General features: G+C 73.2%; 56 protein-coding genes (2 of these 56 cut by a window edge). 39 read left to right on the top strand and 17 right to left on the bottom strand.

Annotation, left to right across the window (positions count from 1 at the left end; all coding sequences use genetic code 11):
• The 3 genes in view from prfA to ABD823_RS02115 are tightly spaced (at most 11 nt apart) and all read left to right on the top strand, a layout consistent with a single transcriptional unit that may run on beyond the window.
• Positions 1–279 carry the 3' end of a peptide chain release factor 1 gene (gene prfA / locus ABD823_RS02125; protein WP_344855259.1) on the top strand. 774 nt of this gene lie to the left of the window's left edge, so 279 of the gene's 1053 nt are visible here — the last part of the coding sequence; its start codon lies off the left edge, out of view; it ends in the stop codon at positions 277–279.
• Positions 280–287: 8 nt separating this feature from the next.
• Positions 288–1142: a peptide chain release factor N(5)-glutamine methyltransferase gene (gene prmC / locus ABD823_RS02120; protein ID WP_344855256.1), complete on the top strand. Its 855-nt coding sequence runs from the start codon at positions 288–290 to the stop codon at positions 1140–1142.
• Between the two features lie 11 nt (positions 1143–1153).
• Positions 1154–1825 carry an L-threonylcarbamoyladenylate synthase gene (locus ABD823_RS02115; RefSeq protein ID WP_344855254.1) on the top strand — a complete coding sequence of 224 codons (672 nt, stop codon included), beginning with the start codon at positions 1154–1156 and terminating at the stop codon, positions 1823–1825.
• Positions 1826–1904: 79 nt separating this feature from the next.
• Here ABD823_RS02115 and ABD823_RS02110 read toward each other — a convergent pair whose 3' ends face one another.
• Positions 1905–2930: an LCP family protein gene (locus ABD823_RS02110; protein ID WP_344855252.1), complete on the bottom strand. Its 1026-nt coding sequence runs from the start codon at positions 2928–2930 to the stop codon at positions 1905–1907.
• Positions 2931–3120: 190 nt separating this feature from the next.
• On the opposite strand from ABD823_RS02110, the gene ABD823_RS02105 reads away from it, so the two are divergent.
• The 15 genes from ABD823_RS02105 (at position 3121) to ABD823_RS02035 (ending at position 16749) form a co-directional block, all read left to right on the top strand.
• Entirely contained in the window at positions 3121–4884 is a 1764-nt protein-coding gene (locus ABD823_RS02105; RefSeq protein WP_344855250.1) for a hypothetical protein, read from the top strand.
• Between the two features lie 46 nt (positions 4885–4930).
• Positions 4931–5311 carry a hypothetical protein gene (locus ABD823_RS02100; protein WP_344855248.1) on the top strand — a complete coding sequence of 127 codons (381 nt, stop codon included), beginning with the start codon at positions 4931–4933 and terminating at the stop codon, positions 5309–5311.
• A gap of 218 nt (positions 5312–5529) precedes the next feature.
• Positions 5530–6789, top strand: coding sequence for a serine hydroxymethyltransferase (locus tag ABD823_RS02095; protein ID WP_344855246.1), 1260 nt, complete (start codon positions 5530–5532; stop codon positions 6787–6789).
• Positions 6790–6852: 63 nt separating this feature from the next.
• Positions 6853–8406 carry a glycosyltransferase family 4 protein gene (locus ABD823_RS02090; protein ID WP_344855244.1) on the top strand — a complete coding sequence of 518 codons (1554 nt, stop codon included), beginning with the start codon at positions 6853–6855 and terminating at the stop codon, positions 8404–8406.
• A 131-nt stretch (positions 8407–8537) separates the two neighbouring features.
• Positions 8538–8963 (top strand): Cg1360 family ATP-synthase-associated protein, encoded by a 426-nt coding sequence (locus ABD823_RS02085; protein WP_344855242.1) that lies wholly within the window; start codon positions 8538–8540, stop codon positions 8961–8963.
• Positions 8964–9032: 69 nt separating this feature from the next.
• A complete protein-coding gene (locus ABD823_RS02080; RefSeq protein ID WP_344855240.1) occupies positions 9033–9248 on the top strand; it encodes an AtpZ/AtpI family protein in 216 nt (71 codons plus the stop codon).
• Between the two features lie 67 nt (positions 9249–9315).
• The gene (atpB, locus tag ABD823_RS02075; RefSeq protein ID WP_344855238.1) at positions 9316–10107 is read left to right on the top strand and encodes a F0F1 ATP synthase subunit A; all 792 of its coding nucleotides are present in this window, start codon (positions 9316–9318) and stop codon (positions 10105–10107) included.
• A gap of 77 nt (positions 10108–10184) precedes the next feature.
• On the top strand, positions 10185–10421 hold the full coding sequence (gene atpE, locus ABD823_RS02070) for an ATP synthase F0 subunit C (RefSeq protein WP_068894835.1): 237 nt from the start codon (positions 10185–10187) through the stop codon (positions 10419–10421).
• A gap of 32 nt (positions 10422–10453) precedes the next feature.
• On the top strand, positions 10454–10999 hold the full coding sequence (locus tag ABD823_RS02065) for a F0F1 ATP synthase subunit B (RefSeq protein ID WP_344855234.1): 546 nt from the start codon (positions 10454–10456) through the stop codon (positions 10997–10999).
• Entirely contained in the window at positions 10999–11808 is an 810-nt protein-coding gene (locus ABD823_RS02060; RefSeq protein ID WP_344855232.1) for a F0F1 ATP synthase subunit delta, read from the top strand. Before ABD823_RS02065 ends, ABD823_RS02060 begins: the two co-directional genes overlap by 1 nt.
• A 23-nt stretch (positions 11809–11831) precedes the next feature.
• Positions 11832–13481, top strand: a complete 1650-nt coding sequence (atpA, locus tag ABD823_RS02055) for a F0F1 ATP synthase subunit alpha (RefSeq protein WP_344855230.1) — start codon at positions 11832–11834, stop codon at positions 13479–13481.
• Positions 13482–13484: 3 nt separating this feature from the next.
• Entirely contained in the window at positions 13485–14384 is a 900-nt protein-coding gene (locus tag ABD823_RS02050; protein WP_344855228.1) for a F0F1 ATP synthase subunit gamma, read from the top strand.
• 1 nt (position 14385) lies between these two features.
• Positions 14386–15822 carry a F0F1 ATP synthase subunit beta gene (atpD, locus tag ABD823_RS02045; protein ID WP_344855226.1) on the top strand — a complete coding sequence of 479 codons (1437 nt, stop codon included), beginning with the start codon at positions 14386–14388 and terminating at the stop codon, positions 15820–15822.
• 66 nt (positions 15823–15888) lie between these two features.
• Positions 15889–16296: a F0F1 ATP synthase subunit epsilon gene (locus ABD823_RS02040; RefSeq protein WP_344855224.1), complete on the top strand. Its 408-nt coding sequence runs from the start codon at positions 15889–15891 to the stop codon at positions 16294–16296.
• A gap of 39 nt (positions 16297–16335) precedes the next feature.
• Complete coding sequence (locus ABD823_RS02035) at positions 16336–16749, top strand: DUF2550 domain-containing protein (RefSeq protein WP_344855222.1); 414 nt, start codon at positions 16336–16338, stop codon at positions 16747–16749.
• 133 nt (positions 16750–16882) lie between these two features.
• On the opposite strand, the gene ABD823_RS02030 is transcribed toward ABD823_RS02035, so the two are convergent.
• Positions 16883–17485 carry a cob(I)yrinic acid a,c-diamide adenosyltransferase gene (locus ABD823_RS02030; RefSeq protein WP_344855220.1) on the bottom strand — a complete coding sequence of 201 codons (603 nt, stop codon included), beginning with the start codon at positions 17483–17485 and terminating at the stop codon, positions 16883–16885.
• Between the two features lie 65 nt (positions 17486–17550).
• Here ABD823_RS02030 and ABD823_RS02025 point away from each other — a divergent pair, with 65 nt between their 5' ends.
• The 5 genes from ABD823_RS02025 (at position 17551) to ABD823_RS02005 (ending at position 24748) form a co-directional block, all read left to right on the top strand.
• A complete protein-coding gene (locus ABD823_RS02025; RefSeq protein WP_344855218.1) occupies positions 17551–20706 on the top strand; it encodes a S41 family peptidase in 3156 nt (1051 codons plus the stop codon).
• Positions 20707–20976: 270 nt separating this feature from the next.
• The gene (locus ABD823_RS02020) at positions 20977–22038 is read left to right on the top strand and encodes an ATP-binding cassette domain-containing protein (RefSeq protein ID WP_344855216.1); all 1062 of its coding nucleotides are present in this window, start codon (positions 20977–20979) and stop codon (positions 22036–22038) included.
• A gap of 38 nt (positions 22039–22076) precedes the next feature.
• Positions 22077–22874, top strand: a complete 798-nt coding sequence (locus ABD823_RS02015) for an ABC transporter permease (protein WP_344855214.1) — start codon at positions 22077–22079, stop codon at positions 22872–22874.
• A 12-nt stretch (positions 22875–22886) separates the two neighbouring features.
• Entirely contained in the window at positions 22887–24158 is a 1272-nt protein-coding gene (locus tag ABD823_RS02010; protein WP_344855212.1) for a sensor histidine kinase, read from the top strand.
• Positions 24155–24748: a response regulator gene (locus ABD823_RS02005; RefSeq protein ID WP_344855210.1), complete on the top strand. Its 594-nt coding sequence runs from the start codon at positions 24155–24157 to the stop codon at positions 24746–24748. The genes ABD823_RS02010 and ABD823_RS02005 overlap by 4 nt, the downstream gene beginning before the upstream one ends.
• Positions 24749–24804: 56 nt before the next feature.
• On the opposite strand, the gene ABD823_RS02000 is transcribed toward ABD823_RS02005, so the two are convergent.
• The 11 genes from ABD823_RS02000 to ABD823_RS01950 form a co-directional block, all read right to left on the bottom strand.
• The gene (locus tag ABD823_RS02000) at positions 24805–25392 is read right to left on the bottom strand and encodes a TetR/AcrR family transcriptional regulator (protein ID WP_344855208.1); all 588 of its coding nucleotides are present in this window, start codon (positions 25390–25392) and stop codon (positions 24805–24807) included.
• 146 nt (positions 25393–25538) lie between these two features.
• Positions 25539–27023 (bottom strand): aldehyde dehydrogenase family protein, encoded by a 1485-nt coding sequence (locus tag ABD823_RS01995; protein ID WP_344855206.1) that lies wholly within the window; start codon positions 27021–27023, stop codon positions 25539–25541.
• Between the two features lie 171 nt (positions 27024–27194).
• Positions 27195–27818: a response regulator gene (locus ABD823_RS01990; protein ID WP_344855204.1), complete on the bottom strand. Its 624-nt coding sequence runs from the start codon at positions 27816–27818 to the stop codon at positions 27195–27197.
• A 4-nt stretch (positions 27819–27822) separates the two neighbouring features.
• Positions 27823–29178: a sensor histidine kinase gene (locus ABD823_RS01985; protein ID WP_344855202.1), complete on the bottom strand. Its 1356-nt coding sequence runs from the start codon at positions 29176–29178 to the stop codon at positions 27823–27825.
• The gene (locus tag ABD823_RS01980) at positions 29175–30026 is read right to left on the bottom strand and encodes an ABC transporter permease (protein WP_344855200.1); all 852 of its coding nucleotides are present in this window, start codon (positions 30024–30026) and stop codon (positions 29175–29177) included. The genes ABD823_RS01985 and ABD823_RS01980 overlap by 4 nt, the downstream gene beginning before the upstream one ends.
• 170 nt (positions 30027–30196) lie before the next feature.
• Positions 30197–31024 carry an ABC transporter ATP-binding protein gene (locus ABD823_RS01975; RefSeq protein WP_344855198.1) on the bottom strand — a complete coding sequence of 276 codons (828 nt, stop codon included), beginning with the start codon at positions 31022–31024 and terminating at the stop codon, positions 30197–30199.
• A gap of 167 nt (positions 31025–31191) precedes the next feature.
• Positions 31192–31854 carry an endonuclease NucS gene (gene nucS / locus ABD823_RS01970; RefSeq protein WP_344855196.1) on the bottom strand — a complete coding sequence of 221 codons (663 nt, stop codon included), beginning with the start codon at positions 31852–31854 and terminating at the stop codon, positions 31192–31194.
• A 183-nt stretch (positions 31855–32037) separates the two neighbouring features.
• The gene (locus ABD823_RS01965) at positions 32038–33255 is read right to left on the bottom strand and encodes an ABC transporter permease (protein WP_344855194.1); all 1218 of its coding nucleotides are present in this window, start codon (positions 33253–33255) and stop codon (positions 32038–32040) included.
• Positions 33252–34130: an ABC transporter ATP-binding protein gene (locus tag ABD823_RS01960; protein WP_344855192.1), complete on the bottom strand. Its 879-nt coding sequence runs from the start codon at positions 34128–34130 to the stop codon at positions 33252–33254. The genes ABD823_RS01965 and ABD823_RS01960 overlap by 4 nt, the downstream gene beginning before the upstream one ends.
• A complete protein-coding gene (locus tag ABD823_RS01955) occupies positions 34117–34434 on the bottom strand; it encodes a winged helix-turn-helix domain-containing protein (RefSeq protein ID WP_344855190.1) in 318 nt (105 codons plus the stop codon). The genes ABD823_RS01960 and ABD823_RS01955 overlap by 14 nt, the downstream gene beginning before the upstream one ends.
• Entirely contained in the window at positions 34431–34871 is a 441-nt protein-coding gene (locus tag ABD823_RS01950; RefSeq protein ID WP_344855188.1) for a hypothetical protein, read from the bottom strand. The genes ABD823_RS01955 and ABD823_RS01950 overlap by 4 nt, the downstream gene beginning before the upstream one ends.
• A 166-nt stretch (positions 34872–35037) precedes the next feature.
• On the opposite strand from ABD823_RS01950, the gene ABD823_RS01945 reads away from it, so the two are divergent.
• From ABD823_RS01945 to ABD823_RS01930, 4 genes are all read left to right on the top strand, one after another.
• A complete protein-coding gene (locus tag ABD823_RS01945; protein WP_344855185.1) occupies positions 35038–36516 on the top strand; it encodes a 3-hydroxyacyl-CoA dehydrogenase family protein in 1479 nt (492 codons plus the stop codon).
• Between the two features lie 20 nt (positions 36517–36536).
• Entirely contained in the window at positions 36537–36833 is a 297-nt protein-coding gene (locus ABD823_RS01940; protein ID WP_344855183.1) for an ATP/GTP-binding protein, read from the top strand.
• Between the two features lie 66 nt (positions 36834–36899).
• Entirely contained in the window at positions 36900–37613 is a 714-nt protein-coding gene (locus ABD823_RS01935; RefSeq protein WP_344855181.1) for an alpha/beta hydrolase, read from the top strand.
• Positions 37614–37756: 143 nt separating this feature from the next.
• Entirely contained in the window at positions 37757–38566 is an 810-nt protein-coding gene (locus ABD823_RS01930; protein WP_344855179.1) for an alpha/beta fold hydrolase, read from the top strand.
• Between the two features lie 215 nt (positions 38567–38781).
• Here ABD823_RS01930 and ABD823_RS01925 read toward each other — a convergent pair whose 3' ends face one another.
• Both ABD823_RS01925 and mce read right to left on the bottom strand, forming a co-directional pair.
• Positions 38782–40071 (bottom strand): DivIVA domain-containing protein, encoded by a 1290-nt coding sequence (locus tag ABD823_RS01925; RefSeq protein WP_344855177.1) that lies wholly within the window; start codon positions 40069–40071, stop codon positions 38782–38784.
• A gap of 189 nt (positions 40072–40260) precedes the next feature.
• Positions 40261–40689 (bottom strand): methylmalonyl-CoA epimerase, encoded by a 429-nt coding sequence (gene mce, locus ABD823_RS01920; RefSeq protein ID WP_344855175.1) that lies wholly within the window; start codon positions 40687–40689, stop codon positions 40261–40263.
• A gap of 183 nt (positions 40690–40872) precedes the next feature.
• Between mce and ABD823_RS01915 the strand changes: the two genes are divergently transcribed.
• Both ABD823_RS01915 and meaB read left to right on the top strand, forming a co-directional pair.
• Positions 40873–42060 carry an acetyl-CoA C-acetyltransferase gene (locus ABD823_RS01915; RefSeq protein ID WP_344855173.1) on the top strand — a complete coding sequence of 396 codons (1188 nt, stop codon included), beginning with the start codon at positions 40873–40875 and terminating at the stop codon, positions 42058–42060.
• An 80-nt stretch (positions 42061–42140) separates the two neighbouring features.
• Complete coding sequence (meaB, locus tag ABD823_RS01910) at positions 42141–43088, top strand: methylmalonyl Co-A mutase-associated GTPase MeaB (RefSeq protein ID WP_344855171.1); 948 nt, start codon at positions 42141–42143, stop codon at positions 43086–43088.
• 112 nt (positions 43089–43200) lie between these two features.
• On the opposite strand, the gene ABD823_RS01905 is transcribed toward meaB, so the two are convergent.
• Positions 43201–43878 (bottom strand): DUF4230 domain-containing protein, encoded by a 678-nt coding sequence (locus ABD823_RS01905; RefSeq protein WP_344855168.1) that lies wholly within the window; start codon positions 43876–43878, stop codon positions 43201–43203.
• A gap of 83 nt (positions 43879–43961) precedes the next feature.
• The gene (locus ABD823_RS01900; RefSeq protein ID WP_344855166.1) at positions 43962–45572 is read right to left on the bottom strand and encodes a hypothetical protein; all 1611 of its coding nucleotides are present in this window, start codon (positions 45570–45572) and stop codon (positions 43962–43964) included.
• 342 nt (positions 45573–45914) lie between these two features.
• Between ABD823_RS01900 and ABD823_RS01895 the strand changes: the two genes are divergently transcribed.
• The 10 genes from ABD823_RS01895 to ABD823_RS01850 all read left to right on the top strand — a co-directional run.
• Positions 45915–46424, top strand: coding sequence for a MarR family winged helix-turn-helix transcriptional regulator (locus ABD823_RS01895; RefSeq protein ID WP_344855164.1), 510 nt, complete (start codon positions 45915–45917; stop codon positions 46422–46424).
• Between the two features lie 148 nt (positions 46425–46572).
• On the top strand, positions 46573–48240 hold the full coding sequence (gene icmA / locus ABD823_RS01890; protein ID WP_344855162.1) for a coenzyme B12-dependent isobutyryl-CoA mutase large subunit: 1668 nt from the start codon (positions 46573–46575) through the stop codon (positions 48238–48240).
• A 114-nt stretch (positions 48241–48354) separates the two neighbouring features.
• On the top strand, positions 48355–49287 hold the full coding sequence (locus ABD823_RS01885; protein ID WP_344855160.1) for a tetratricopeptide repeat protein: 933 nt from the start codon (positions 48355–48357) through the stop codon (positions 49285–49287).
• Positions 49288–49453: 166 nt separating this feature from the next.
• A complete protein-coding gene (locus ABD823_RS01880) occupies positions 49454–50866 on the top strand; it encodes an NAD-dependent malic enzyme (RefSeq protein ID WP_344855158.1) in 1413 nt (470 codons plus the stop codon).
• 115 nt (positions 50867–50981) lie between these two features.
• Positions 50982–51560: a YqgE/AlgH family protein gene (locus ABD823_RS01875; protein WP_344855156.1), complete on the top strand. Its 579-nt coding sequence runs from the start codon at positions 50982–50984 to the stop codon at positions 51558–51560.
• An 83-nt stretch (positions 51561–51643) separates the two neighbouring features.
• Positions 51644–51895 (top strand): DUF3039 domain-containing protein, encoded by a 252-nt coding sequence (locus ABD823_RS01870; protein WP_344855154.1) that lies wholly within the window; start codon positions 51644–51646, stop codon positions 51893–51895.
• A 93-nt stretch (positions 51896–51988) separates the two neighbouring features.
• Entirely contained in the window at positions 51989–52918 is a 930-nt protein-coding gene (locus ABD823_RS01865) for a zinc metalloprotease (protein ID WP_344855152.1), read from the top strand.
• Complete coding sequence (locus ABD823_RS01860; RefSeq protein WP_344855150.1) at positions 52915–54306, top strand: MFS transporter; 1392 nt, start codon at positions 52915–52917, stop codon at positions 54304–54306. The genes ABD823_RS01865 and ABD823_RS01860 overlap by 4 nt, the downstream gene beginning before the upstream one ends.
• Before the next feature lie 95 nt (positions 54307–54401).
• Complete coding sequence (locus ABD823_RS01855; RefSeq protein ID WP_344855148.1) at positions 54402–55250, top strand: hypothetical protein; 849 nt, start codon at positions 54402–54404, stop codon at positions 55248–55250.
• A gap of 156 nt (positions 55251–55406) precedes the next feature.
• Positions 55407–55888: the beginning of a DEAD/DEAH box helicase gene (locus tag ABD823_RS01850; protein WP_344855146.1), read on the top strand. 1267 nt of this gene lie beyond the right edge of the window; only the first 482 of its 1749 coding nucleotides appear in the window; it begins with the start codon at positions 55407–55409; its stop codon lies beyond the right edge, outside the window.

Raw genomic sequence — 55888 nt, 5'->3', positions numbered from 1 at the left:
AACAAGGAGTCGGCCCTGCGCATCCTGCGGGCGCGCCTGCAGGCCCTGGCGGAGGAGGAGGCCAACGCCGCGGCGATGGCCGAGCGCAAGTCCCAGATCCGCACGGTCGACCGCTCCGAGCGCATCCGCACCTACAACTTCCCGGAGAACCGCATCTCCGACCACCGCACCGGGTTCAAGGCCTACAACCTCGACCAGGTGCTGGACGGGGACCTGTCGGCCGTCATCCAGTCCCTGCTCGACGCCGAGATGGCGGAGAAGCTCGCCGCCCACGCCTAGAACCTGCCATGACCTTCCTCCTGGACGAGATCGCCCTCGCCACCGCCCGGCTCGCCGAGGCAGGTGTGCCGTCGCCGCGCACCGACGCCGAGGAGATCGCCGCCCACGTCCACGGGGTACGGCGCAGCGAGCTGCACACCGTGGCCGACGCGGACTTCGACGCGCTGTTCTGGGAGGGCGTCGCCCGGCGCGAGGCCCGCGAGCCGCTGCAGCACATCACCGGGCGCGCCTACTTCCGCTACCTGTCCCTGGAGGTCGGTCCGGGCGTCTTCGTGCCCCGCCCGGAGACCGAGGTGATGACCGGCTGGGCGATCGAGCGGCTGCACGAGATGGACGTCGCCGCGCCGGTCGTCGTGGACCTCGGCACGGGGTCCGGCGCGATCGCGCTCTCCATCGCGCAGGAGGTCGCGCTGGCCACGGTGCACGCGGTCGAGGTCGACCCGGACGCCTACCGGTGGGCCAAGCGCAACATCCTGGAGCAGGGCCAGGGCCGCGTCCACCTGCACCCGGAGGACCTGGCCGACGCCCTTCCCGAGCTGGACGGGCAGGTGGACCTGGTGGTCTCCAACCCGCCCTACATCCCGCCGGGCGCGATCCCCCGCGACCCCGAGGTGCGCGACTACGACCCGTACCGCGCGCTGTACGGCTCCGGCGACGACGGCCTCGACGAGGTCAGGGCGGTGGAGCGGACCGCGCGCCGGCTGCTGCGGCCCGGCGGGTTCGTCGCGGTGGAGCACGCCGACGAGCAGGGCACCCCGGTCTTCCTGATCTTCTCCGAGGAGAACGGCTGGCGCGACGTGCGCAACCGCCAGGACCTCACCCGAAGGGACCGCTTCGTCACCGCTCGTTTCGGTCAGGAATAGGATGGACCGCCGTGAGCAGACGCTATGACTGCACCGACGCCGAGCAGCGGGCCGCGGGCCTGACCGACGCGGCGTCGGCCGTACGGCGGGGCGAGCTGGTGGTGATCCCCACGGACACCGTCTACGGCATCGGCGCCGACGCCTTCACCCCGTCCGCGGTGAGCCTGCTGCTGGAGGCCAAGGGGCGCGGCCGCGAGATGCCGGTGCCCGTCCTCGTCGGGACCGTGCGGGCGGCGAACGCGCTGGTGGAGAACCTCGGGCCGTACGGCCAGGACCTCGTGGACTCCTTCTGGCCGGGTCCGCTCACCCTGATCTGCCGGGTGAACCGGTCCCTGTCGTGGGATCTGGGCGAGACCAAGGGCACCGTCGCGCTGCGCATGCCGCTGCACGCGGTCACCCTCGACCTGCTCAAGGACACCGGCCCGATGGCGGTCTCCAGCGCCAACCGCTCCGGGTCGCCGGCCGCGACCACGGCGGAGGAGGCCGAGAAGCAGCTGGGCGAGGCGGTCTCGGTCTACCTCGACGGCGGGCCCTGCGCGGACGCGGTGCCGTCCACGATCCTCGACCTGACCACGGCCGTGCCCCGGCTGCTGCGCCGCGGGGCCGTGCCGGTGGAGAAGCTGCGCGAGGTGATCGGCTACGTGGCGACCGACGCCGACCCGGAAACCGGCACCGGGTCCTGAGCGCCGGATCCCTGCGAGGGCGGGGCGCCGGCCGGCGGGGGCGTCCGGCAGGTCCGGCCGCCGCGCCCGGGCGGCGTGATCACCGCACCGTGTCCACGGCGTTGCCGCTGTCGTGCTCCTTGACGTAGTCGTCGACGCGGTCGTCCTGGACCGCCGCGCTGAGGGCGCGGACCTCCGGCAGGTCCAGCAGCACGACGCTCTGGCCGCTCCTGGTGCCGGTGCGCTCCACCGGCATCGTGACGTAGTCGAGGGAGTCGACGCCGGCCAGGTCGATCATCCGTGACCTGAGCATCCCCGTGGTGACCTTCGCGTCCACGCTGAACGACCTGGTCAGGGCGCGGAGCAGGTTGTTGACCTTGACGGGGTTGGTCAGCGTCTCGGCGCTGAGGACCTTGTCGGCGACGGAGTTCAGCAGCGCCTGCTGGCGCTTGATCCGGTCGAGGTCCCCGCCGGGGAGGCCGGCCCGCTGCCGGACGAAGAGCAGCGCCTGCTCGCCGTCGAGATGCCTGCGGCCGGCCTGCCAGGTGACCTTGCGGTAGGGGTCGTGGACCGTCTCGGCGATGTCGACGTCGACCCCGCCGATCGCGTCGACGGCGGAGGCGAAGCCCTGGAAGTCGATCGCGGCGTAGTGGTCGATCCGGACGCCGGTGAGCTTCTCGACCGTCCTGATCAGCAGGGCGGGACCGCCCCAGGAGAAGGCGGCGTTGATCTTCGCCTTGCCCTTTCCCGGGACGGTGACCCAGGAGTCCCGGGGGATGGAGATCACGCAGACGCGGTTGCGGCCCTCGGAGAGGTGGATCAGCATGATCGTGTCGGTGCGCTGCTGCCCCGGCCGCCAGAGCTCCCCCTGCGCGTCCTCGCCGGTCGTCGCCTCCTCGGAGCGGCTGTCGGTCCCGACGAGCAGCCAGTTCTCCCCGACGCCGGGCTCCGGCGGGGGCCGGTCGTCCTCGGTGGCGGGCAGCGCGTCGGGGAGGCGGACGATGTCGCCGTCCAGGCTGGTCTGGAACATGTAGAGCGCTCCGGCGCCGCAGGCGCCCACCAGGATCCCGACGGCGGCGGTTATCAGCAGCAGTCGGAGCGCGCGACGCATCGAGCTGACCCCCATCGAGTCCGGTATATGAGCAGATTGCCGGGCAATCTGCAGACACCTTACGGCGTACGGGTCCCGCCCGGCACCACCGGTGGACCGGGCGCGGAGGCGGTGGCCCGTGATCGATACCGGCTGGTTATCACCGTGACGCCGGAGCCTCTCCCCGGTACGGTGAATGCGGCCGCCAACTCCCCGGGAGACGCCCATGGGCAAGTTCGACGGAATGGACCCAGAGCTGGTCCGAGGCCTGCTGGCCGAGGTGAAGCAGGCCGCCGAGCAGATGCGGACGGCCGAGGGACGGGTCACCCGGCTGATGAGCGCGGCCGGCCTGTCCTCCCAGTCCGCCCACCGCCCCGTCCGGATCGCCGACGAGTGCGACACCATGGTCAAGGACGTCTCCGCCCGGGTGGCCCTGCTGGAGAAGAGGATCGAGCGCGACGCGACGCCCGCTCCGGGTGCGAAGCCCGCCGGGCCGCAGGAGGGGACGTCCGCGAAGGACGCGCCCGGAGCCGGGACGCCGAAGGGCGAGGAGGCGCCGAAGGGCGAGGAGAAGGCGGACGACCGCAGGAACGGGACGTCCGCGGGGGAGGACCGGAAGGCGGACGCCCCCGAAAAGGACGACCGGAAGGAGCCGGACGCCCCGGGGAAGGACGACCGGAAGGAGCCGGACGCCCCCGGAAGGGACGCTCCGAAGGAGGCGGACGACCGCAAGCCGGACGCCCCCGGGAAGGAGGCGTCGAAGGACCCCGAGGACCGGGAGGTCCGGACGCCTCGGCCCGAGACCCCGCAGGGCACGGGGGACCGTGCACCGGACGGTTCCGGGAAGGACGCAGGGGACCGTGAGGCGGGGACGCCCCGGGCCGAGGACCTGAAGCCCGCCGTACCCGAGAACGGCGGCCCGCGGGACGGCGAGCGCTCCGGGGCGGACCCGTCCCCGGCCCCCCGGGACGGCGCGGGGCGCGACGCCACCGGACGGGAGGACGGCGCCGGCGGGGTCCGGACCGAGGGCCCCACGCGCGACGCACCGGGAACGGCACAGGACACGGGCCGGGACACGGCACAGGACACGGGCCGGGACACGGCACAGGACACGGGCCGGGACACGGGGTCCGAGCGCAAGCCGGAGGCGGACTCCAAGGGCGACGACCGGTCCCCGCGGGGCGGCGACGCCGCGCCGGACGGGAACCGGGCCCCGGAGGCGGTGCCGGACACGCGGGGGAAGGACCACCCCGACGACATCGACCGGGACGGCGGGATCGAACCGCGGGTCGTCGAGGTGGACGGGGTGAAGGTGCTGCAGATCCCGCTCGACCCGCCGTCCGCCGAGCGGATCGAGGCGCTGCTGGAGGACATCGGGGAGATCCCGCCGGTGGACATGCCGGCCGTCGACGGGGTCTCCCACGGCGCCGACACGCGCCCCGGCCAGGTCGAGCCCAACGAGCCGCTGCCGTCGGCCCGGCCCGACGGGCCTCTCCTCGACACCGCCGAGCCCGCCGACGACCAGACCGTCCAGCCGCCGGGCACGGGCGGCGACCCGGAGGGGAGGTCCACCGGGGCGCCGGACGCCTCCAGCGGGTCGCGCGGCCAGGATCCGCCGGGCGGCCCCGACGAGCGGAGCCGGTCCGGCGGGACGGACGGCTCCGGCACGGCGGGCAACCCCGACAGGACGGAGGGATCCGGCGGGACGTCGGACGCTCCGGCCGGGGGATCCGCGCCGCGCTGGACGAGCGAGGGTGACGTGATCTCGGTCCGGGTCGAGCTGCCCGACCTGGAGGCGATCAGGACGCTCGCCGAGAACGCGCGTGCCGTCGAGCCGCTGGAGATGCCCGGCGTGCAGGTCCCCGAAGGGGAGACGTGGGGCGAGGGCGCCTGGGCGCCCATGGACGTCGGGCCCGACGGTCCCGCCGGAGAGCTGGACCCCGCGGACCCGCGCCGGCCCGTCCCCCCGCCGGGCGGGAAGCAGGCGTGACCAGGCGGACAGTCCCCGTGGAGACCCGGTCGTAAGGAGGCGCCGAATGTACGCAGACCCGCCCGCCCCCGTGCCGCTCCAGCCGGGGGAGACCCCGCCGACGGCGGGCGGCCCCGGCGTGCCCACCCCGGACACCGCCACGGCCTGGGAGTTCAACCCCGACTACCAGCGGCTCGTGGTGCTGTGGAACGAGGTGATGCCCCAGCTGGAGGCGCTGACCTCCGCGCTCGACAAGGCGTACCAGATGAGCAGGAGCCGCGACGTCTGGGACGCCCCCGTCGGGGAGCGCTACGTGAAGGACCTGGCGGAGTGGCGGGCCCGCCTCCGCCAGTACCGCCAGGCGATCCTCACCTCGATCAGCGACCAGGCCGCCGACACACCCCGCTGGGTGCCGGTCAGCGCCGGGGCCCCGCATGCCTTCTCCTGACACTCCACCCTCCTGACGTGGGGGAACGAGGACCGTCCGCTTACAGTGGAGTGAGCCGCCGCCTTTCCGGCCGGGCCCCGCCCCGCGGGCACGCTTCACGGCGGTCACGTCCGGGAAGGGGACGGGGAGCACGGCGACCGGGCGGCGGCGCGCAGCGCCGCGGCCGGCAGGGGGAGCCGCCGGTCGCCGGCACCCGAGCCGCTGAACGGAGTGAGGCGATGAGCTCTGAGCCCTACTACGGTCCCGACTACGGTCTCCTGCTCCGGCAGGATCCGGAGATGGCCGAGGTCCTCCTCGCCGAGCTGGAGCGGCTGCGCGGCGGCCTCCAGCTCATCGCGAGCGAGAACTTCGCCTCGCCCGCCGTGCTGGCCGCGCTCGGCTCCGTCCTCACGGACAAGTACGCCGAGGGCTATCCAGGCAGGCGCTACTACAGCGGCTGCGAGGTCGTCGACCGGGCCGAGCGGCTCGCCATCGACCGGGCCAGGCGGCTGTTCGGCGCCGAGCACGTCAACGTGCAGCCGCACTCGGGCACCTCGGCCAACCTCGCGGCCTACGCGGCGCTGCTCCGGCCGGGAGACGTCGTGCTGGCGATGGCGCTGCCGCACGGCGGGCACCTGACGCACGGCTCGCGGGTCAACTTCTCCGGCCGGTGGTTCGACGTCGTGGCGTACGGCGTGCGCCGGGACACCGAGACGATCGACTACGACGAGGTCAGGGATCTGGCGCTCCGGCACCGGCCGAAGATGATCATCTGCGGCGCCACCTCCTACCCGCGGACGATCGACTTCGCGGCCTTCCGCGGCATCGCGGACGAGGTGGGCGCCTGGCTGCTCGCCGACGTCGCGCACACCGTCGGGCTGATGGCGGGAGGGGCCGTGCCGTCGGCCGTGCCGTACGCCGACGTGGTCACCTTCACCACGCACAAGGCGCTGCGCGGCCCGCGCGGCGGAGGGATCATGTGCACCGAGGAGCTGGCCGCCCGGATCGACCGGGCGGTGTTCCCGTTCACGCAGGGCGGCCCGCTCATGAACGCGGTCGCGGCCAAGGCGGTGGCGTTCGGGGAGGCGCTCCGGCCGGAGTTCGCCGACTACACGCGGCGGGTCGTGGAGAACGCGCGGGTGCTGGCGGACGCGCTGGCGGCCGAGGGCATGCGGCCGGTCTCCGGCGGCACGGACAACCACCTGGCCCTGGTGGACCTGCGGGGCATCGCCCCCTCGGGCGCGGTGGCCGAGCAGCGGTGCGCGGACGCCGGCATCACGCTGAACCGCAACGCCATCCCCTACGACCCCGAGCCGCCCACCGTGACCTCCGGGGTCCGGGTCGGGACGCCCTGCGTGACCACGCAGGGCATGGGGACGGAGGAGATGAAGGAGATCGCCTCGCTGGTGGCCCGGACGGTCCGCGCCCCCGACGCGGTGGGAGAGGTCAGGGAGCGGGTGCGGGAGCTGGCGACCGCGTATCCGGCATATCCCAGCTAATTATGAGTCGTTCTGTGCCGTTTTCCGGTCACAATCAGCCGGGCGATCCGGGACACTAGGTCCGTGCGCGAATATCTCCTGATGGCGTTGGTGGCGGCCGCGGTCACCTACCTGCTGGTCCCGCTGGTGCGCGTGTTCGCCATCCGTATCGGTGCGATGCCCGAGGTCCGCGACCGGGACGTGCACACCATCCCGACGCCCCGGCTCGGCGGCCTGGCCATGTACGGCGGGCTGGTGGCGGGCCTGCTGGTCGCCAGCCGCCTGCCGTACGCCGGGGGGAAGCTGGCGGACGGGCAGATCGTCATCGCGCTGATCCTGGCGGGCGGCCTGATCACGCTGACCGGCTTCCTGGACGACTGGTGGGGGATGGACGCCCTCGTCAAGCTCGCCGGGCAGATCGCGGCCGCCGGGATCCTCGTCGCCTTCGGGGTGAGTCTGCCGTGGCTGCCGCTGCCCACCAGCATGGGCGGCGCCTACATCCTCGACTCCACGACGCTGGGCCCGCTGATCACGATCATGATCGTGGTCGTCATGATCAACGCGGTCAACTTCGTCGACGGGCTGGACGGGCTGGCCGCGGGGATCGTCGGCATCGCGGCCATGGCGACGTGGACCTACTCCGTCGTCCTGTCCACGGACTTCGGCAACACGAGCATCAACGTCACGGCGGCGGTGGCCTCGGTGCTCATCGGGATGTGCCTGGGCTTCCTGCCGCACAACTTCCATCCCGCGAAGATCTTCATGGGTGACACCGGAGCGATGCTGATCGGCTTGGTCCTCGCCTCCACGATGATCACCATCACGCCGCTGGACTCCGCGGGCATCAACGACTTCCCGGTCATCCTGCCGCTGCTGGTGCCGGTGGCGATCCTGGTGCTGCCGCTGCTGGACCTGATCATGGCGGTGGTCCGCCGCACCTCCAACGGGCTCTCGCCGTTCGCGCCCGACCGGGGCCACCTGCACCACCGGCTGCTGGACGTCGGCCACTCGCACCGCAGCAGCGTGCTGATCATGTACGCGTGGACGTCCCTGTTCGCCTTCGCGGTCGTGGCGATGTCCGTCGAGGGCGTGCCGCTCGTGCTGTTCCCGCTGACCGTGCTGCTCGCCGTGGGCGGCCTGGTGGTGGTGGCCCTGCCGCGCCTGCGCGCCCGCTGGAACGGCGGCGGCGGGGGAGGGGCGCACGCCGCCGGCCGCCGGACGCGCCCGGACGCCGCTCCCGCGCGCGGCGAGGAGGGGTCCGCGGTCCAGGCCGCGGGGTCTCCTGCGGTCCAGACTCCCACGGCCCCTGTGGCCCCGCAGGCCCCCCTTCCGCCGCAGGCCGCCCCGCGGTCTCCGTTCCCGCCCGCGGCCTCCGCGCCCCAGTCCGCGCGGCCCCCGCAGGCCGCGCCCCGGTCCCCGTTCCCGCAGCCGCCCGCGCCGGCTCCGCACCAGGCGCCGCCCGCGGCCCGGCGGAACCCGTTCCCGCCCGCCGCACCGCGCCCGTCGCACCCGCCGGCGCCCGCCGCGGGTGACGACACGGCGGTGCTCTCGGTGCTGCCCGGCGCGCAGTCCGGCGGCCCGGAACGGGGTTTTCCGAATCCTGAGACGCTGCGCGGGACACCTGCGGGAAACCCCTAGATCGTTTACTTGAAACGGCAGGTAAAGGCGGTCTTCCGGACGCTTGTGATAGCTTTCACTAGCAGGTGCTCGCGACCCTGAGACCTGCTGGGTAGCAATCGCTCGCTTGATTACAGTCACCTGGAGTGCCGATGCAGGCCAACGACGTGCGCGTCCTGAAGGGGGCCGCGCTCCCCACCGTGGCGGCCGGCGCGGTGGTCATCGCCGCCGCCGCCGTGCTGGCGGGCGTGCCGGGCGCTCTGGGCGCCGCGATCGGCCTGGCCCTGGTCGCGGTCTTCTTCACGGTCGGCCTGGTCGCGGTCTCCTACGCCAGCCGGGTGTCCCCCGCCGTGATGATGGTCACCGCCGTCACCACCTACGCGGTGAAGGTCCTGGTGATCATGGCGATGCTGAAGGCGTTCGAGACCGCCACGGCCTTCGAGCCCAGGGCCTTCGGCTGGTCGGCGGTCATCTGCACCGTGGTCTGGACGGCCGGCGAGATGCGCGGCTTCGTCAAGACGAAGATGCTCTACGTCGACCCCGGCGCCGCGTCCCCCGGGCAGGGTGATCGCCGGTGAGGCGTATCATTGCCACGGCGGGACCCGATATGACTAGTCAATCCCGCGACTGCTATTGTCATGCCCGCGATGAGCGAAAAAGAGCGCAGGCCGGAGGACGACGGCCGCGACTTCGCCGACGCCGCCTGGTCGATTCCCAGCTACATCCTCTCCGGGATCATCCTGTACGGCGGCGGGGGCTGGTTGCTGAGCCGTTGGACCGGTGTGGCGGTTTTCACTCCGATCGGAGTGATCATCGGTGTCGTTCTCGCCATCTACCTGGTCTACCGGAAGCACGGTCGCTGACCTCGCGCGGCGGTCGCGTCGCGGAGGAAACAGTCTTGATCCATTACCACGTTGAAGGGAACGCCGCGTGAAGGCGCTGACGGTCCTCGCCGCCCCCGAGGAGTTCAAGGCTCCGGGGCCCGAACTGTTCAATATCCCGCCGATCATCTCCGGCGTGACCTGGTTCACCAAGCCGGTCCTGCTCGCGCTGCTGAGCTCGCTCGTGGTCGTGGTCTTCTGCTGGTCGGCCTTCGCCAAGCCGAAGCTGGTGCCCCGGGGCGTCCAGAACGTCGCCGAGTACGGCTACATGTTCGTCCGCGACCAGGTCGCCCGCCCCTTCCTGGGCAAGGACACCGACCGCTGGATGGGCCTGCTGCTCAGCATCTTCTTCCTGGTCTGGGTCTGGAACCTGGTCGGCGTCATCCCCTTCCTGCAGTTCCCGGTGGCCTCGCACATCGCCTTCCCGATCGTGCTCGCGGGCGTGGTCTACCTGCTCAAGATCTACCTCGGCATGAAGCACCAGGGGCCGATCGGCTACTTCAAGAACATGATGTTCCCGCCGGGCCTGCCCAAGCCGGTCTACGTCCTGATGGCGCCGCTGGAGTTCCTCTCCAACATGGTCGTGGCGCCCTTCACCCACGCGGTGCGACTGTTCGCCAACATGTTCGCCGGCCACCTGATCCTCGCCTTCTTCAGCGCGGTCGGCTTCTGGTTCCTGTTCGAGCAGCTCAGCCCGCTCGGTGCCCCCGTCGGCATCATCAGCGTCGTCATGACGATCGCGATGACCGCGCTGGAGCTGTTCATCCAGTTCCTGCAGGCCTTCCTGTTCGCGATGCTCGCGGCGATGTACATCGGCGGCTCCCTGCACGCCGAGCACTGAGAACGCACACAGACCTTTCCCCCCTGAGTCCAGACCGGTGAGATCCCGTCCACCGGCCGTCCCGAAAAGGAAATGAAATGAGCGCCCAGTTCCTCGCTGAGGTCACCGGCAACATCGGCTCGATCGGCTACGGCCTCGCCACCCTCGGCCCCGGCATCGGTGTCGGCCTCATCTTCGGCAACGGCCTGCAGGCCATCGCCCGCCAGCCCGAGGCCTACGGCCTGATCCGCCAGAACATGCTCCTCGGCTTCGTCCTCGTCGAGGCGCTCGCCCTGATCGGCCTGGTCGCGCCGTTCATCTACCCGACCTCCTGATCGCAGACACACCCTGACGGAAGGCTGCATCGATGACAATCGCAGCTAATCTCCTGGCGGCGGAGGAGACCAGTCCTCTCATTCCGCACCTCTACGAGCTGGTCGTCGGCGGCTTCGCGTTCCTCTTCGTCGTCCTCGTCGTCGGCAAGATCCTCACCCCGCGCATCCAGCAGACGCTGAACGAGCGGACCGAGGCGATCGAGGGCGGGATCAAGAAGGCCCAGGACGCCCAGGCCGAGGCTCAGGCGCTGCTCGCGCAGTACAAGGAGCAGCTCGCAGAGGCGCGGCACGAGGCGTCCCGCCTTCGCGAGGAGGCTCGCGAGCAGGGCGCGCAGATCAAGGCCGAGCTCCGCGAGGAGGCACAGGCCGAGGCCCGCCGCCTCATCGAGGCGGCCCACGCCCAGATCGAGGCCGACCGCCAGCAGGCGTTCGCCCAGCTCCGCGCCGAGCTCGGTCGTCTGTCGATCGAGCTGGCGGGCCGCATCGTCGGTGAGTCCCTGGAGGACGAGGCGCGCCAGCGCCGCACCGTCGACCGGTTCCTGGAGGAGCTCGAGTCGAGCAACACGGCGGTCCGCTGATGAGGGGACTCAGCCGGACGGCCCTGGCCGAGGTCGAAGAGCGCTTCAACGCCGTGGCGGGAAGCGCTGACCTCGGCACGCTGGCCGACGAGCTCTTCGCGGTCGCCGACCTGCTCGACCGCGAGCACGGGCTCCGCCGCACCCTGTCCGACGCCGCCCGCCCGGCGGAGCAGAAGGCCCAGATCATCCGGGTCCTGCTGGAGGGCAAGGTCGGCACCGCGGCGCTGGAGACGGCCGTGGCGGCCGTCTCCGCCAAGTGGGCGCGCCCCGGCGACCTGGCCGACGCGCTGGAGCGCCTCGGCGTCGTCGCCGCCTCGGCCGAGGCCGAGGCGCAGGGCAGGCTCGACGACGTCGAGGACGAGCTGTTCAGGTTCGGGCGGATCGTCGCCTCGAACCTCGACCTGCGCCGCGCGCTGGCCGACCAGGCCGCCCCCGTCGAGATCAGGCGGAGCCTGGCCGACTCGCTCCTGGTCGGCAAGGCGGCTCCCTCCACCGTCCGTCTGGTGGCCCAGATCGTGGCACATCCGCGAGGACGTAGCCTGGAGGGTGGGCTGGAGGAGTTCGGCCGGCTGGTCGCCGAGCAGCGGCAGCGCCTCGTCGCCGTCGTGCGGAGCGCCGTCGCGTTCTCCGAGGAGCAGAAGCGGCGTCTGGCCTCGTGGCTGCGCGCCTCCTACGGCCGCGACGTTCACCTGAACGTCGAGGTGGATCCGCAGGTGGTCGGTGGGTTCTCGGTCCGCATCGGGGACGAGCTCATCGACACCACCATCGCGGGACGAATCGAAGAAGTCCGCCGCCGGTTGGCCGGCTAGGCGAATAGGGAGACAGAAGAGAGATGGCGGAGCTTACGATCCGGCCGGACGAGATCCGGGACGCGCTTGAGCGCTTCGTCCAGGCGTACGAGCCGGAAGGTGCCGCGCGCGAGGAGATCGGGACCGTCGTCGACTGCGGCGACGGCATCGCCCATGTCTCCGGCCTTCCCTCGGCGATGGCGAACGAGCTGCTCGAGTTCGAGGACGGCACGCGTGGTCTGGCGCTGAACCTGGACGCCCGGGAGATCGGTGTCGTCATCCTGGGCGACTTCAGCAGGATCGAGGAGGGCCAGTCGGTCCGCCGCACGGGCGAGGTCCTGTCCGTGCCGGTCGGCGACGCCTTCCTCGGCCGCGTGGTCGACCCGCTGGGCAACCCGCTGGACGGCAAGGGCGCCATCGAGTCCGAGGCGCTGCGCGCCCTCGAACTCCAGGCCCCCTCGGTCGTGCAGCGCCAGCCGGTGAAGGAGCCGCTGGCCACCGGTATCAAGGCGATCGACGCCATGACCGCGATCGGCCGGGGCCAGCGTCAGCTGATCATCGGCGACCGCGGCACCGGCAAGACCGCCATCGCCGTGGACACCATCCTCAACCAGCGGGAGAACTGGCTCTCCGGCGACCCGACCAAGCAGGTGCGCTGCGTCTACGTCGCGGTCGGACAGAAGGGCTCGACGATCGCCCAGGTCCGCGGCCGCCTCGAGGAGGCGGGCGCGATGGAGTACACCACCATCGTCGCCGCCCCGGCCTCCGACCCGGCCGGCTTCAAGTACCTGGCGCCCTACACCGGCTCGGCCATCGGCCAGCACTGGATGTACCAGGGCAAGCACGTCCTCATCGTCTTCGACGACCTGACCAAGCAGGCCGACGCCTACCGCGCGGTCTCCCTGCTGCTGCGCCGTCCGCCGGGCCGCGAGGCCTACCCCGGCGACGTCTTCTACCTGCACTCGCGTCTGCTGGAGCGCTGCGCCAAGCTCTCCGACGACATGGGCGGCGGCTCGATGACCGGTCTGCCGATCATCGAGACCAAGGGCAACGACGTCTCGGCGTTCATCCCGACCAACGTCATCTCCATCACCGACGGCCAGGTCTTCCTGGAGACCGACCTGTTCAACGCCGGCGTCCGTCCGGCGATCAACGTCGGTGTCTCCGTCTCCCGGGTCGGCGGCTCGGCGCAGACCAAGGCGATGCGGAAGGTCGCGGGCACGCTCCGCCTCTCCCTGTCGCAGTACCGCGACCTGGAGGCCTTCGCGGCCTTCGCCTCCGACCTGGACGCGGCCTCCAAGGCCCAGCTGGAGCGCGGTCAGCGCCTGGTCGAGCTGCTCAAGCAGCCGCAGTACAGCCCGTTCTCGCTGGAGCGGGAGGTCGTCTCGATCTGGGCCGGCACCACCGGCGAGCTCGACGACGTCCCGGTCGAGGACATCCGCCGCTTCGAGGCGGAGTTCCTCGACTACCTGGGCCGCGAGCACAAGGGCGTCTACGACGGCATCCGTGAGACCAGGGAGCTGTCGGACGACACGATCGCGGCCCTGAAGGACGCGATCGCCCAGTTCAAGAAGGGCTTCGAGACCTCCGCGGGCGAGCTGCTGGTCAACGAGGAGCCGGTCGCGGCGCTCGGCGCCGACGAGGTCGGCCAGGAGAAGATCACCAAGCACGTCCGCGCGGACGAGAAGAAGTAGCCGATGGGTGCCCAGCTAAGACTGCTGCGGCGGCGGATCAAGTCGGTCAAGTCCACGGCGAAGATCACGCGCGCCCAGGAGCTCATCGCCTCGTCGCGCATCGTGAAGGCGCAGCAGCGGATGCAGGCGGCCGTGCCGTACGAGCGGGAGATCACCCGCGCCGTCACGGGCGTCGTCAGCAACACCACCAGCGTCGACCACCCGCTGACCACGGCGAAGGAGCAGCCCCGCCGGGCGGCGGTGCTCATCGTCACCAGCGACCGCGGGTTCTGCGGCGGCTTCAACGCCAACGTCCTGCGGGAGGCCGAGGCCCTGTCCGGCCTGCTGCGCGGGCGGGGCATCGAGCCCGTGCCGTACGTGGTGGGGCGCAAGGGCATCACCTGGCACAGCTTCCGGAACCGGGAGATGGCCGGGCAGTGGGGAGGGTTCTCCGACAGCCCCTCCTACGCCGACGCCAAGGAGATCGCGGACGCGCTCATCACGGCCTTCTCGGCGGAGGACGGCGTGGACGAGATCCACGTCGTGTCGACCGAGTTCGTCTCCATGCTGACGCAGGAGGTCGTGGTCAAGCGGATCCTGCCCCTGGAGGTGGTGGAGACCACCGAGAAGCCGGAGACGCCGCTGCCGTACTTCGAGTTCGAGCCGGACGCGGGCGCGGTGCTCGACTCGCTGCTGCCGCGGTACGTGGAGTCGCGCATCTTCAGCACGCTGCTCCAGTCCGCGGCCTCCGAGCACGCCGCCCGCCGGCGGGCCATGAAGTCGGCGACCGACAACGCCAACGAGCTCATCCGGGTGTTCACCCAGGAGATGAACCAGGCTCGCCAGGCCGAGATCACCCAGGAAATCAGCGAGATCGTCGGTGGCGCCAACGCGCTGGCTGACGCCGCAGCGGGGAAAGAGTGAAATGACTGCAGAGACTGTGGAGAACGTCGCGACCGGTGTGGGCCGCGTCGCCCGAGTCACCGGTCCCGTCGTCGACGTGGAGTTCCCCGTCGAGGCGATGCCCGACATCTACAACGCCCTCAACGTCGACGTCACCATCGGCGGCGAGACCAAGACCCTGACCATGGAGGTCGCCCAGCACCTGGGTGACAACCTGGTCCGGGCGATCTCGATGCAGCCCACCGACGGCCTGGTCCGCGGCGCGGCGGTCACCGACTCCGGCGCGCCGATCTCGGTGCCGGTCGGCGACGTCGTCAAGGGCCACGTGTGGAACGCGCTCGGCGAGTCCCTGGACGTGCCGACCGCCTCCCTGAAGGTCAACGAGAAGTGGGCGATCCACCGCCCCGCTCCGGCCTTCGACCAGCTGGAGTCGCGCACCGAGATGCTGCCCACCGGCATCAAGGTCATCGACCTGCTCACGCCGTACGTGAAGGGCGGCAAGATCGGTCTGTTCGGCGGCGCGGGCGTCGGCAAGACCGTTCTGATCCAGGAGATGATCCGCCGCGTCGCGCTGAAGTTCTCGGGCACCTCGTGCTTCGCGGGCGTCGGCGAGCGCACCCGTGAGGGCAACGACCTGTGGCTGGAGATGGAGGAGGCGGGCGTCCTCAAGGACACCGCCCTCGTCTTCGGCCAGATGGACGAGCCGCCGGGCACCCGGCTGCGTGTCGCCCTGTCCGCGCTGACCATGGCGGAGTACTTCCGCGACGTGCAGAAGCAGGACGTGCTGCTGTTCATCGACAACATCTTCCGGTTCACCCAGGCCGGCTCCGAGGTGTCCACCCTGCTCGGCCGTATGCCGTCCGCGGTGGGCTACCAGCCGACCCTGGCCGACGAGATGGGCGTCCTGCAGGAGCGCATCACCTCCACCCGCGGTCACTCGATCACCTCGATGCAGGCGATCTACGTGCCCGCGGACGACATCACCGACCCGGCCCCGCACAACGCGTTCGCGCACCTCGACGCGCAGACCGTTCTGTCCCGGCCGATCTCGGAGAAGGGCATCTACCCCGCGGTGGACCCGCTCGACTCCAGCTCCCGGATCCTCGACCCGCAGGTCGTCGGCGAGGAGCACTACCGGGTGGCCCAGGAGACCAAGCGGATCCTGCAGAAGTACAAGGAGCTGCAGGACATCATCGCGATCCTCGGTATCGACGAGCTCTCCGAGGAGGACAAGGTCACCGTCCAGCGGGCCCGCCGCATCGAGCGCTTCCTCTCCCACCCGATGTACGCCGCCGAGGCGTTCACCGGCCAGCCGGGTGAGTTCGTGCCGCTGGACGAGACCATCGCGTCCTTCAAGGGCCTGTGCGCCGGCGAGTACGACCACCTGCCCGAGCAGGCGTTCTTCATGGTCGGCGGCATCGACCAGGCCATCGCCAAGGCGAAGGAACTCGCCCGCTAGTCGCCTTAGGCGCCGGTACGGCTCCGCGCCGTGCCGGCGCCTGGTTCGAAAGGAACTGTGGAGAAAGTGGCGAAGCTGCGAGTAGGCGTCGTCTCGCCGGAGCGGGAGATCTGGTCCGGCGAGGCCGAGATGGTGATCGCCAAGACCGTCGACGGCGAGATCGGCATCATGCCCAAGCACGCGCCCGTGCTCGGCGTCCTCGTCGACGGCGGCGTGCTGACGGTCAAGCGCGGTGGCGGCGAGCCCGACCTCGTCGCCGCGGTGCACGGGGGCTTCCTCTCGACGACGGGCGACGAGGTGTCGATCCTGGCCGAGGTGGCCGAGCTCGGCTCCGAGGTCGACGTGGCCAGGGCCAAGAACGCCCTCGACCGCGCCCAGGCCTCGGTCGAGGCCAACATGGAGGAGTCGGACGCCGCCGCCGCGCTGAGGCGTGCCAAGGCCCGGTTGCGCGCGGCCGGCGAGGAAGTCGGATAAATTCTGCTTCTGAGCGGTGCTGGTTCTGGGGGCGGCGACATGATGGCGCAGTACGTACTCATCGTGGTGGCGCTGCTCGTCGCCCTCGCGCTGCTCCGGATCCTGGTCCTGACCCGGTCCCGCGGCTCGGTGCTGTGCTGCCTGCGTCCCCTGCCGGGTGGGCGCCGCTGGCGGGTGGGCGTCATCCGCTACGCCCAGGGGTGTCTGAAGTGGATTCCGCTCATAGGTCTGCTGCCGAGGCCGCGCCGCGTGATCGCGAGGCGCGGCCTCGTGGTTTCCGGGCGCCGGAAGATCGGCAAGGGTGAGTTCTTCGGTTTCCTGGAGGGCGTGACGGCGCTGGAGTGCTCCAGCGGCACGTCCCGGTTCGAGCTGGCCATGGGCTACCGCGCGCTGACCGGTTTCGTCGCCTGGCTGGAGTCCGCCCCGCCGGGCGCCCACCTCGACGTCGCCTGAGGATCCGCGAGGGGCGGCGGAGGCATCCCCGGCCGAGCGGGGCGGCGCCCGGTGCGCCCCCGATCCGGTGTGTTCCCGGTCGGGTCCCCGCGCCCGGTCCCCGGACGGGGCGCGGGCGCACCGGACCGGCGGCTCAGCGGGTGCCGCCGGGCTTCCAGAGGATCTCGTCGCCGCCCGCCGCGACGCGGCAGAGGATGAACAGCAGGTCGCTGAGGCGGTTGAGGTACGTCGCGGTCAGCGGGTTGACGTCGTCGTGGGCCTCCAGGGCCGACCAGGCGGTGCGCTCGGCCCGGCGCACGACGGTGCGGGCGACGTGGAGCTGCGCGACGGCCGGGGTGCCGCCGGGGAGGATGAAGCTGCGCAGCGGCGCGAGGCGCTCGTTGAACTCGTCGCAGCGGGCCTCCAGCCACTCGATGTAGGAGGGCTCGACCCTCAGCGGCGGGAACTCGGGGTTCTCCGTGACCGGGGCGCACAGGTCGGCGCCGACGTCGAACAGCTCGTTCTGGATCCTGGACAGGACCGCGCGGACGTCGTCGTCCAGGGCACCGGACGTCCTGCCGAACGACAGGGCCAGGCCGATCGCCGCGTTGGCCTCCTCGACGTCCGCGTAGGCGGCCAGGCGGGGGTCGGTCTTGCGGGTGCGGCTCATGTCGCCGAGCGCGGTGGTGCCGTCGTCCCCGGTACGGGTGTAGATCTTGGACAGCACCACGGGGTTGTCTCTGTCGCCTCGTGTCATGGTGGCCAGCGTATCGGGCCGAAAAATCGCATGTTTTGCCGCATAGTGGACAATATGATTTAGCAATGTCTTCTGCTTCTTACCTCCGATTTCCCCATATTTCCGGGGAGCTGCTGACGTTCGTCGCGGACGACGACGTCTGGGCGGTCCCCGCGGACGGGGGACGGGCGTGGCGCCTGACCTCCGACCGGGCGCCGGCCGGTCACCCCCGCCTCTCGCCCGACGCCACCCGGGTCGCCTGGACGAGCGTGCGCGACGGGGACCCCGAGGTCTTCCTGGCCGATCTGGAGACGGGCTCCGCCGAGCGGCTGACGTACTGGGGCGACTACCGGACCCGGACCCGCGGCTGGACCCCGGACGGCCGGGTCCTCGCGATCAGCTCGACCGGCCAGCCGTTCGGCTCGCAGACCTGGGCCTACGCGCTGGACGGCGGGCAGGCGGAGCGGCTGCCGTACGGCCCGGTGACCGACCTGGCGATCGACGGGGAGCCCGGCGAGCCGGGGAGCACGCTCGTGCTGCTCACCGCCGCCCTGGCCCGCGACCCGGGGACCTGGAAGCGCTACCGGGGCGGTACGGCCGGCCGCCTGTGGACCCGGCGCGGCGCGGACCGCTTCACCCGGGTGCTGGCCGACCTGAACGGCCACCTCGCCAGCCCGATGCTCGTCGGGGGCCGCCTGGTCTTCCTCTCCGACCACGAGGGCGTCGGCAACCTCTACTCGGTCGAGCCGGACGGCACCGGCCTGCGCCGCCACACCGACCACGACGTCTTCTACGCCCGGCACGCCGCCACCGACGGCCGCAGGATCGTCTACCAGAACGCCGGCGACCTCTACATCCTCGACGGCCTGGACGCCGAGGCCCGCAAGCTCGACGTGCGGCTCGGCTCCCCGCTGCGGGGACGGCAGCCGCACACGGTGAACGCGCGGCGGCTGCACGACCTGGCCGTGGACGCCACCGGGCGGGCCAGCGCGGTGGAGATCCGCGGCACCGTGCACTGGGTCACCCACCGGGACGGCCCGGCACGCCAGCTCAGCTCCGCGCTCGCCGCGGGCAAGCCCCGCATCCTCGGCGCCGACCAGGTGGTCTGGGTCTTCGACGACGGCGAGACGCAGGGGCTGGAGATCGGCCCGGCGGGCGGCGGGGAGAGCCGCCGCATCGCCGCCGGAAAGCTGGGCGAGGTGGGAGACCTGGCCGTCGCCCCGGACGGGCACACGATCGCGGTGGCGGCCCGGGACGGCCGGCTGCTCCTGGTGGACGTGGCCTCCGGCGAGGTCGTCGAACTGGCCCGCGCCAACGGCGAGATCGACGGCATGGCCTGGTCGCCGGACTCGGCCTGGCTGGCCTGGTCGCACCCGGAGGCCACCCCGCTGCGCCGGATCCGGCTGGCCCGGGTGGTGGACCGGACCGTGCACGACGTGACCGACGGCCGGTTCGTGGACGTCTCGCCCGCCTTCGCCGGCGACCACCTGGCGTTCCTGTCGCGCCGCGGCTTCGACCCGGTCTACGACGCGCACTCCTTCGACATGTCGTTCCCGTACGGCTACCGCCCCTACCTGGTGCCGCTGGCCGCCTCCACCCCGTCGCCGTTCGCGCCCAGCGTGGACGGCCGGCCGGTGGGCGAGCCGGAGGACGACGACAAGAAGGAGGAGACCGCCGTCACCGTGGACGTCGAGGGCATCGCCTCCCGGGTGGTCCAGGTTCCGGTGCCCGAGGGGCGCTACTCGGCGCTGCGCGCGGTCAAGGGCGGCTTCGTCTGGCTGCGCGAGCCGCTGGCCGGCGAGCTCGGCGAGGACCGGGGAGACCTCGACGGGGACCCGCCCCGGCCCGCGCTGGACCGCTACGACCTGGCCAAGCGCACCTGCGAGGAGATCGTCGACAAGCTCGACTGGTACCGGGTGAGCGGCGACGGCACCCGGCTGGTGATCAGCGACAAGGGCACGCTCACGGTCCGCCCGTCCGACGGCAAGGACGACGGGGTGAAGATCGACCTGTCCCGCATCCGGATCACCGTCGACCCGGTGGTCTACCGGCGGCACGCCTACGCCCAGCTCGGCCGGCGCATGCGGGCCGACTTCTGGGTCGAGGACATGGCCGACGTCGACTGGGACGGGGTGCTGGAGGAGTACCGGCCGCTGGTGGAGCGCGTCTCCACCAACGACGACTTCGCCGACCTGCTCTGGGAGGTGGTCGGCGAGCTCGGCAGCTCGCACGCGTACGTCTTCGCCGCCCCGTGGGGCTCCCCGGCGGCCGGGCCGGTCGGCATGCTCGGCGCGGACCTGTCCCGCAACGCCGAGGGCCGCTGGCAGGTGGACCGGGTGCTGCCCGGCGAGTCGTCGGACGTGCACGCCCGCTCCCCGCTGGCCGCGCCGGGCGTCGGCGTGCAACCGGGTGACACGCTGCTGGCGGTGGACGGCCGCCCGGTGCCGCCGGAGGGGCCCGCCCGGCTCCTGGTCGGCGCCGCCGACAAGCCGGTCGAGCTGACGCTGGGCGGCGGCCGGCGGGTGGCGGTGACCCCGCTCCTGGACGACCGGCGGCTGCGCTACCAGGACTGGGTGGCGTCGCGCCGGGCGCACGTGCGCGAGCTGAGCGGCGGGCGCCTGGGCTACCTGCACATCCCCGACATGGTCGCCGAGGGCTGGGCGCAGTTCCACCGGGACCTGCGCCGGGAGATGGCCTTCGAGGGCCTCGTGGTGGACGTGCGGGGCAACCGGGGCGGGCACACCTCCGAGCTGGTCATCGAGAAGCTGCTCCGCCGGGTGATCGCCTGGGACATGCCCCGCGGGCTGGCCCCGATCACCTACCCGGAGGAGGCCCCGCGCGGCCCGCTGGTCGCGGTCACCGACCACAACGCCGGTTCCGACGGCGACATCGTCACCGCCGCCTTCAAGATCCACAAGCTGGGGCCGGTGGTCGGCACCCGCACCTGGGGCGGCGTCATCGGCATCGAGGACGAGCACCGGCTGGTCGACGGCACCTCCTTCACCGTGCCCCGGTACTCGTTCTGGTTCGAGGGACTCGGCTGGGGCGTGGAGAACTACGGCGTCGACCCCGACGTCGAGGTGGACATCAGCCCGGACGACTGGGCCGCCGGGCGGGACCCGCAGATCGAGGAGGCGGTACGGCTGGCGCTGGCCGCCCTGGCCGAGCGCCCGGCGGCGAGCCCGCCCGACGTCTCGGCCCGCCCCTCCCGCCGCCGGCCGGCGCTGCCGCCCCGCCCGTGACGGAAGGGCGCGGCACCGCCGCCGGGCCCGTGGCGGGGCGCCGGGCGCCCCGCCCGTGAGGGGAGGCCCGGCGCCGGATCCGTGGCGGGGCGCCGGGCATCCCGCCCGTGAGGGGACGTCCGGCGCCGCGCCCGTGACACCGTGTCCGGCGCCGCGCGTCCGCGCGGCGCCGGGCATGACATCTGTCATACGGATCCTCCGCGTGATCCACGCGCGTGTGGTGATATCGGCGACTACCTGCGGCCGGGCCGGCGGACGAGGATCTTCCCCATGAGGACACCACAGCTTGCGGACGCGACCGGGGCCGCCCCCGCCGCCGCCGACGACGTGATCGAGGTCGACGGGCTCCGGCAGAGGTACGGCGACTTCGAGGCCGTACGCGGGATCTCCTTCACCGTCCCCCGGGGCGAGATCTTCGCCCTGCTCGGCACCAACGGGGCCGGGAAGACCACCACGATGGAGGTCCTGGAGGGCTTCACCCCCGCCACCGCGGGCACCGTGCGGGTCCTCGGCCTCGACCCGGTGAAGCAGCAGCGCGAGCTCCGCCCCCGGGTGGGGATCATGCTCCAGGAAGGCGGGTTCCTCGGCGACCTCACCGTCGCCGAGACCGTGGACCTGTGGAAGGGCCTGAGCGAGGACGCCGGGCGCCCGGTCACCCTGTCCGGCAGCACCGAGCTGCCGGGGCGGCTGACCTTCACCGGCATGGTGCGCAAGGTCGACCGGGTCACCATGGGCGCGCTGGAACTGGTGAACCTGGCCGACAAGGCGCGGGTCAAGGTCAAGCAGCTGTCCGGCGGCCAGAAGCGCCGGCTCGACCTCGCGCTCGCCGTGCTGTCGGCGCCCGAGGTGCTCTTCCTGGACGAGCCGACCACCGGCATGGACCCGGAGGCCCGCCGTACGACGTGGAAGGTCATCGAGGACCTGCGGGACGCGGGCACCTCCGTGCTGCTGACCACGCACTACCTGGAGGAGGCCGAGCGCCTGGCCAGCCGGCTGGCCATCATGCACCAGGGCCGGATCCACACCCGCGGCACCGTCGAGGAGGTGGTCGCCACCTCCGGCGACCGCGTCTCCTTCCGGCTCCCCGGCACCGGGTGGACCTTCGGCGACCTGCCCGTGCTGGACGGCGTCACCCCGGTGCTGACCTACAACGGCACCGGCACCGAGGCCGTCTACACGCTGACCGGCGCCGACACCGACGCGCGCGCGCACGCCGCGCTCCGCCCGCTGATGGCCTGGGCCGACGGGCGCGGCCTGACCCTGGAGCGGCTGACCGTACGCCGGGGGACCCTGGAGGACGTCTTCATGCGAGTGGTGGGAGAGCAGCGATGAGCGCGGTCCAGACGACGACGAGGAGCAGCGGAGCGACCATGAAGACCGATGTCCTGCACGCCGTACGGCTGGCGCGCGTCGACGTGACCCTGGTGGCCAGGAACACCACCGCCCTGTTCAACGTGCTGCTGCTCCCGCTCCTGCTGGCCTGGATGTTCACCATGATGCAGGGCGGCGCCGAGATCGACGGGGTGCCGGGCGGGGCGTTCGTGCTGACCGGCGTGCCCGGGCTGATGCTGAGCTTCTCGGTCTTCGTCAACCTGGTCAACTCCTTCACGGCCCGCCGCGAGGAATTGGTGCTCAAGCGGCTGCGCGGGGGCCAGCCGTCCGCCGCCGCCGTCATGGTCGGCAGCGGGCTCGGCGCCCTCGCCTTCTTCGTCCTCCAGGTCGTGCTGCTCGGCTTCTGGGTCCACCGGACCGAGGGGCTCCTCCCGGCCAACGTGCCGATGCTGGCGGTCGCCGCGCTCCTGGGCGTCGCGGTCTTCGCCCTGCTCGCCGCGGCCTTCTCCGGCATGACGCCGAACGCCGAGATGGCCCAGGTCAGCGTGCTGCCGCTGCTGATGGTCATGACGCTCGGCGCGCCCGTCGCCTTCCCCGCCGACATCCTGCCCGGCCCGCTGGCCGTGGTCTCCAACCTGCTCCCGGTCACCCCGATCGTGGAGATGATGCGCAGCGGCTTCCTCGGCGCGGACCACTTCACCGGCAGCGGCGAGGCGCTGGGCATGGTCGACCAGTGGGTCGCCGCGCTGCCCTCGATCGGCGTCCTGCTCGGCTGGATCGCGGTCTCCGCCCTGCTGGCCCGGTGGCTGTTCCGGTGGGAGCCCCGGCACGGCTAACGTGGACCGGCCATGTCGACGAACACCTCGATGAACATCTCGGCGGACACCGGGAGCCCGGAGACGGGGCGCGTGCGGCGCCTCGTCCCCGCGGCCGTGTCCCGGTTCGTGTCCCTGCCGCCGCTGCGGCGGGGGAAGCGCCCGCAGGTCGAGCGGCTGCGCCGTTTGACCGTCTGGATGCTGACCGTGGGCCTCTTCATCGCCTGGAGCGGGGCGTTCGGCTGGATCGCGGGGGAGCGGCCGGGCCGGAGCGTGTGGGCGGTCCTCGGCCTGCTGGGCCTGCTCGTCTTCACCGTGCTCCAGGTGCGGATGATCAGGGCGGCCGTGGCGGGCGCACCCGCCCGCCGGGAGCTGGCCGCCTCGGGCGTGCTCGCGCTGCTCCTGCCGCTCGTGCCGGACGGGAACCTGCTGTCCTGGGGGCTGGTCCCCCCGTGCTGGGCGGCGGGCGCGGCGCTGCTGCTGAGCCGGGCCGGCACGTTCGCCGCCAGCCTCGGCGCGGTCGCGGCGGGGCTCTTCCTCACCTGGCCGGACACCATGGTCTCTCCCGCGGGCTTCTCCGACGGGGAGGCGTTCGCCGCGGCGGTCGGAGGCTATCTGGGCGGCGGCCTGTCCCTGCCCTGGGCGAACCGCTTCCAGCTCTGGTTCTGGGAGGTGGTCAGGGCCGCGGAGGCCGGCAAGGCGGCCCAGGCGCAGCTGGCCGTGACCGAGGAGCGGCTCCGCTTCGCCCGCGACCTGCACGACCTGGTCGGGCACAGCCTGTCGGCGATCGCGGTCAAGAGCGAGGTGGCCGCCCGGCTGGCCGGGGCCGATCCCGGCCGCGCCGCCGCCGAGATGGACCAGGTGCGGGGGCTCGCCAGGGAGGCGCTGAAGGAGATCCGCACCGCGGTGCGGGGCTACCGGACGGTGGACCTGGAGGCCGAGCTGCGCAGCATGATCGCGGTGCTGGAGGCGGGCGGGATCCGCTGCGCGCTGGAGGCGCCGCCGGACGGGCTGCCGGAGGAGAGCGCCACGCTGCTGGCCTGGGTGGCCCGCGAGGGCACCACCAACGTGCTGCGGCACAGCGCGGCGACGCGCTGCCGGATCTCCGTCGCCGTGCACGGCGGCACGGCGGTCCTGGAGATGGTCAACGACGGCGTCACACGCGCGGGCACGCGCGGCGGCACGGGTCTGATCGGCCTGTCGGAGCGGCTGTCCCCCTCCGGGGGCACGATCACCGCCGGGGCCGACGGCAAGGGAGGGTTCAGTCTGCGGGCCGAGGTCCCGCTGGATGGAGGAGCGCGATGATCCGGGTCCTGCTGGCCGACGACGAGCACCTGATCCGGGAGGCGATCGCCACGCTGCTCGGGCTGGAGCCGGACATCGAGGTGGCGGCCCAGGTGGCGCGGGGGGACCTGGTGGAGCCGGCCGTGCGGGAGCACCGGCCCGACGTGGTCGTGCTGGACATCGAGATGCCGGGGATGGACGGGCTGAGCGTCGCCGAGACGCTGCCGGGGCACGCCGTGCTGATGCTGACCAGCTTCGGCCGGCCCGGCTACCTGCGGCGGGCGCTGGCGGCCGGGGTGCGCGGCTTCATCCCCAAGGACGCCTCCTCCGCCGAGCTGGCCGCCGCGATCCGCAAGGTCCACGCCGGCGGACGCTACCTCGACCCGGAGATGGCCGCCTCGGCGATGATGGCGGGGGAGAGTCCGCTGACCGAGCGGGAGCGGGACGCACTGGCCCTGGCCGCGGGGGGCGCCTCCGTCGGGGAGATCGCCGCCGCGCTCCACCTCACCGAGGGCACCGTCCGCAACTACCTGTCCGGGGCGATCACCAAGCTCGGCGCCACCAACCGGATCACCGCCATCCGGGCCGCCCAGGAGAAGGGCTGGATCTGACCGCGGCTCCTCCCCTTGCGGCGGTCAGGCCCTCCCGGCGGCCGGCCCGGAGGCGGTCAGGCGGCCAGCGTCCTGCGGAAGATGTGCACGGCCGTGTCGATCAGGCGCTCGACCGGGGGCGGCTCGGCGGCCAGGGTCCACTCGATGAGCAGCTCCTGGATCGCGCCGAGCATGCCGAGCACGACCAGGCGCAGGTCGATCCGGCCCGCCCCGCGCAGCCCGGACAGGCCCGGCTCCGTCTCCAGGATCCGGCAGAAGCCCGCCACGGCCTCCTGCCGGGACACGGTCAGGCAGTCGCCCGCCCGCCGTACCTCCAGGTGCAGGATGCGGGCGCGGCGCCTGTCGGCGGTGACGAACCGGACGTACTCCGAGATGCCCGCCTCGATCCGGCCGCCGAGCGTCGCGGGCGCCTCGTCCACGGCCTTCGCCACCGCGGCCAGGGTCTCCCGCACGCACCGGTCGTAGACCACCAGCATCAGCTCGTCGCGGCTGTCGAAGCACTCGTAGAACGCCCGGTTGGAGATGCGGGCGACGGTGCAGAGCTTCTCGATCGTGGTGTCCGGGAAGCCCAGCTCGGCGTAGAGGGTGTACGCGGCCGAGATCAGGCGCTCCCGGCGCTCGGCCAGTCGCTCCTCGGCTGTCATTCCCCTATAGGAACGGCCGTTCATGCAAGCCCTCGCTGCGGGTGAGGGCTTGACAAGTGTGCGCATCGTCTCTTCCACCTCATGATCTTCAGGCCCAGGGTCCACTATTATGGGCGCAAGATCCTTTTTGTGGAAGGGCTGATGCGTTATCGCTTGCGCCTCCCGTGCAAGAAAGTCACAAGCTTTACTAGTTGGTCAAGTTCCTTCTGCCCGCGGGTGAACGAGGTGAGGTTCATCCCCGGCAGGGCGAAGCGCTGCCGGGAGACGCCCTTGGGGCGCGCGAACTCGCGCAGCCCGTCCGCGCCGTGGATGCGGCCGAAGCCGGAGTCGCCGATCCCTCCGAAGGGCAGGGCGGGCACGGAGGCGAAGGAGATGACCGAGTTGATCGCGGTCATCCCGGTGCGCATCCGGCGCGCGAGCTCCACGGCCCGCCGCGCGTTCCCCGAGAAGACCGTGCCGGCCAGGCCGTACGCGCTGGCGTTGGCCTTCTCCAGCGCCTCCTCCACGTCCGCCACGCGCTTGACCGTCACGGTCGGGCCGAAGGTCTCCTCGCGCACCGCGGGGGAGTCCTCCGGCACGTCCTCCACGATCACCGGGTCGACGTACGGCGCGCGCACCGACTCCGGCCCGCCCACCACGGCGCGGCCGCGCGCCACGGCGTCGTCGATGTGCCGCCGGATGACGTCCAGCTGCGCGGGCATCGTGATCGGGCCGTAGTCCTCGCCCGCCCTGACCGCGGCGGCCCGGCCGGTCAGCTCCCGCATGAAGGCGTCGTAGACCGCGTCGACCACGTAGACCCGCTCGACCCCCACGCAGGTCTGCCCGGCGTTGGACATCGCGCCCCACAGCGCCGCGTCCGCCGCCGCGCGCACGTCCGCGTCGGCGTCCACGATCAGCGCGTCCTTGCCGCCGCACTCGGCGACCATCGGTGTGAGGTTCTCCGCGCACGCCGCCATCACCCGCTTGGCGGTGGCCGTGGAGCCGGTGAAGGCGATCTTCTTGACGCCGGGGTCGCCCGCGAGCGCGGCGCCCGTCCCGCCCAGGCCGGTCACCGTGCGGAAGACCGGTTGCTCGGGCACGGACTCGGCGAACAGCTCGGCCAGCAGCACGCCCGTCCCCGGGGTGAGCTCGCTCGGCTTGAACACCACCGCGTTGCCCGCCGCCAGCGCGTAGGCGATCGAGCCCATCGGGGTGAACACCGGGTAGTTCCACGGCCCGATGACCCCCACGACGCCCAGCGGCAGGTACTCCAGCGTGGCGACGAGGTTGACGCCGACCAGCCCGGGCCGGACCCGGCGCGGCCCGAGCACCCGGCGGGCGTTGCGGGCCGCCCAGTCGAGGTGGGTGACGGCCAGGATCACCTCCAGGGTGGCGTCGGCCTCCGGCTTGCCGGTCTCCCGGTGGACCAGGCCGGCGATCCGGGAGAGGTTCCGCGTGACGACCGCCTTGTAGTCGAGCAGCCGGCGCCTGCGCTCGGCCCAGCCCAGCCCGGCCCACCACTGCGCGGCGCGCTCGGCACCGGCCACGGCCGCGCGTACGGCCGCCGCGTCGTGGATCGGGTGGGTCCCGACGACGGCCCCGGTGGCGGGGTCGAGGGAGTCGAAGGTGCGCTGTTCGGTCGCCGTGGACATCGCGGCCTCCTCGCGTGTGTGCGGCCTGTGCGGTGCGGGCCCGGCGGCGTGCGCCCGGGCGCGCCCGGGCGCCCGGGCGGGCGCGGCCGCCGGACGGGCGCGGTGCGCCCACCATAGACCGCGTCCGCCGCCGGGTAAACCATCACTTACACCGGGCCGCTCCCGGGCCGCTCACCTGGGGAGGATTCCCCGGTCCAGCGCCGTGGTCACCGCGGCGGTGCGGTCGGAGACGCCGAGCTTGCCGAAGATGCGCAGCAGGTGCGTCTTGACCGTGGTCTCGCCGATGAACAGCTCCCGGCCGATCTCCGCGTTCGTCAGGCCCCGCGCCACGAGGGAGAGCACCTCGGTCTCCCTGCGGGAGAGCGCCTCGGCGGCGGGCGCCCGCATCCGCGTCACCAGCCTGGTCGCCACCGACGGGGAGAGCACCGTCTCCCCCCGGGAGGCCGAGACGATCGCGGACAGCAGGTCGGCCCGGGAGGTGTCCTTGAGCAGGTATCCGGTGGCGCCCGCCTCGACGGCGCGCACGATGTCCTGGTCCGTCTCGTAGGTGGTCAGCACGATCACCCGGCTCTCCGGGCGGTCCGCGAGGATGCGGGAGATCGCGCCCACCCCGTCCCCGCCCGGCATGCGCAGGTCCATCAGGATCACGTCCGGCACCAGCTCCCGCGCCCGCACGACGGCCTCGTCCCCGGAGGCCGCCTCGCCCACCACGGTGATCCGCGGGTCCGACTCCAGCATGCCCCGCAGCCCTTCACGGACCACCGGGTGGTCATCGACGATCATCAGGCGCAGCACGCGTTCACGCTCCCTGCTCGGCGGGGACGGACCGGGCGGCGGGGACCGCGGCGGAGCCGTCCTCCTCCACCCCGGACCCCTGTGCTTCGGGCTCCTCCGTTCCGGGTCCCCGCGCCCCGTCCTCCTCCACCCCGTCCTCCTCCGCCCCGATGGGGACGGTGACCGAGAGCACGGTCCCTCCACCGGGCGCGCCGGTCAGGGTGAGGGTCCCGCCCACCTGCTCCACCCGGGCGCGCATGCCGCGCAGGCCGTACCCGCCGGCGGCCGCCGGATCGAGGCCGCGCCCGTCGTCGCGGACCTCCAGCGTCACCGTGCCCGGCCCGTAGGCCGCCGCGACCTCCACCCGGCTCGCCCCCGCGTGCCTGCGCACGTTCGCCAGCGCCTCCTGCGCGGCGCGGATCAGCACCACCTCGATGGGCGGAGGGAGCGGCCGGGAGGTCCCCCGGACGGCGCAGGACGCCTCGATCCCCGTCTCCTCGCCCAGCCGGGCGGTCAGCCGCCCGAGCGCCTCGTCCAGGGTGGAGCCCTGCAGGGGCGCCGGGCTGAGCGCGGCGATCAGCGCGCGGGCCTCGGCCAGGTTCTCCCGCGCGGTCCGTACGGCCAGCGCCAGGTGCCGGGCCGGGTCCGGCTGCGCCTGCGCGGCCTGGATCAGCATGATGATGCTGGTGAAGCCCTGGGCGAGGGTGTCGTGGATCTCGCCCGCCAGGCGCTCCCGCTCGGCCAGCGCACCGCGCTCGGCCGAGAGCCGGGCCACCTCGGCCCGCTGGGCCTCCAGCTCCGCGATGAGCGCCGCCCGCTCCTCGCTCTGGTCCATGATCCTCTCCAGCCACACGCCGAAGACCGCGGAGAAGAAGACCGTGATCAGAGTGACGGTGAGGAAGTTGAACGTGCCCGCCCAGCCGTCCTCGGAGAGGAGGAAGCGGCCGGCCGGGCCGAGGTTGAACACGACGACCACCGCGACCGCGGGCCGGGACGGGAGCACCATGAAGGCCTGCGGGCAGATCCCGAAGAGCGCGAACGTCGCGGTCGGGGCGATGAGGACCGCCGGAGTGAACAGCGCCGCGAGCAGCACGAGGTAGACGGCCCCACGCCGCCGGTCGTCGTCCGCGATCGCCGGCCGGCCGACCAGGAGATAGACCGGCAGGATCGCGGCCATGAGGCACGCGGCCAGGGCCCGGTGCGGGGTGAGCGGGCCCTCCAGCGCGATGGCCCCGGCCGGGATGAGCGTCGCGGCGCCGAGCATCAGCTCCCAGCCGAGCAGCGACTGCCAGGCGTGCGGGCCGGCCGGGTCGGCGGGCCGGCCCGGCCGCATCAGCGGGATGGGGATCCGCGCGGCCGGGCCGGCCGGTGGGACGCTCATCCGTCGCGCCGGCCCTTCCAGCGGAAGGTCGTCAGGCACAGCACCAGCCCTCCGACGACCCAGGCGCCCAGAACCAGGGCGACCCGGTCGAGTTCGTACGATCCGGTCGCCTCCAGTGTGGCACCGGCGTCACCCAGGAAGACCGAGCGGAAGCCCTGGCACATCCACTTGAGGGGGAAGAACGAGGCGATCCGGTCCAGCCAGTCGGGCAGGTCGGCGGTCGGGATGAACACCCCGGAGATGAACTGCAGCACCACGAACGGCATCGCGATCACCGCGCTGGCGCTCTTGCCCGACCGGGGCAGGCTGCTGACCGCGACGCCCAGCAGGGAGGCGCCGAGCACGCCGAGCACGAACACCCAGGCGAAGGTCAGCCAGTCGGAGAGCGCCGAGGGGAGCTCCAGTTCGAACATCGCCACCCCGATGGCCAGCAGGATCACGACCTGGACGGCGGAGACGAGCAGCGTGTTGAGCGCCTTGCCGGCGAAGTAGGCGGCCGGCGGCATCGGCGTGCCCGCCAGCCGCTTGAGCGTGCCGTCGTCGCGGTCCATCGCGATGCCGATGCCGAGGTTCTGGAAACCGGTCATGGTCGCCGAGCCGATGAGGCCGGCCACGTAGAGCTGCGAGACGTTGAGGCCGGTGCCCTCCAGTTCCTGCGAGAAGATCGACCCGAAGATCACCAGCAGGACGATCGGGAAGGAGAAGGTGAAGATCACCGCGTCCTTCTCCCGGAAGAACAGCCGGGTCTCGAACGCGGCCCGGGACAGCCCGACCCGGAACGCGGAGGGCGGTGCGGCGGGTGCGCGCGGGGGCGCGGGCCGGGCGGGGCGGGTGGCGGTCTGGCTCATCGGATCTCCTTGAAGCGTCGGGGACCTCCGCCCTCAGGCGTGGGGAGGAGGTCGGTCGGCCCTCCGCCGCCGGGACGCAGGCGTGCGCGCCGGGTGTGCCCGTGCGCCGGGGCCGCCCCCGCGGGGGCGGCCCCGGCCACCGGGGACGGGGAGGGTGGAGGGGGCGGAGGTCAGCCCTCGATCAGGCGGAGGTAGGTCTCCTCCAGGGACGGGCGGGTCACCGTCAGCTCCGGGATCTCGCCGCCGAAGCGGCGGCTCAGCTCCAGCACGGTCTCGGTGGGGTTGTCGGTCTCCACGGACCCGCCGGCCCAGCGGACCGTGGCGGCGGCGGTGGCCCGGCCGCCCAGGGTGGCGGGCTCGCCCTCGGCCACGATCCGCCCCTTGGCGATCACCGCCACCCGGTCGGCCAGCGCCTCGGCCTCGTCCAGGTAGTGGGTGGTCAGCACGATCGTGGTGCCCCGGTGGGCCAGCCCCCGGACCAGGTCCCAGAACCTCCGCCGGGCCTCGGGATCGAACCCGGTGGTCGGCTCGTCCAGGAAGAGCAGCTCGGGGCGGCCGATCACGCCGAGCGCCACGTCCACCCGGCGCCGCTGGCCGCCGGAGAGCTCCCGGATCCGCTTGCCGGCCTTGTCCGCCAGCCCGACCCGCTCGATCACCTCGTCGGGGTCCTCGGCGTCCGGGTAGAAGCCCGCGAAGTGCCGGACGGTCTCCCGCACCGTGGCCTCGGTCATGTCCCCGGCCGTCTGCAGCACCACGCCGACCCGGGAGCGCCACGCGCGGGTCGGCCGTCCCGGGTCCACCCCCAGCACGCTGACCTCGCCGGCGTCCCTGCGCCGGTAGCCCTCCAGGATCTCCACCGTGGTGGACTTCCCGGCCCCGTTGGGGCCGAGGATCGCGAACACCTCGCCCGCGTGGACGTCGAGGTCGATGCCCCCGACCGCCTGCACGTCGCCGTAGCGCTTGGCCAGGCCGCGCACCCGCACCGCTGTCGTCGTCATGCCTCAAGCCTCGCGCCGGCGGGGGTCCGGGGGTACCGACGGCCGGTGGAACCCCGTGTCCTCCGTTCGGTGGACACGCACCCGGTGGACACGCCGCTCCGCGGACGCGGCCCGGAGGGCACGGCGCCCCGGGGCGCCGGCCGGACGGCACGGCCGTACGGCCGGCGCTAGAACAGCGTGGGGTTCTCCGGCTCGATGCCGCGCAGCGCGTCGTAGTCCAGGGTCACGCAGGCGATGCCGCGGTCGGCGGCCAGCACGCGGGCCTGCGGCTTGATCTCCTGGGCGGCGAAGATCCCCCGGACCGGGGCCAGCAGCGGGTCGCGGTTGAGCAGCTCCAGATAGCGGGTGAGCTGCTCGACCCCGTCGATCTCGCCCCGTCGCTTGATCTCCACGGCCACGGTGGCGCCGCCGCCGTCGCGGCAGAGGATGTCCACCGGCCCGATCGCCGTCATGTACTCCCGGCGGATCAGCGTGTATCCCGGGCCGAGCGTGGTGATGTGCTCGGCCAGCAGCTCCTGCAGGTGGGCCTCGACCCCGTCCTTGATCAGCCCGGGGTCCACGCCCAGCTCGTGGCTGGAGTCGTGGAGGATCTCCTCCATGGTGAGGACGAGCTTCTCACCGGTCTTGCCGTGGGTCACCGTCCAGGTGCCGTCCTCCTCGCGGAGCCTGCACGGCGGGTTCATCCAGTTGAGCGGCTTGAACGCGCGGCCGTCTGAGTGGATCGACACGCTGCCGTCCGCCTTGAGGAGGATGAGCCGGGGCGCCATCGGGAGATGGGCGGTGAGCTTTCCCACGTAGTCCACGCTGCACCGAGCGATAACCAGCCGCATGGCCGACAACCCTACCGGCCGGGCGGGACCGGCCGCCCCGCGAAACCGGCGACCGCCCGGACGGCACGGCCCGCCGCCGCGGGACGCTCCGCGGCGGCGGGCCGTGCGCGCGCTGGTGCGGGATGGGCCGTGCGCGCGCTGGTGCGGGGCGCGGTCGCGTGCCGGCGCGCGACCGCGCCCCCCTCAGCGCACGGCCTCCGAGAACTTGACCCGCGCCCCCGTGCGGATGACCGCGCGCTCGTAGACGCGGGCGCCGACGGCGAGCATGGCCGCCGTCGCGGCGACCATCAGGGCCGCCGCCAGGCCGATCTCCCACAGCGGCACCTCGGTGCCGGCCGTGCGGACAGGCATGACCAGGGAGGAGAACGGCGGGACGAACGACATGACGCGGGCCACGGCGCTGCCGGGCTCCATGGTGGCGAAGAAGGCCACGAGGTAGGAGCCCATGAACAGCACCTGCATCGGGGTCAGGACGCTGCCCACCTCCTCCTGCCGGGAGACCAGCGAGCTCAGCGCCGCCGCCATCGTCGAGAAGAAGGCGTAGCCGAGCAGGAACCAGAGCACGATGCCGAGCATGATGCCGGTCATGCCCGGCGGCAGGTCGACGGCGAAGCCGGACGCCGCGGCGGCGCCGAGGCCGACCACGATGATCACCAGCAGGTTGGCCAGGGCGAGCAGGCCGAGGCCCGCGATCTTGCCGCCGAGCAGCTGCCAGGGGCGGATCGAGGTGAGCAGGATCTCCACGATCCGGCTGCCCTTCTCCTCGACCACGCCCATCGCGACGAACATGGCGGCCTGCATGAGCAGGAAGAACAGCACGATGATCACGGTGGTCGCGATGCCCGCGCGCGCGGCCGCGTAGCGGGTGTCGGCGCCGACGGAGACCTGCTCCAGCGGGGCCACCCGCATCGCCTCGGCGACCTCGGCGGGGTCCAGGCCCGCGGCGGCGAGCTGCCTCTGCGTCTGCGCCGTCTGGTGGGCGCTCTGCAGGATCACGTCCAGCTCCCGGTCCACCTCGCCGTCGGCCAGCACCTTCCGGTCGCCCACCACGGCCGCGTCCATCTCGCCGTCGAGGAGCGCCCCGCGGGCGGCGGCCTCGTCGGCGAGCGGCCGGACGGTGATCGCGGCGGCCTCGTCCTGCCCGGCCTCGGTGAGCGGCTTCACGGTGACCGCGGTGTCACCGGGGGTCCCGTCCTGGGTCCCGGTCAGCGCGGCCTGCAGGGCCGGGGAGCCGACGACGCCCACCGTGTAGGAGTCGGGGCCGTCGAAGGCCTTGGGCAGGAAGGCGAGCGCGCCGACCAGCAGCGCGCTCAGGGCGAGCCCGATGAGGTATCCCTTCGTGCGGCCGCGCGTGGCGATCTCCCGCCGCGCGACCAGCCACAGACCGCTCATGCCGCTCATGCCACCGCCTCCCTGAAGATCTCGGTGAGGGAGGGCCGCTCCCAGCCGAAGTGCTCGACGGTGCCCGCCGCCGCGGCGGCCCGCAGGATCTCCTGGCCGTCGCCGTCCACGCCGGCCACGAGCACCTCGTCCCCCTCGTCCGTCACCTCGCCGGGCAGGCCGGCCGCCCAGCCGGGGGCCGCGTCCCGGACGACCACCTTCAGCACGCCGCGTCCCTCCCGGGCCCGCAGCTCCTCCACGGTGCCGGTGGCCACCATGCGCCCGGCGGAGACGATGCCGACCGCGTCGCAGAGCCGCTCCACCAGGTCCAGCTGGTGGCTGGAGAACAGCACAGGGACGCCCGCGCGGCACCGCTCGGCGAGCACCTCGACCAGCGCGTCGACGGCGAGCGGGTCGAGGCCGGAGAAGGGCTCGTCCAGGACCAGCGCCTCGGGGTCGTGCACCAGCGCGACGGCGAGCTGGACCCGCTGCTGGTTGCCCAGGGAGAGCGACCCCACCTCGTCGCCCGCCCGCCCGGTGAGCGAGAGCCGTTCGAGCAGGTCCGCGGTGGCGCCGCGGGCGGCCGCCGCCGACAGGCCGTTGAGGCGGCCGAAGTACTCCACCTGCTCGGCGACCTTCATCTTCTGGTACAGGCCGCGCTCCTCCGGCATGTAGCCGAACCTCCGCCGGTCGGCGAAGGCCAGCGGCCCGCCGTTCCAGCGCACCTCGCCGGCGTCGGCCGTCAGCACGCCCATAAGGATGCGCATCGTGGTGGTCTTGCCGGCGCCGTTGGCCCCCACGAAGCCGAACATCTCGCCCGGCCGCACGGTGAAGGACACGCCCGCCAGCGCGGTCTTGTCGCCGTAGCGTTTGCGCAGGTCGTCAATCTCGATCATGGGGGGATCCCGTCATCAGTCGCTGGAGCACGGAAACGTAGGTGTCGAAGGCGCGGCGCCCGGAGTCGGTGAGCGAGAGCCGGGTGCGCGGGCGTTTGCCCACGAAGGACTTCTCCACCTCGACGTAGCCGGCCTCCTCCAGGGTGAGGATGTGTTTGGAGAGCAGGGAGTCGCTCACCTCGATCGTGTCGCGCAGGAAGCGGAACTCCGCCTTCTCCGCGGCGGCCAGCGCGGCCATGATCGAGAGCCGGACCGGGGCGTGGATGACGTCGTCCAGCTCGTGGCGGGGATGGGAGCCGCTCATCGCGGCGTCCTCAGGATCCGTCCTCCCGCGTAGAGCAGCGGGAGACCTGTGGCCGCCGCCAGTGCGGCCGCCGAAGCGGTCCGGCCGCCGCCGGGCTCTCCGGGCCGGAGGAAGACCGCGGCCGGCAGCGCGGCCGTGGTCATGCCGAGATAGGCCAGGTGCACGACGCCCCCGGCTCTGGTGGCCCAGGCGATCGCGCGGTCCCGCGCACCGAGCCTCCCGTGGTGTCTGGCGGACATCCCCACCAGGGGCCCCCGCGGGATCGCCGCCGAGAACTGGAGCCGGCGCGGTCCCAGCAGGACGGCCGCCCGGTAGGCGGCCGTCGCGGCTCCGGCGAGGAGATGGACCAGCCCGGCCTTCCCCGCCGACCGCCGCACCCGCCGCTCGAAGTCGCCGATCCGCCGGAGCGCCTCCTCGGCGGTGAACTCGTCTTCCACTTTTCCTCCCTTGCTCATCTATTCAAACCGTATCTATTATTCAACTATCATTCAAGTAGTTTCCGGGGACCGGATTTTGGGCCGGGCGGTACGTCTCTGGGAGACTGGGCGGGTACGGGGCGCCGGGCCCCGCCAGGACATACGCGCCGGTGAGATGAGGAGAGGGATGGCGAACACCTTTGAGACGGTCGGCGTGGTCGGCCTCGGCACGATGGGCGCGGGGATCGCCGAGGTGTTCGCCCGTGCCGGGATCGCGGTCGTCGGGGTGGAGGCCGACCCCGCGGCGCTGGAGCGCGGCCGGGGCCACCTGGAGGGCTCCACGGGCAAGGCGCTGGCGCGGGGCAGGCTCACCGAGGCCGAGCGGGACGGGATCCTCGGCCGGGTGACCCTCACCACCTCCCTGGGCGATCTGGCGGACTGCGACCTGGTCGTCGAGGCCGTCCCCGAGATCATGGACGTCAAGCGGTCCCTCTTCACCGAACTGGACCGGATCTGCAAGCCGTCCGCGGTGCTCGCCACCAACACCTCCTCGCTCCCGGTCACCGCGATCGCGGCCACCACCTCCCGGCCCGGCCGGGTGGTGGGCATGCACTTCTTCAACCCGGCGCCGGTCATGAAGCTGGTCGAGGTGGTCCGCACGGTGACCACCGAGGACGGGCTGGCCGACGACGTCGCGGCCCTCGCCCGCAGGCTCGGCAAGACCCCCGTGACCGTCGGCGACCGCGCCGGGTTCGTGGTGAACCGGCTGCTCCTGCCGTACCTCAACCACGCGGCCGTCCTGCTGGAGAGCGGCCTGGCCACCCGCGACGGCATCGACACCGCGATGCGGCTCGGTGCGGGCTTCCCGATGGGCCCCCTCACCCTGCTCGACCTGATCGGCCTCGACACCTCCTACGAGATCTGCGAGGCCCTGTTCGCGGAGAGCCGCGAGCGCCGCCACGCCCCGGCCCCGCTCCTGCGCGAGCTCGTCGCCGCCGGGCTGCTCGGCCGCAAGTCCGGACGGGGCTTCTACGGCGAGGAGGCGCCCTCGACGCCCTCCTCCGAGGAGAAGCCGTCGGTGAGCACCGTCGCGGTCGTCGGCGAGGAGACCGAGGCCGGGGGGTTCGCCGACCGGCTGGCGGCCGCGGGGTTCAAGACCGCGGGGCCGGAGGAGGCCGAGCTGGTCGTCGCCCTCTCCCGCACCCCGGTGGCGCGCCGGGCCGTACGGCTGGCGCACCCGGACCGCCTCGTCGGCCTGAACCTGGTCGGGGAGCAGGTCGCCGAGGTCGCCTCCACCGTGCTGACCTCGCCCGGCGCCGAGCAGGTGGCCGCGGGCCTGGTGCGCATCCTCGGCCGGACCCCCGTGGTGTGCAGGGACCGGGCCGGGTTCGTGGTCGGGGCCCTCCTCTACCCCCACCTGAACGACGCCGTGCGGATGCACGAGTCCGGCTACGCCTCGGTGGAGCAGATCGACACGGCCATGCGGCTCGGCTGCGGCTACCCCGCCGGGCCGTTCGAGATGCTCGACCGGCTGGGCCTGGAGACCGTCCGCGACGGCCTGCGCGACCTCTACGCCGAATACCGCGACCCCTCGCTGTCCCCCGCGCCGCTGCTGGAGCGGCTCGTCACGGCCGGCGTGCGGAGCATCCGCGACCTGCCGTCATGAGCCCGCGCAGATCACGGCGGATGGACCCCTTCGACCGGGGCGGGAACCGGGGCTCCACCCGGCCGATCGGGCACTCCGTGTCCGGCGTCGACCAGATCGAGGAATGGCCGGACGGGGACTGGCACGTGCGCCGGGTCACCGGCCCGGGCGCCGGGAAGGTCTACCGGTGCCCCGGATGCGACCAGGAGATCGCCCCCGGGCTGCCGCACCTGGTGAGCTGGCCCGCCTGGCGGGGCGGCGAGGACGAGCGCAGGCACTGGCACACCGCCTGCTGGCGCAACCGGAGCAGGCGCGGCCCCGGCCGGACCCGTTACTGAGCGCCGTCACAGAAAGGCCGCCGGGCCGGCGGCCCGGCCCGGCGGCCGACCAGGAGAAGGAGAAGGATGGAGATCCGGGCCTCTACGGTCCTGCCCGCGCGGCGCGAGCCGATCGAGCTGCACACCGGTGACGGGCTGACCCTCGTCGGAGAGCTGGCCCTGCCGGCGGAGCGCCCTGCGGTGGCCACGCTGGTCTGCCTGCATCCGCTGCCCACGCACGGCGGCATGATGGACAGCCACGTCTACAAGAAGGCCGCCAACCGGCTGCCCGCCCTCGCCGACCTGGCGGTGCTGCGCTTCAACACCCGCGGCACCACCTCCGAGCGGGGCACCTCCGAGGGGTCCTTCGACGGCGGGGAGGGCGAGCGGTTCGACGTCGCCGCCGCCCTGGAGTACGCCGAGTTCCACGACCTGCCCCGGCCCTGGCTGGTCGGCTGGTCCTTCGGCACGGAGCTGGCGCTCCGGTGGGGCCACGACCCTCTGGTCCAGGGCGCGATCCTGCTCTCGCCGCCGCTGCGCCGGGCCGGGGACGCCGACCTCGACGCGTGGGCGGCGTTCGGCCGCCCGCTGGTCGCCCTGGTCCCGGAGTTCGACGACTACCTGCGGCCGGACGAGGCGCGCGAGCGCTTCGCCCGGGTCCCGCAGGCGGAGGTCGTCGGCGTGGAGGGGGCCAAGCACCTGTGGGTCGGTGAGCCGTACGTGCGGATCGTGCTGAACGAGATCGTCCGCCGGGTGAACCCCGCAGCCCACCCCCTGCCCACCGAGCTCCCCCAGGCATGAGGCGCCCGCGGGCGGGGGGGCGCGCCCCCGCCCGCGTTCCCGCGTTCCCGTCGGTCCCGCGCTCCCGCCCGGCAGGTTCCGTCGGGCCGCTGGCTCCGTCCGGTCGCGCGGGACCGGATCGGTGACACGTCGGGCGCCGAGGGATGTCAGATCGGCGGTCCCGGATTACGGTGGACGGCGTGCGCCTGTACACCCGATCGGCGGGCGAGGGACTTCCGGTCGTCCTTCTCCACGCGTTCCCGATGTCATCGACGATGTGGCTGGCCCAGCGTGAGGGCCTCGCCTCGATCTGCAAGGTGATCACTCCGGACCTGCGCGGCTTCGGCGGCTCGCGGCTCGGCGACGACGAGCCCTCGATCGACGTGATGGCCGACGACGTCGCGCGCCTCCTCGACGAGGAGGGCGTCGACCGGGCCGTCGTCGGCGGCCAGTCCATGGGCGGCTACGTCACCATGGCCCTGTGCCGGCGCCATCCCGACCGGGTCCTGGGGGTGGTCCTCGCCGACACCAAGGCGACCGCCGACCCCGAGGCGGCCAGGGCCAACCGCGAGCGCATCGCCGCCGCCGTCCTCGACCGCGGCCCCTCGGTCCTGGTGGAGGAGGTGCTGCCCGGACTGGTCGGGTCCACCACCAGGCAGCGCCGGGCGATGGTCTTCGGCCGGATCCGGGGCCTGGTCCAGGCGGCCCCGCCCGGCGCCGCCGCCTGGGCCCAGCGGGCCATGGCGTCCCGCCCCGACTCCTTCGAGACCCTGCGCGGCCTCAAGGCGCCGGCCCTGGTGATCGTGGGGGAGGAGGACGAGCTCTCCCCGCTCTCCGACGCGGAGGCGATGGTCGAGGCGGTGCCCGACGGCCGCCTGACGGTGATCGAGAAGGCCGGCCACCTGAGCGCGATCGAGCAGCCCGAGGCCTTCAACCGCGCGGTGACCGAGTTCCTCAAGGAGCGCGTCCTCTGACTCCCGGGCGCCCCGCGGTGTTCCCCGGGCGTCCTGCGGCGTCTCCTGGCACGCCCGCCGGGCGCGGTCCCCCCCGCGGGCGGTGCGCGTGCCGTACGGCACGGCGGAGACCTGAGCCGTACGGCAGGCGGAGACGGAGAGAGCCCGGCGACCCGCGAAGGGTGCCGGGCTCTCTGCGTGGTAGCCGTCGTCAGCGCCTCAGGGGCGGGGTGGTCCTACTCCTGCCACCACTCCGCGTCGTCCTCGGTCTTGTCGGCCTTGGCGGGAGCCGCCGGGACCGGCCTGTCGGCGGCACCGTTGGCGGGGGCGGCGATGGCCGGCTTCGGCGGGGCCGCGGTGACCGCGGGCTCCGGGTCGGCGGCCGGGAGCGGCGCGCCACCGAGCAGCTGGCGGAGCTGCGCCAGGTGGCTGGTGATGCTGTCGCGCTGGCGGGTCAGCTCGTCGACCTGGCGCTGGGCGACCGAGCGGCTCCGCTCGGCCTCGGCCTTGGCCTCGGAGACGATCGTCTCGGCGCTGGCCTTGGCCTCGGAGACGATCTGGTCGGCGTTCTTGCGGGCGTTGGCCAGCAGCTGCTTGGCGTGGGTGTCGGCCTCGCGGCGGGTCTGCTCGGCCTGCTGGGTGGCCTTGGTGGCCCGCTGCTCGGCGGTGGCCGCCCGCTGCTCGGCCTCGGCGACCAGCTTCTGGGTGGCGGCCTGCGCGGTGGCGTGGCGCTCGGCCTCCTGGCGCTCGGCCTCCTCGCGGCGGGCGGCGAGCTGGATCTCGAACTCGGCCTCGTCCTGGGCGCGCTTGGCCTCGGACTCCTCCAGGACCCGCTGGGCCTGGGCGCGCATCTCGTCGGCCTGGCGCTTGGCCGTGGTGAGGATCTCGTCGCGCTCGCGCTTGGTCGAGGCGCGCAGCTGGGCGACCTCGCGCTCGGTGGTGGTGCGGAGCTTGGCGATCTCCCGCTCGGCGTCGGCGCGCTTCTCGGCGACCTCGTGGTCGGCGGTGGCCCGCAGCTTGGCGACCTCGCGCTCGGTGGTGGAGGTGAGCTCGTCGGCCTCGCGGCGGGCGGTCGAGCGGATCTCCTCGGCCTCGCGCTCGGCGGTGCTGCGCATGTCGTCGGCCTCGCGGGTGGCCAGGGCCCGCTTCTCGGCCGCCTCGTTCTCCGCGGCGGCGCGCATGTCCGCGGCCTCGACCTTGGCCGCGGCCTTGATCTCGTTGGCCTCGGCCCGGGCGGCCTGGACGAGCTCGGTGGCCTGCTCCTCGGCGAGGCGGAGCAGCTGCTCGATCCGGGCACCGAGGCCGGAGTAGGTCGGGCGCTCCTGCTCCTGCAGCTGCCGCTGGGAGTCGGCCAGGTCCCGCTGCAGGCTCTGGATCTGCTCGCGGGCCTGCCGCAACTCCCCGTCGAGCTGCTTCAGGTGCTCGTGGACCTGGTGCCGGTCAAAGCCCCGGAGCACCACGTCGAATTCCCGGGTGGGGGAGTCCTCGAAGAAGTTGTTGAGCTGGGCGTCGATGTCGGACTGCATGGAGGCTCGATCCTGGGTTGTCGAGACGGCTACACGGGCCGGACGGGGGGTTCGGGCATCCGAGGCGGGAGCCGTGGCGGGATCCACGTCCGGTGGTACGCCAGCGTACTCCGCCGCTGCCGCGTTGGCCTCCTCCTCCGACTATCTGCGCGACTTGTTACGTATGAGCGTTTCTTGCGTTCGGCATGATCAGGACCGCCGCGGCGGCGCCTGGACGAGCTCGGTGAGCATGCCGCCGACGTCCTTGGGGTGGAGGAAGGCGATGGAGGAGCCCATCGAGCCGTGCCGGGGCTTGTCGTCCAGGAGGCGGACGCCCCTGCCGCCGATCGTCCCGAGCGCCTCCTCCACGTCCGGGACGCCGAAGGCGACGTGGTGCACCCCCTCGCCGCGCTTGGCGAGGAAGCGCCCCACCGGGGTGTCGGGGCCGAGCGGCTCCAGCAGCTGGATGTAGGAGCCGCCGCCGTCGCCGTCGGCGATGTGCAGCATCGCCTCCTTGACGCCCTGCTCCTCGTTGACCTCCCTGGCCACCACGGTCAGCTCGAAGACGCGCTCGAAGAAAGCGATCTTCTCCTCCAGGTCGTGGCAGGCGATTCCCACATGGTCGATGCGCATGAACATAGGACCATCCTCCATGGCGGTCGTGCGTGTACCCATGGGTATCGTGGCAAACGCGCCGTGTCCTCCGCGAGGGCGCGCCGGTGAGCGGGACCGGGGCGACGAGGCCCCGGATCCGAGGGAAGGGCACCGGCCGCCGTCCGGCCGCGGCGCGCAGCGCTGCCATCGACACAGGGAGGCCCCTCCATGCCCGGTTCCGTCATCGTCGCCGGAGCTCGTACCCCCATCGGCCGGCTTCTCGGCTCGCTGTCCGGCCTGTCGGCCGCCGAACTCGGCGGCATCGCCATCAAGGCCGCGCTGGAGCGCTCCGGCGTCGCCCCCGAGGCCGTGCAGTACGTGATCATGGGCCAGGTGCTCCAGGCCGGCGCGGGCCAGATCCCCTCCCGCCAGGCGGCGGTGAAGGCCGGGATCCCGATGACCGTGCCGTCGCTGACGATCAACAAGGTCTGCCTCTCCGGCATGGACGCGATCGCCCTCGCCGACCAGCTCATCCGGGCCGGCGAGTTCGACATCGTGGTGGCGGGCGGCATGGAGTCGATGTCGAACGCCCCGCACCTGCTGCCCGGCCTGCGCAGGGGCGTCAAGTACGGCGACGCCGGCATCGTGGACTCGATGGCGCACGACGGCCTCACCGACGCCTACGACCAGGTGTCCATGGGCGAGTCCACCGAGCGGCACAACGCCCGCCTGGGCCTGACCCGTGAGGAGCAGGACGCCTTCTCCGCCCGCTCCCACCAGCTCGCCGCCGCCGCGATCAAGAACGGCGTCTTCGACGACGAGATCGTCCCGGTCGAGATCCCGCAGCGCAGGGGCGAGCCGGTGCTCTTCTCCGCCGACGAGGGCGTGCGCGGCGACACCACCGTCGAGACCCTGGCCAAGCTCCGCCCGGCGTTCGCCCCCGACGGCACGATCACCGCGGGCTCCGCCTCGCAGATCTCCGACGGCGCCTGCGCCGTGGTGGTGATGTCCAAGGCCAAGGCCGAGGAGCTCGGCCTGCCCTGGCTGGCCGAGATCGGCGCCCACGGCAACGTGGCCGGGCCGGACAACTCGCTGCAGTCGCAGCCGGCCAACGCGATCAAGCACGCCCTCGGCAAGCAGGGGCTGACGGTCGGCGACCTCGACCTGCTGGAGATCAACGAGGCCTTCGCCCAGGTCGTCCTCCAGTCGACCAAGGAGCTCGGCGTCCCCCTCGACAAGGTCAACGTCAACGGCGGCGGCATCGCCCTCGGCCACCCGATCGGCGCCTCCGGCGCCCGCATCGTCCTGACCCTCGCCCACGAGCTCAGGCGCCGGGGCGGCGGGCTCGGCGCGGCGGGCCTGTGCGGCGGCGGCGGCCAGGGCGACGCGCTGATCATCCGCGTTCCCTCCGCGTGACGCCCGAGGCCCGGGGCCCCGCGGCGGGGCCCCGCGGCGCCCGCCAGTCCGAACGCGACGATCCGGTGGATGGAGACGGAATGGACCTGGACCTCCTGGTCGAGGGAGTGCGTCAGGGGCGGCCCCGGGCGGTGGCCCGGCTGATCACCATGGTGGAGAACGGCTCGCCGCTGCTGCGGGAGATCTCCGCCGAGCTCGTGAGGCTCTGCGCCGACCGGCCGGAGCGGGCCCGGATCATCGGGCTCACCGGCTCGCCGGGGGTGGGCAAGTCCACCTCCACCGCGATGCTGGTCCGGACGTTCCGCGAGCGCGGGGCGAAGGTCGGGGTGCTGGCGGTGGACCCGTCCTCGCCGTTCACCGGCGGGGCGCTGCTGGGCGACCGGGTGCGGATGCAGGACCACGCCACCGACTCCGGCGTGTTCATCCGCTCCATGGCCAGCCGCGGGCACCTGGGCGGCCTGGCCTGGGCGGCCCCGCAGGCGCTGCGCGTGCTGGAGGCCGCGGGCTGCGAGGTCATCCTCGTCGAGACCGTGGGCGTCGGCCAGGCCGAGGTCGACATCGCCTCCCTGGCCGACAGCACCGTCGTCCTGCTCGCCCCGGGCATGGGCGACGGCGTCCAGGCCGCCAAGGCGGGCATCCTGGAGATCGCCGACGTGTTCGTGGTGAACAAGGCCGACCGCGACGGGGCCCAGGCGGTGGTCCGCGAGCTGCGCAACATGCTCGCCCTGACCGAGCGCGACTGGCGCCCGCCGATCGTGCCGACGGTGGCGGCCCGGGGCGAGGGCGGCGAGGACGTGGCCGACGCCCTGGACGCGCACCTGGCGCACCTGCGGGGGTCGGGGGAGCTGGAGCGCCGCCGCCGGGCCAGGGCGCGCGACGAGATCGAGGCCATCGCCCTGGCCGCGCTGCGCTCCCGGTTCGCCCACCTGCACGGCGACAGCCGCCTGGACGCGCTCGCCGCGCGGGTCCTGGCCGCCGAGACCGACCCCTACGGCGCGGCCGACGAGCTGCTGGCCTCGCTCACCTGACCGCCGGGCCCGCCGTAGGGCCCGGCCGGGGCGATCCCGGGCGCGCGCCGGCCGGAGAGGCGGGCGCGCGCCCGGGCGGGTGCCCCCGGGGCGAGCCGCCCGGCGGGCCGGTTCAGGGGCCGTCGGAGAACTCCACGGTCACCTTGTCGAAGCCGAGACCGGTCAGCATGCCCGTCAGCATCGCCTTGGTGTTCTGGTCGGCGCGGTCGCGCAGGTCGCTCGCGAGGGCGGCCTCGGCGATCTTCTTCTCGGCCAGCGTGTAGAGCTCCCGCTGGTCGGCCGGGGAGGAGGACAGCAGGTCCCCGACCCGGTCGAAGAGGCCGCGCTGCTGGTCGTAGACGTAGGAGCGCCGGTTGTCGAGGTTGGGCTTCTCCAGCTGGGCGCGCGGGAGCCGCACCGTGACCGCGGTGCGGTCGGGGGAGACGGTGAGCGCGCCGGAGGACAGCCCCGAGAAGTCGACGTAGGCGTCGACGCCTCCCGCGCCGACGAAGAGGGTCCGGGTGCCCTTGATGGCGTCGGGCAGGAAGGCGGCGTCCTTCTCCAGGTCGACGATGACCTGGAAGTTCCCGGTGGCCGCCTCGAAGCGGCTGAGGTCGTGGATGGACTGCAGCAGGACGGGCTGGCTGCGGTCGACCGTGTCCTCGCCGAAGGGGTTCAGCCACGACCAGGTGAGCCGGGCCCCCACGACCAGCAGGACCACGGCGACGAGGAGCCCGGCCAGGAGGCGCAGGCGACGCCGGCGGGGCGCGGCCGGGGCGGCCTCGGCAGGCGCTTGCGGGGGAGCGTTCACGGCGGTCTTCTTCCCTCGGGAGCCGCTTTCTCACCCCCGACCCTATGCCGATCCCGCCGGGGGCGCGCTCCGCGACCGCTCCCTCAGGGGCGTGCCCCGTGCCCGGGGGCCTGGCCGCGGGCTCCGCCGTCCCGCCGCTCCGCCCGGGGGCCCTGCTCCCGCCCGGCGCCGTCCCGGTGCCCGCGCGGCTCGTCCCCCACGCGCCGGCGCGGCTGCCCGGCGGAGCCGGGGCCGGGAGGGACGGCCGGGCGGGCGAAGCGCACGTCCTCGGGGGCCTCGGGCGCCTGCTGGAGCCGCTCGGCGCGGGGCGACCTGTCGAGCCGGTCGCCGGCGGCCCGGTCGTCCGGTCCGCCCGCGCCCTCGTCCCGCCCGCCGTCCGCCGGCCGGTCCGTCCTGGCGTGCCGCGGTTCCCGGCGGGTGTCGCGGGTGTCCTGGGGCGAGCCCTGGGGCTGCTCGCCCGGGGTCGCCTGGGCGCCGAAGTGCGTGCTCTGCAGCCGGCAGCCGGTGAAGTCGGCGTAGTGGAGGCGGAGCCAGCCGCGCCGCTGGCTCTCGGTCAGGCCGGAGAACCACGCGGCGGCGTACTGGTGCTCGGGCAGCGGGCCGCCGGGCAGCGGTTCGCCGCGCAGCCAGGCGGTCACGATGTCGCGGTATCCGTCGGCGGGGGTGCCGTCGCACTCCTTGGCCAGGCTCTCCACGAACTCGTCGGCCGCGCGGTCGGCGAACCCGGCGGACAGGTCGTCGACGTGGACCGGGACCACGCCCGGCGGGAGGACGACGTTGTCGCGCCGGGGGCGCTGCTCGACCCGGGAGAACTCGCCCGGCGTGCCGGCCAGCCGGGAGGCGATCTTGACGAACGCCGCGCCGAGCTCGTCCAGCCCCGTGCGCATCCCCGGGTGCACGCAGACCATGATCGGCCACTCCTGGCAGCTGTAGACCACCCGCTGGACCGTGACCTGCCGCGGCTCGCCGAGCAGCCGGGCGACGCCGGTGCCCGCGGCCAGCACGGCGAGCAGCGCGGCGGCCAGCACGAGGGCCTGGCGGGTCACGACGGCGGCCCAGCCCAGCAGGAGCGCGGCGCTGACGCCCAGCAGCCAGAGCGTCTGGTCGGTGAAGGCCGCCGCGCTCAGCCCCTGGAAGAGGTCGTACGGCTCCCGCGTGGTGGGGGCGAGCCGGTCGGCCCAGGTCGAGCCGTCGGCCAGCCAGCTGAACAGGCCGTAGCAGCCGAGCCCGGCGAACACCGGGGTGATCGTCCAGGGCAGCAGCCAGCCGGTCACCCAGCCGATGGTGACGTACAGCGCCAGCCCGGACACGCCCATGATCAGGCCGCTGGGCAGCAGCCGCCCCGCCTGCTCGCTGAGCATGATCTTCACCGCGAGCACCAGCACCGTGGCGGTGTAGGAGCCCATGACGACCACCAGGATCGCCAGCGGCGCGCGGACCGCCTGCCATGTCGTCAGCGACCTGTCGCCCGTCGCGCGCCGTCTGCGCACCGCCACCCAGGCGGCGAACGCGGCGGCGACCGGCCCGGTGATCTTCAGGGAGCCGATGAGGGCGACGACGATGTTCTCCCAGGCGCTGACACCGGGAATGAGGACGCTCCACGCCGCGACTACGCCGAGCACGAGCAGGACGGCGACCGCCACCAACGCGCTCTGCTGGAGTTCCTCGCGTGAAACGCCCCTGTGCTCACGCACCGGCCGGCGCGGGCCGGGCCCACGCCGCGTCCACCGGGCCGGAGCCCGGACCGCGGTCCGGGACGGAGCCGGCGCGGCGCGCGAACGCCTTCGAATCGTCGTCCATCAAGCACCCCCCGTGCGGTGAATGTGCGGAGCCGTTCCCCTCGGCGTCCGGTCCGGCCCGCTTCCCCCCGCGGGCCGGACGTAAGTCCCCGTCGCCGTTTGGCAGCGGCCTCACCATTCGATGTGGGAACCATAACTGAGTGTGACGTTTGGTGTCCGGGTTCTTGGCGAAGCCGTCATTGTGATCACTCTGCGTATATGGGCGAACCGGGACGAGGCCGCGCTACCGTAACCTCCGTGGCTACTGATCAGCTCAACCTGCCGTTCGACCCCATCGAGCGCGCCGCCCGGACGTGGCGCGACCGGTTCGGGCCGTCGTCGGCGATGGCCGCGGTCACCTCGATCATGAGAGCGCACCAGATCCTGCTGTCGCAACTGGACACGCTGCTCAAGCCGTATGACTTGACCTTTGCCCGGTACGAGGCGCTGGTTTTGCTGACCTTCAGCAAGAGCGGGGCGCTGCCGCTGTCCCGGATCGGCGAGCGGCTGATGGTGCACCCGACGAGCGTCACGAACACCGTGGACCGGCTGGAGCGGGCGGGGCTGGTGCGCCGGATGCGCAACCCGAGGGACGGCCGCGGGGTGCTGGCGGAGATCACCGACCGGGGCCGGGAGGTCGTGGCCCGGGCGACGGAGACGCTGATGGAGGCCGACTTCGCCATGGCGATGTACGGCGAGGCGGAGCTGCAGGAGATGTTCGCCCTGCTCAAGACCCTGCGGGTGGCGGCAGGGGACTTCGAGGGCTGACCGCGGCGGCCGCCCGTGCTCTGGCCAACAAATACTAGGACGTCCTAGTATTTTCTCCGGGCCCGTCCCGGCCCGCCCGGCCGCCCACCGGCGGCGGAGGCCGGGGAGGAGGGGCGCCGAGGCCACGAGCCGGACGGAGGGCAGGGTTATGAACGCCGAGGAGATCGAGGCGGGGCGGGCGCGCTGGCAGGCGCGGTTCGACCGGTCCGCCAAGCGCGACGCCGAGTTCCGGACGCTCTCCGGGCTGGAGGTGGATCCGGTCTACGGGCCCACCGGGGACGACCCGAGGTTCGAGCGCATCGGCTGGCCCGGCGAATACCCCTTCACCCGGGGCCTGCACGCCACCGGCTACCGCGGCAAGACCTGGACCATCCGGCAGTTCGCCGGCTTCGGCAACGCCCGGCAGACCAACGAGCGCTACAAGATGATCCTGGGCGCCGGCGGCGGCGGGCTGAGCGTGGCCTTCGACATGCCGACCCTGATGGGCCGCGACTCCGACGACCCGCGCTCGCTCGGCGAGGTCGGCCACTGCGGCGTGGCGATCGACTCGGCGATGGACATGGACCTGCTGTTCGACGGCATCCCGCTCGGCGACATCACGACCTCCATGACGATCAGCGGCCCCGCCGTCCCGATCTTCTGCATGTACGTCGTGGCCGCCGAGCGGCAGGGCGTGCCCGCCGGCAGGCTCAACGGCACGCTCCAGACCGACATCTTCAAGGAGTACATCGCGCAGAAGGAGTGGCTGTTCGCCCCCGAGCCGCACCTGCGGCTGATCGGCGACCTGATGGAGTTCTGCGCCGCCGAGATCCCGGCCTACAAGCCGCTCAGCGTCTCCGGCTACCACATCCGCGAGGCCGGCTCCACGGCCGCGCAGGAGCTGGCCTTCACCCTGGCCGACGGCTTCGGCTACGTGGAGCTCGGCCTGTCCCGCGGGCTCGACGTCGACGTCTTCGCCCCCGGCCTGTCGTTCTTCTTCGACGCGCACATCGACTTCTTCGAGGAGATCGCCAAGTTCCGCGCCGCCCGCCGGATCTGGGCCCGCTGGATGCGCGACGTCTACGGCGCCAAGACCGACAAGGCGCAGTGGCTGCGCTTCCACACCCAGACGGCCGGGGTCTCGCTGACCGCGCAGCAGCCGTACAACAACGTGGTCCGCACCGCGATCGAGGCGCTGGCCGCGGTGCTCGGCGGGACCAACTCGCTGCACACCAACGCGCTGGACGAGGTGCTGGCGCTGCCCACGGAGAAGGCGGCCGAGATCGCGCTGCGCACCCAGCAGGTGATCATGGAGGAGACCGAGGTCGTCAACGTCGCCGACCCGCTCGGCGGCTCCTGGTACGTCGAGGCGCTCACCGACCGCCTGGAGCGGGAGGCCGAGGAGATCTTCGCGAAGATCCGCGACATGGGCTCCGACGGCACGATGACCTCCGGCATCCTGCGCGGCATCGAGGACGGCTGGTTCATGTCCGAGATCGCCGAGGCGGCCTTCGACTACCAGCGCAAGCTGGAGAAGGGCGTCAAGCGGATCGTCGGGGTGAACTGCCACACCGCCTCCGCGGAGGAGCCGCTGGAGATCCTGCGGGTCAGCCACGAGGTCGAGCGCGAGCAGAACCGCGTCCTGGCCGAGCGCCGGGCCCGGCGCGACCAGGCGGCCGTGGACGGCGCGCTCGCCGCGATGGTCCAGGTCGCCCGCGGCGAGGGCAACCTGATCCCGGTCATGCTCGACGCGGTCCGCGCCGAGGCCACCCTGGGCGAGATCTGCGACGCGCTGCGCGGGGTGTGGGGCGTCTACACCGAGCCCGCGCGCTTCTGACCCGCCGGGCCCGCCCCCGTACGGCGGGCCCGGAGCGGGCGGGGGGACGCTCCGGCGGCCCGCGGACCGCCGCCGGAGCACGCCCACGGACCCGTATACGGCAGGATTGGAGGCATGAGCCCAGCGGATTTCACTCCTCGACCCGGATCGCTCTACGGCGCCGTGGACCTCGGCGCGCGCAAGCAGGCGCTCGAGGCGCAGGCGCGCCGGGAGGCCACCGCGCAGCAGACCGGGGGCGCCCCGGCGCAGGTCATCGATGTCGACGACGCCAGCTTCGCGACCGAGGTCGTCGAACGCTCCATGAACAGCCTGGTGCTGCTGGAGCTCACCGTCAGCCGTGCCGAGCAGGCCAGGGACTACAGCGTGCTGCTGGAGAAACTGACCGCGGAGAACGCCGGCCGGTGGGTGCTCGCCCGGGTGGACGTCGAGGTGAGCAGGCAGATCGCGCAGGCGCTCCGGGTGCAGAGCGTGCCGGCCCTGTACGCGATCTTCCAGGGGCAGCCGGTGGCCGCGGTCCCGGGCATCGCCACCGAGCCGCAGCTGCGCGACTGGCTCACCCAGCTCCTGGAGGCCCTGGCCCAGTACCTTCCGCCTCCCGCCGAGGGGGCCGGCCAGGACGCCCCCGCCGAGCCCCCGGTCGACCCCGACATCCTCGCCGCCGAGCAGGCCATCGACGCCGGCGACCTCGACGGCGCGGCGGCGGCCTACCAGCGGCTGCTGGCCCGCTCCCCGAACGACCAGGACGCCAAGCTGGGGCTGGCCGGTCTGGGGCTGGTCCGCCGGACCCAGGGCGTCGACCCGGCCGACGTGCAGCGCCGCCTGGCCGACCCCGCCGACATCGAGGCCCAGCTCCTGGCCGCCGACTTCGAGATGCTCTCCGGTGAGGTGGACACCGCCTTCGAGCGCCTCATCGGGGTCGTCCGCCGGGCCTCGGGCGACGACCGCGACAAGGCCCGGGTGCACCTGCTGGGCCTGTTCGACACGCTCCCCTCCGACGACCCGTCGGTCGTCAAGGCCCGCAGGGGCCTGGCCTCCGCGCTGTTCTGAGCGCGGCCGGAGCACGGCGCGGCCGCCGGGGCGGAAGGTCCCGGCGGCCGCCGATTGTGACCTCATCGACAGCCGCCCGCACGTCGTTCGCGGCACCGGCACCCGCCCGGTGGTGGCACGATGGAGGAATCCCGAACCGGGTCCGTCGCGAAGGAGCGGATTGACCGTGGCCACCGTGCCGAGTGTGTCGTACTCCATCACCGTGCGGCTCGAGGTGCCCGCCGGCGGCAAGGCCGTCAGCCAGCTCACCCATGCCGTAGAGTCCGCCGGGGGCGTGGTCACCGCGCTCGACGTGACCAACGCGGGGCACGAGACCCTGCGCATCGACGTCACCTGCGCCGCCCGCGACACCGACCACGCGCAGGCGATCGTGGACCAGCTGGACGCCGTCGAGGGCGTCGTCATCCACAAGGTCTCCGACCGGACCTTCCTCATGCACCTCGGCGGCAAGATCGAGATGCAGTCCAAGGTGCCGCTGCGCAACCGCGACGAGCTCTCCATGGCCTACACGCCCGGCGTCGCCCGGGTCTCCATGGCGATCGCCCGCAACCCCGAGGACGCCCGCCGCCTGACCATCAAGCGCAACAGCGTCGCGGTGGTCACCGACGGCTCGGCCGTGCTCGGCCTGGGCAACATCGGCCCGGCCGCCGCGCTGCCCGTCATGGAGGGCAAGGCCGCGCTGTTCAAGCGCTTCGCGGGCATCGACGCCTGGCCGATCTGCCTGGACACGCAGGACGTCGATGAGATCGTCCAGATCGTCCGCGCGATCGCCCCCGGCTTCGGCGGGATCAACCTGGAGGACATCTCGGCGCCGCGCTGCTTCGAGGTGGAGCGGCGGCTGCGCGAGCTGCTGGACATCCCGGTCTTCCACGACGACCAGCACGGCACCGCGATCTGCGTGCTGGCCGCGCTGACCAACGCGCTGCGCGTGGTCGGCAAGGAGCTGGGCGCGGTCCGCATCACCCTGGCCGGGGCCGGCGCCGCCGGCACGGCCGTGCTGCGCCTGCTGCTGGCGGCCGGGGCCCGCGACGTGGTGGTCTGCGACTACCTGGGCGCCGTGCACCGCGGCCGCGACGACCTGGACGACTCGCTCCGCTGGATCGCCGAGCACACCAACGCCGAGGGCTACTCCGGCGACCTGCGCGGCGCGGTCAAGGGCGCGGACGTCTTCATCGGCGTGTCCGCCCCCGGCATCCTCAGCGGCGACGACATCGCCACGATGGCCGAGGGCGCCGTGGTCTTCGCCCTGGCCAACCCCGAGCCGGAGGTCGCGCCCGACGACGCCCGTGAGCACGCCGCCGTGGTCGCCACCGGCCGATCGGACTACCCGAACCAGATCAACAACGTGCTGGCCTTCCCCGGCGTCTTCCGCGGCCTGCTCGACGCGCAGGCCAGCGTGGTCACCGAGGAGATGCTGCTGGCCGCGGCCAAGGCGCTGGCCGCCGTGGTCACCGACGAGGAGCTCGGCCCCAACTACATCATCCCCAGCGTGTTCCACCCGGACGTGTCGGGCGCGGTCGCCGCGGCCGTGCGCGAGTCGGCCGGCGGCCGGGCGCGCACCGGCATGACGGAGGCGTAGCCGTACCGTCCGGGCGCGCCGCCCGCCCCGCCGGGCATGGAGGAACGGCTCACCGGGAAGTGATTCCCCGGCGGGTGAGCCCCGGCGGACCCCTCGCTGGAGGATGATGGAGCGTATGGCGGAGGCGATCTATGTCGGCGGGCTGCTGGTGGCGACACCTCAGCTCGAGGATCCCAACTTCCGGCGTTCGGTGGTCCTGATCCTGGAGCACGACGCCGACGGGGGCACCCTCGGCGTCGTGCTCAACCGGCCGAGTGACATCTCGGTGACGCAGGTGCTGCCCACCTGGGACGCCCTGGTCACCGGGCCGCCCGTGCTGTTCCAGGGCGGGCCCGTCCAGACCGACAGCGCCCTGGCGCTGGCCGCGGTCCCCAGCGGGCAGGAGCCCCTGGGCTGGCGGCGGCTGCACCGGGGGACCGGCGCGGTCTCCCGGCTGGGCACCGTCGACCTCGACGCCCCACCGGAGATCCTCGCCGGCGAGATCGCCCAGATGCGGATCTTCGCCGGGTACGCGGGCTGGACCGCCGGGCAGCTGGAGGCCGAGATCGGCGAGGGCGCGTGGTACGTCGTGGACGCCGAGCCCGGCGACACCTTCCACTCCGCCCCCGAGACCCTGTGGCGCGCGGTCCTGCGCCGCCAGCGCGGCGAGCTCGCCTACGTGGCGACCTGCCCCGACGACCCCACGATGAACTGAGCGGCGGGCGCGCGGTAGCGCTCCGGTTGCGAAGCCGCGCATCGGCGGAGGGACCGGGGCCGTACGGGCATAAAATCGACAGGGTGAGCACGAAGATCCTTCCTGAGAGCGACGTCCGGCCGAACCTGTCGCACGGCGACGGCGACCACGAGCGGTTCGCCCACTACGTCGAGAAGAACAAGATCATGGAGAGCGCGGTCACCGGCACCCCGGTGCGCGCGCTCTGCGGCAAGGTCTGGGTGCCCAACCGGGATCCGCAGAAATTCCCGGTATGCCCCGAGTGCAAGGAGATCTACGAAGGGCTGCCGAAGGGCGACGACAGCGGCAAGGAGTGAGTGTCACTCCCGGGTGACCGCCCCCGATGAGGTTACGGTCGTGACGGCCTCGGAGACCATCCGGCCTGGTCAGACCACTCATCGGGGGAGTGCATGGTTGCGCGTGCGATCGCGGTCGTTTCGGTGTGCCTGTTGACGGCGGGCACCGCTCCCGTCACCGACCCTCCGCGGAGCCCGTCCTCCGCCGTCCCCGACGGGTGCGAGGCCGCCGCGCGGTCCGCCGCCCCCGGGACCCCGGGGCGGGGACTGGAGCCGCACGCGCCCGGACACGGGCAGGTCGCCGAGATGCTCGCCGACCACGACCGGCGGCGGTCCGCGCTGCGCCGGGCCCCCGCGGAGACGATCACGGTCCCGACCTGGGTGCACGTGATCACCAACGGCCGCCAGGGCGCCTCGGACGCCGCGGTGCGCGGCCAGATCGCCGCGCTGAACGCCGCCTACGGCGGCCGGTACGGCGGGGCCGACACCGGTGTCCGGTTCCGCCTCGCCGGGATCACCCGCAGGAACAACCCGGCCTGGTTCGCCAGTCCGCTCACCTACGAGCGCGAGGTCAAGCAGGTGCGCAGGGGCGGCCCGGAGACCCTCAACCTCTACATCGCGCAGCTCAGCCGCCTGGTGCTCGGCTACTCCACCTATCCCTACTGGTACGCCAACGACCCCCTGGCCGACGGCGTGGTCATCGACTGGCGCAGCATGCCCGGCGGGTCGCTGCGCAACTTCAACCGCGGGTTCACCGGAGTCCACGAGATCGGCCACTGGTTCGGGCTGCTGCACACCTTCGAGAACGGCTGCCAGGAGCCCGGGGACGGGGTCGCCGACACCCCGCCCCAGGGCAAGGCGACCGAGGGCTGCCCGGCGGGCAAGGACACCTGCCCGGGGGGCGGCGCGGACCCGATCCACAACTTCATGGACTACTCCTACGACACCTGCATGTCGCAGTTCACCGCGGGACAGGGCGTCAGGATGCGGGAGGCGTGGGGGATGTACCGGAGTTCCGGCCCCGCCCTTACCCTTGACAGGTGACAGCACCGAAGACGCTCGACGCTCCATACGCTCCTCCCCGGATCTTCGGTCCCCGGTACCGCACGGCGACCCTCGGCATCCTGCTCGTCGTCACCCTGATCGCCTTCGAGGGCATGTCGATCGGCACGATCATGCCCGCCGTCTCGGCGGACCTCGACGCGCTCGACCTGTACGGCATGAGCTTCTCGGCCTTCCTGATCGCCGGCCTGTTCGCCAACGTGGTCGCCGGACTCTGGTCGGACCGGCGCGGCCACGCCGTGCCGTTCCTGCTCGGCGTGGCCCTGTTCGTGGCCGGCATGGTCATGGCGGGCGCCGCGGGCTCGAAGGAGCTGTTCATCGCGGCCCGCGCGGTCCAGGGACTGGGCGGCGGCTTCGTCATCGTCGCGATCTACGTCATGATCGTGCGGGTCTACCCGCCGGAGGCCCGGCCCAAGGTCTTCGCCGGGCTCTCGTCGGCCTGGGTGCTGCCGTCGCTGATCGGGCCCAGCGTCGGCGGGCTCGTCGCCGACACCGCGGGCTGGCGCTGGGTCTTCTACGGCATCGTCCCGCTGGTCGTCCCCGCCCTGGTGATGCTCCTGCCCGCGCTGCGCGGCGGCGGCGACGGCGACGCCCCGGTGCCCGGCACCGGGCCCCGCTCCCGCCCGCTGCGGATGACCCTGGCGGCCCTGGCGACGGCCGCCGGCGGCGGCACGCTGCTGTACGGGGTGGAGAACCTGCACGGCGCCCCGCTGCCCGGCGGGATCGCCACCGCCGCGGGACTGGTGCTGCTCGCCGTCGGACTGCCCCGGCTGCTGCCGGTCGGCGCGCTGCGCTTCGGCCGGGGGCTGCCCACCACGGTCATGATGCGCGGCGTGCTGGCCTCCGCCTTCTTCGGCGTCAACGCCTACATCCCGCTGGTGCTCCAGGCGGAGCTGGGCTTCAGCACCAGCCAGGCCGGGTTCGCGCTCACCATCGGCGCCCTGGGCTGGAGCGGTGGCTCCTATCTGCAGACCCGGCGCGAGTTCGACCGGCCCACCCTGGTGCGGATCGGCGCCGCGGCCGTCACCGCGGGCATCCTGCTCACCCTGGTCGCCCTCGTCCCCGGATCCACCGGGTGGGTCATGGCGCCCGCCTGGATGGTCGCCGGATTCGGCATGGGCATCGGCACCACCAGCGTGAGCATCACCACCATGCGCCAGTCGCCGGGTGACGAGCAGGGGGCGAACTCCGCCGCGCTCCAGGTGGTCGACACCCTGGGCGGCGCGCTCACCATCGGGTTCGGCGGCGTGCTGATCAACGTCATCGGCCACGACGACATCGCCACCGGATACACCACGATCATCGCGATGACGGCGGCCATCGCGGTGTTCGGCACGGCCGTCGCCGGACGCATGCGCGACCCCTCCTGACCCGGCGCGGCCATACCCGCGATCACCTATGGCCGGACCGCGGCGGGCGAGGCATGGTAGGACGGGAAAGGCCGTGACCACCGGGAGGAGCCGCCGTGGGGGAACCACCGCACCGGGCGAGGCCGCCGGAGGACCCGCCGGAGGGCTTCCCGAGACGGCGCGACCCGCGCCGGACGCGGCCCTACGGCAGGCCCTACGGGGCCCCGGTGGCCGGGGGCGTCCCAGCGGCCCCGCCGGAGCAGGACGGGGCGCGGCCGCTCCGGCAGGGCGGGTGGAGCGCCGCCCGCCCCGGCCCCGCGCGCGCTCCCGGCCGCGACGGCGCCGACGACGACCTGCCGCCCTCGGCCCGCCGGTACGGCACGCCCTCTCCGCCCGCCGGCCCGCGGCTCCCCCGCCGCCTGCGGCGCTTCCTGCTCGGCCTGCTCGCCCTGGCGGCCTGCGCCGCGGTCACCGCGGGCGCCGTCGTCGCGGTGCTGCGGCTGTCGTCCCCCTCCCCGGCCCCGGGCCGGGTGACGGACCGGGCCGCGGGCGTCGGCTACCCGCTGCCCGCCGGATGGCGGACGGGCGCGGTGCCCCCGGTCACGGGCTTCACCTCGGTGGCCGGGGACGGCCGCACGGCGACGGTGCTGGTCCGGCCCGGCGGCGGGGTCACCGACGCGCGCAGGGCCGCGGTGACGCTCGCCGACCTGTACGGCAGGCTCCTGCTCCACGGCGACGAGGTGAAGGTCGCCGACGACCGGGCGATCACCGTCGGCGGGCGGACCGGGCACAGCCGCGCCCTGCGGGCGGAGTACCGCGACGTGGTGAACCGCCCGGCCTACCTGCGTGTGGTCTTCCTCACCGGGAGCGCGGGCCGGCCCCCGGTCGTCGTGCTGGCGGTGGCGGGCCCGGACGACCCGCGGGCCCGCGCCGCGATCGACTCCGTGGTCGCCGGACTGCGCTGAGAGGGCGCGGCCGATCCGCCGGGGATCACCGCGATCGGCGCGCACGCCGGTACGCGGAGGTTAGTCTGTTGGGATTGTGAGTGAGCGAAGCGAGCGGACCATCCGACCCAGCAGCACCGTGAGCACTCCGGCGAGCAGCCAGGCGAGGAGGGGCGCGTGAGCACTTCCGCCGCCTCCCACCTGCCTCCCTCGTACCCCGACCGGGCCGCCTGGGGCACCGCGCCGAAGCTCCGCGCCTGGCAGCAGGAGGCCTACGACCTGTACCGCCGGCGCGAGCCCCGCGACTTCCTCGCGGTCGCCACCCCGGGCGCGGGCAAGACCACCTTCGCGCTGCGCATCGCGACCGACCTGCTGTCGCGGGGGATCGTCCGGGCGGTGACGATCGTCACCCCCACCGAGCACCTCAAGCGGCAGTGGGCCGACGCCGCCGGGCGCGTCGGCGTCGCGATCGACCCCGAGTTCAAGAACAGCCAGGGCGCGACCTCCCGCGACTACACCGGCGTGGCGGTCACCTACGCCCAGGTCGCCATGCACCCGGCGCTGCACCGCGCCCGCACCGAGGCCCGCAAGACGCTCGTCATCTTCGACGAGATCCACCACGCCGGCGACAGCAGGTCCTGGGGCGACGGCGTGCGCGA

This window comes from Planomonospora alba (assembly GCF_039534085.1).
GTDB lineage: Bacteria > Actinomycetota > Actinomycetes > Streptosporangiales > Streptosporangiaceae > Planomonospora_B > Planomonospora_B alba.
Note: the sequence above shows the minus strand (reverse complement) of the source record. Positions and strands in the feature narration are given on the sequence as shown.

Excerpts from the sequence above, each read along its gene's own strand:
- prmC (WP_344855256.1), top strand. The coding sequence starts at position 288 with ATGACCTTCCTCCTGGACGAGATCGCCCTCGCCACCGCCCGGCTCGCC.
- ABD823_RS02110 (WP_344855252.1), bottom strand. The coding sequence starts at position 2,930 with ATGGGGGTCAGCTCGATGCGTCGCGCGCTCCGACTGCTGCTGATAACC.
- ABD823_RS02105 (WP_344855250.1), top strand. The coding sequence starts at position 3,121 with ATGGGCAAGTTCGACGGAATGGACCCAGAGCTGGTCCGAGGCCTGCTG.
- ABD823_RS02100 (WP_344855248.1), top strand. The coding sequence starts at position 4,931 with ATGTACGCAGACCCGCCCGCCCCCGTGCCGCTCCAGCCGGGGGAGACC.
- ABD823_RS02095 (WP_344855246.1), top strand. The coding sequence starts at position 5,530 with ATGAGCTCTGAGCCCTACTACGGTCCCGACTACGGTCTCCTGCTCCGG.
- ABD823_RS02085 (WP_344855242.1), top strand. The coding sequence starts at position 8,538 with ATGCAGGCCAACGACGTGCGCGTCCTGAAGGGGGCCGCGCTCCCCACC.
- ABD823_RS02080 (WP_344855240.1), top strand. The coding sequence starts at position 9,033 with ATGAGCGAAAAAGAGCGCAGGCCGGAGGACGACGGCCGCGACTTCGCC.
- atpE (WP_068894835.1), top strand. The coding sequence starts at position 10,185 with ATGAGCGCCCAGTTCCTCGCTGAGGTCACCGGCAACATCGGCTCGATC.
- ABD823_RS02065 (WP_344855234.1), top strand. The coding sequence starts at position 10,454 with ATGACAATCGCAGCTAATCTCCTGGCGGCGGAGGAGACCAGTCCTCTC.
- ABD823_RS02060 (WP_344855232.1), top strand. The coding sequence starts at position 10,999 with ATGAGGGGACTCAGCCGGACGGCCCTGGCCGAGGTCGAAGAGCGCTTC.
- atpA (WP_344855230.1), top strand. The coding sequence starts at position 11,832 with ATGGCGGAGCTTACGATCCGGCCGGACGAGATCCGGGACGCGCTTGAG.
- ABD823_RS02050 (WP_344855228.1), top strand. The coding sequence starts at position 13,485 with ATGGGTGCCCAGCTAAGACTGCTGCGGCGGCGGATCAAGTCGGTCAAG.
- atpD (WP_344855226.1), top strand. The coding sequence starts at position 14,386 with ATGACTGCAGAGACTGTGGAGAACGTCGCGACCGGTGTGGGCCGCGTC.
- ABD823_RS02035 (WP_344855222.1), top strand. The coding sequence starts at position 16,336 with ATGATGGCGCAGTACGTACTCATCGTGGTGGCGCTGCTCGTCGCCCTC.
- ABD823_RS02030 (WP_344855220.1), bottom strand. The coding sequence starts at position 17,485 with ATGACACGAGGCGACAGAGACAACCCCGTGGTGCTGTCCAAGATCTAC.
- ABD823_RS02025 (WP_344855218.1), top strand. The coding sequence starts at position 17,551 with ATGTCTTCTGCTTCTTACCTCCGATTTCCCCATATTTCCGGGGAGCTG.
- ABD823_RS02020 (WP_344855216.1), top strand. The coding sequence starts at position 20,977 with ATGAGGACACCACAGCTTGCGGACGCGACCGGGGCCGCCCCCGCCGCC.
- ABD823_RS02015 (WP_344855214.1), top strand. The coding sequence starts at position 22,077 with ATGAAGACCGATGTCCTGCACGCCGTACGGCTGGCGCGCGTCGACGTG.
- ABD823_RS02010 (WP_344855212.1), top strand. The coding sequence starts at position 22,887 with ATGTCGACGAACACCTCGATGAACATCTCGGCGGACACCGGGAGCCCG.
- ABD823_RS02005 (WP_344855210.1), top strand. The coding sequence starts at position 24,155 with ATGATCCGGGTCCTGCTGGCCGACGACGAGCACCTGATCCGGGAGGCG.
- ABD823_RS02000 (WP_344855208.1), bottom strand. The coding sequence starts at position 25,392 with ATGACAGCCGAGGAGCGACTGGCCGAGCGCCGGGAGCGCCTGATCTCG.
- ABD823_RS01995 (WP_344855206.1), bottom strand. The coding sequence starts at position 27,023 with ATGTCCACGGCGACCGAACAGCGCACCTTCGACTCCCTCGACCCCGCC.
- ABD823_RS01985 (WP_344855202.1), bottom strand. The coding sequence starts at position 29,178 with ATGAGCGTCCCACCGGCCGGCCCGGCCGCGCGGATCCCCATCCCGCTG.
- ABD823_RS01980 (WP_344855200.1), bottom strand. The coding sequence starts at position 30,026 with ATGAGCCAGACCGCCACCCGCCCCGCCCGGCCCGCGCCCCCGCGCGCA.
- ABD823_RS01975 (WP_344855198.1), bottom strand. The coding sequence starts at position 31,024 with ATGACGACGACAGCGGTGCGGGTGCGCGGCCTGGCCAAGCGCTACGGC.
- nucS (WP_344855196.1), bottom strand. The coding sequence starts at position 31,854 with ATGCGGCTGGTTATCGCTCGGTGCAGCGTGGACTACGTGGGAAAGCTC.
- ABD823_RS01965 (WP_344855194.1), bottom strand. The coding sequence starts at position 33,255 with ATGAGCGGCATGAGCGGTCTGTGGCTGGTCGCGCGGCGGGAGATCGCC.
- ABD823_RS01960 (WP_344855192.1), bottom strand. The coding sequence starts at position 34,130 with ATGATCGAGATTGACGACCTGCGCAAACGCTACGGCGACAAGACCGCG.
- ABD823_RS01955 (WP_344855190.1), bottom strand. The coding sequence starts at position 34,434 with ATGAGCGGCTCCCATCCCCGCCACGAGCTGGACGACGTCATCCACGCC.
- ABD823_RS01945 (WP_344855185.1), top strand. The coding sequence starts at position 35,038 with ATGGCGAACACCTTTGAGACGGTCGGCGTGGTCGGCCTCGGCACGATG.
- ABD823_RS01940 (WP_344855183.1), top strand. The coding sequence starts at position 36,537 with ATGGACCCCTTCGACCGGGGCGGGAACCGGGGCTCCACCCGGCCGATC.
- ABD823_RS01935 (WP_344855181.1), top strand. The coding sequence starts at position 36,900 with ATGGAGATCCGGGCCTCTACGGTCCTGCCCGCGCGGCGCGAGCCGATC.
- ABD823_RS01930 (WP_344855179.1), top strand. The coding sequence starts at position 37,757 with ATGTCAGATCGGCGGTCCCGGATTACGGTGGACGGCGTGCGCCTGTAC.
- ABD823_RS01925 (WP_344855177.1), bottom strand. The coding sequence starts at position 40,071 with ATGCAGTCCGACATCGACGCCCAGCTCAACAACTTCTTCGAGGACTCC.
- mce (WP_344855175.1), bottom strand. The coding sequence starts at position 40,689 with ATGTTCATGCGCATCGACCATGTGGGAATCGCCTGCCACGACCTGGAG.
- ABD823_RS01915 (WP_344855173.1), top strand. The coding sequence starts at position 40,873 with ATGCCCGGTTCCGTCATCGTCGCCGGAGCTCGTACCCCCATCGGCCGG.
- meaB (WP_344855171.1), top strand. The coding sequence starts at position 42,141 with ATGGACCTGGACCTCCTGGTCGAGGGAGTGCGTCAGGGGCGGCCCCGG.
- icmA (WP_344855162.1), top strand. The coding sequence starts at position 46,573 with ATGAACGCCGAGGAGATCGAGGCGGGGCGGGCGCGCTGGCAGGCGCGG.
- ABD823_RS01885 (WP_344855160.1), top strand. The coding sequence starts at position 48,355 with ATGAGCCCAGCGGATTTCACTCCTCGACCCGGATCGCTCTACGGCGCC.
- ABD823_RS01875 (WP_344855156.1), top strand. The coding sequence starts at position 50,982 with ATGGCGGAGGCGATCTATGTCGGCGGGCTGCTGGTGGCGACACCTCAG.
- ABD823_RS01865 (WP_344855152.1), top strand. The coding sequence starts at position 51,989 with ATGGTTGCGCGTGCGATCGCGGTCGTTTCGGTGTGCCTGTTGACGGCG.